The organism is Hominimerdicola aceti (genome assembly GCF_025567495.1).
In the GTDB taxonomy this organism is placed as follows: domain Bacteria; phylum Bacillota; class Clostridia; order Oscillospirales; family Ruminococcaceae; genus Hominimerdicola; species Hominimerdicola aceti.
In genome coordinates, this window is record NZ_JAOQJZ010000008.1 from 1 (window position 1) to 56,722 (window position 56,722).

At 45.9% G+C, this 56,722-nt stretch carries 56 protein-coding genes, 4 tRNA genes and 1 pseudogene (1 of these 61 cut by a window edge); 31 read left to right on the forward strand and 30 right to left on the reverse strand.

Features of this window, described 5'->3' with window-relative positions; translation table 11 throughout:
- The first annotated feature begins 197 nt into the window (after nt 1-197).
- The 4 genes from OCV57_RS08520 (at nt 198) to OCV57_RS08535 (ending at nt 3,580) form a co-directional block, all read left to right on the forward strand.
- Entirely contained in the window at nt 198-893 is a 696-nt protein-coding gene (locus OCV57_RS08520) for a LytR/AlgR family response regulator transcription factor (protein ID WP_015558963.1), read from the forward strand.
- 5 nt (nt 894-898) lie between these two features.
- The gene (locus OCV57_RS08525) at nt 899-2,188 is read left to right on the forward strand and encodes a sensor histidine kinase (RefSeq protein ID WP_157864625.1); all 1,290 of its coding nucleotides are present in this window, start codon (nt 899-901) and stop codon (nt 2,186-2,188) included.
- 118 nt (nt 2,189-2,306) lie between these two features.
- Nucleotides 2,307-2,726: an accessory gene regulator ArgB-like protein gene (locus OCV57_RS08530; RefSeq protein WP_181984080.1), complete on the forward strand. Its 420-nt coding sequence runs from the start codon at nt 2,307-2,309 to the stop codon at nt 2,724-2,726.
- Nucleotides 2,723-3,580 carry a hypothetical protein gene (locus tag OCV57_RS08535; protein ID WP_267301168.1) on the forward strand — a complete coding sequence of 286 codons (858 nt, stop codon included), beginning with the start codon at nt 2,723-2,725 and terminating at the stop codon, nt 3,578-3,580. The genes OCV57_RS08530 and OCV57_RS08535 overlap by 4 nt, the downstream gene beginning before the upstream one ends.
- 38 nt (nt 3,581-3,618) lie before the next feature.
- Here the strand turns inward: OCV57_RS08535 and OCV57_RS08540 are convergent, their stop codons facing one another.
- The 4 genes and pseudogenes from OCV57_RS08540 to OCV57_RS14275 form a co-directional block, all read right to left on the reverse strand.
- Nucleotides 3,619-3,858 carry a hypothetical protein gene (locus tag OCV57_RS08540; protein ID WP_147337900.1) on the reverse strand — a complete coding sequence of 80 codons (240 nt, stop codon included), beginning with the start codon at nt 3,856-3,858 and terminating at the stop codon, nt 3,619-3,621.
- Nucleotides 3,818-4,411 (reverse strand): recombinase family protein, encoded by a 594-nt coding sequence (locus tag OCV57_RS08545; protein ID WP_015558960.1) that lies wholly within the window; start codon nt 4,409-4,411, stop codon nt 3,818-3,820. The genes OCV57_RS08540 and OCV57_RS08545 overlap by 41 nt, the downstream gene beginning before the upstream one ends.
- An 18-nt stretch (nt 4,412-4,429) precedes the next feature.
- Nucleotides 4,430-6,001, reverse strand: a pseudogene (locus OCV57_RS08550) (relaxase/mobilization nuclease domain-containing protein); the annotation flags it as partial.
- A complete protein-coding gene (locus tag OCV57_RS14275) occupies nt 5,917-6,588 on the reverse strand; it encodes a plasmid mobilization protein (protein ID WP_015558958.1) in 672 nt (223 codons plus the stop codon). The pseudogene OCV57_RS08550 and the gene OCV57_RS14275, both read right to left, overlap by 85 nt.
- Nucleotides 6,589-7,535: 947 nt before the next feature.
- Between OCV57_RS14275 and OCV57_RS08555 the strand changes: the two genes are divergently transcribed.
- From OCV57_RS08555 to OCV57_RS08565, 3 genes are all read left to right on the forward strand, one after another.
- On the forward strand, nt 7,536-7,934 hold the full coding sequence (locus OCV57_RS08555; protein WP_015558956.1) for a hypothetical protein: 399 nt from the start codon (nt 7,536-7,538) through the stop codon (nt 7,932-7,934).
- A 138-nt stretch (nt 7,935-8,072) separates the two neighbouring features.
- Nucleotides 8,073-8,270, forward strand: a complete 198-nt coding sequence (locus tag OCV57_RS08560) for a hypothetical protein (RefSeq protein WP_038670326.1) — start codon at nt 8,073-8,075, stop codon at nt 8,268-8,270.
- Between the two features lie 93 nt (nt 8,271-8,363).
- Nucleotides 8,364-10,028, forward strand: coding sequence for a recombinase family protein (locus tag OCV57_RS08565; RefSeq protein ID WP_015558955.1), 1,665 nt, complete (start codon nt 8,364-8,366; stop codon nt 10,026-10,028).
- Here OCV57_RS08565 and OCV57_RS08570 read toward each other — a convergent pair.
- From OCV57_RS08570 to OCV57_RS08595, 6 genes are all read right to left on the reverse strand, one after another.
- Nucleotides 9,962-11,653 (reverse strand): hypothetical protein, encoded by a 1,692-nt coding sequence (locus OCV57_RS08570; RefSeq protein ID WP_267301173.1) that lies wholly within the window; start codon nt 11,651-11,653, stop codon nt 9,962-9,964. The genes OCV57_RS08565 and OCV57_RS08570 overlap by 67 nt on opposite strands.
- A 59-nt stretch (nt 11,654-11,712) precedes the next feature.
- A complete protein-coding gene (locus OCV57_RS08575; protein WP_267301174.1) occupies nt 11,713-12,099 on the reverse strand; it encodes a hypothetical protein in 387 nt (128 codons plus the stop codon).
- Between the two features lie 179 nt (nt 12,100-12,278).
- Nucleotides 12,279-12,908, reverse strand: a complete 630-nt coding sequence (locus tag OCV57_RS08580) for a response regulator transcription factor (RefSeq protein ID WP_267301175.1) — start codon at nt 12,906-12,908, stop codon at nt 12,279-12,281.
- Nucleotides 12,905-14,155, reverse strand: coding sequence for a sensor histidine kinase (locus OCV57_RS08585; protein ID WP_267301176.1), 1,251 nt, complete (start codon nt 14,153-14,155; stop codon nt 12,905-12,907). The genes OCV57_RS08580 and OCV57_RS08585 overlap by 4 nt, the downstream gene beginning before the upstream one ends.
- Entirely contained in the window at nt 14,152-15,813 is a 1,662-nt protein-coding gene (locus OCV57_RS08590) for a hypothetical protein (protein WP_267301177.1), read from the reverse strand. Before OCV57_RS08590 ends, OCV57_RS08585 begins: the two co-directional genes overlap by 4 nt.
- Before the next feature lie 108 nt (nt 15,814-15,921).
- A tRNA-Arg gene (locus OCV57_RS08595) sits at nt 15,922-15,998 on the reverse strand.
- 64 nt (nt 15,999-16,062) lie between these two features.
- Between OCV57_RS08595 and OCV57_RS08600 the strand changes: the two genes are divergently transcribed.
- Entirely contained in the window at nt 16,063-16,185 is a 123-nt protein-coding gene (locus tag OCV57_RS08600) for a manganese efflux pump MntP family protein (protein ID WP_267301179.1), read from the forward strand.
- A gap of 52 nt (nt 16,186-16,237) precedes the next feature.
- Here the strand turns inward: OCV57_RS08600 and OCV57_RS08605 are convergent, their stop codons facing one another.
- From OCV57_RS08605 to OCV57_RS08625, 5 genes are all read right to left on the reverse strand, one after another.
- Nucleotides 16,238-18,124 (reverse strand): diguanylate cyclase domain-containing protein, encoded by a 1,887-nt coding sequence (locus OCV57_RS08605; protein WP_195221215.1) that lies wholly within the window; start codon nt 18,122-18,124, stop codon nt 16,238-16,240.
- A gap of 316 nt (nt 18,125-18,440) precedes the next feature.
- Nucleotides 18,441-19,370 (reverse strand): acyl-CoA thioester hydrolase/BAAT C-terminal domain-containing protein, encoded by a 930-nt coding sequence (locus OCV57_RS08610; protein WP_117863056.1) that lies wholly within the window; start codon nt 19,368-19,370, stop codon nt 18,441-18,443.
- A 241-nt stretch (nt 19,371-19,611) separates the two neighbouring features.
- Entirely contained in the window at nt 19,612-19,752 is a 141-nt protein-coding gene (locus tag OCV57_RS08615; protein WP_022287115.1) for a FeoB-associated Cys-rich membrane protein, read from the reverse strand.
- Nucleotides 19,749-21,755 carry a ferrous iron transport protein B gene (gene feoB, locus OCV57_RS08620; protein WP_117859321.1) on the reverse strand — a complete coding sequence of 669 codons (2,007 nt, stop codon included), beginning with the start codon at nt 21,753-21,755 and terminating at the stop codon, nt 19,749-19,751. Before feoB ends, OCV57_RS08615 begins: the two co-directional genes overlap by 4 nt.
- Entirely contained in the window at nt 21,752-21,994 is a 243-nt protein-coding gene (locus tag OCV57_RS08625) for a FeoA family protein (RefSeq protein ID WP_022287113.1), read from the reverse strand. Before OCV57_RS08625 ends, feoB begins: the two co-directional genes overlap by 4 nt.
- A gap of 226 nt (nt 21,995-22,220) precedes the next feature.
- Between OCV57_RS08625 and OCV57_RS08630 the strand changes: the two genes are divergently transcribed.
- From OCV57_RS08630 to hypE, 14 genes are all read left to right on the forward strand, one after another.
- Nucleotides 22,221-22,466: a TM1266 family iron-only hydrogenase system putative regulator gene (locus tag OCV57_RS08630; protein WP_267301182.1), complete on the forward strand. Its 246-nt coding sequence runs from the start codon at nt 22,221-22,223 to the stop codon at nt 22,464-22,466.
- 235 nt (nt 22,467-22,701) lie between these two features.
- Complete coding sequence (gene hydF, locus OCV57_RS08635) at nt 22,702-23,925, forward strand: [FeFe] hydrogenase H-cluster maturation GTPase HydF (RefSeq protein WP_138339504.1); 1,224 nt, start codon at nt 22,702-22,704, stop codon at nt 23,923-23,925.
- On the forward strand, nt 23,903-24,943 hold the full coding sequence (hydE, locus tag OCV57_RS08640) for a [FeFe] hydrogenase H-cluster radical SAM maturase HydE (protein ID WP_267301183.1): 1,041 nt from the start codon (nt 23,903-23,905) through the stop codon (nt 24,941-24,943). The genes hydF and hydE overlap by 23 nt, the downstream gene beginning before the upstream one ends.
- The gene (locus OCV57_RS08645; protein WP_267301184.1) at nt 24,943-25,707 is read left to right on the forward strand and encodes a nitrogenase iron protein NifH; all 765 of its coding nucleotides are present in this window, start codon (nt 24,943-24,945) and stop codon (nt 25,705-25,707) included. Before hydE ends, OCV57_RS08645 begins: the two co-directional genes overlap by 1 nt.
- Nucleotides 25,704-26,996 (forward strand): nitrogenase component 1, encoded by a 1,293-nt coding sequence (locus OCV57_RS08650; protein ID WP_267301186.1) that lies wholly within the window; start codon nt 25,704-25,706, stop codon nt 26,994-26,996. The genes OCV57_RS08645 and OCV57_RS08650 overlap by 4 nt, the downstream gene beginning before the upstream one ends.
- On the forward strand, nt 26,993-28,111 hold the full coding sequence (locus OCV57_RS08655) for a nitrogenase component 1 (RefSeq protein ID WP_267301191.1): 1,119 nt from the start codon (nt 26,993-26,995) through the stop codon (nt 28,109-28,111). The genes OCV57_RS08650 and OCV57_RS08655 overlap by 4 nt, the downstream gene beginning before the upstream one ends.
- Nucleotides 28,112-28,144: 33 nt before the next feature.
- On the forward strand, nt 28,145-28,906 hold the full coding sequence (locus tag OCV57_RS08660; RefSeq protein WP_117863063.1) for a nucleotide-binding protein: 762 nt from the start codon (nt 28,145-28,147) through the stop codon (nt 28,904-28,906).
- The gene (locus tag OCV57_RS08665) at nt 28,899-30,200 is read left to right on the forward strand and encodes a nitrogenase component 1 (RefSeq protein ID WP_267301193.1); all 1,302 of its coding nucleotides are present in this window, start codon (nt 28,899-28,901) and stop codon (nt 30,198-30,200) included. Before OCV57_RS08660 ends, OCV57_RS08665 begins: the two co-directional genes overlap by 8 nt.
- A complete protein-coding gene (locus OCV57_RS08670; protein ID WP_267301194.1) occupies nt 30,197-31,264 on the forward strand; it encodes a nitrogenase component 1 in 1,068 nt (355 codons plus the stop codon). Before OCV57_RS08665 ends, OCV57_RS08670 begins: the two co-directional genes overlap by 4 nt.
- Nucleotides 31,261-31,662: a hypothetical protein gene (locus tag OCV57_RS08675; RefSeq protein WP_022287103.1), complete on the forward strand. Its 402-nt coding sequence runs from the start codon at nt 31,261-31,263 to the stop codon at nt 31,660-31,662. Before OCV57_RS08670 ends, OCV57_RS08675 begins: the two co-directional genes overlap by 4 nt.
- Entirely contained in the window at nt 31,662-33,941 is a 2,280-nt protein-coding gene (gene hypF, locus OCV57_RS08680) for a carbamoyltransferase HypF (RefSeq protein ID WP_267301195.1), read from the forward strand. Before OCV57_RS08675 ends, hypF begins: the two co-directional genes overlap by 1 nt.
- 288 nt (nt 33,942-34,229) lie before the next feature.
- Nucleotides 34,230-34,439: a HypC/HybG/HupF family hydrogenase formation chaperone gene (locus OCV57_RS08685; protein ID WP_022287101.1), complete on the forward strand. Its 210-nt coding sequence runs from the start codon at nt 34,230-34,232 to the stop codon at nt 34,437-34,439.
- On the forward strand, nt 34,436-35,488 hold the full coding sequence (hypD, locus tag OCV57_RS08690; RefSeq protein WP_267301196.1) for a hydrogenase formation protein HypD: 1,053 nt from the start codon (nt 34,436-34,438) through the stop codon (nt 35,486-35,488). Before OCV57_RS08685 ends, hypD begins: the two co-directional genes overlap by 4 nt.
- Before the next feature lie 28 nt (nt 35,489-35,516).
- Complete coding sequence (gene hypE / locus OCV57_RS08695) at nt 35,517-36,524, forward strand: hydrogenase expression/formation protein HypE (RefSeq protein WP_117863068.1); 1,008 nt, start codon at nt 35,517-35,519, stop codon at nt 36,522-36,524.
- Nucleotides 36,525-36,758: 234 nt separating this feature from the next.
- Here hypE and hemL read toward each other — a convergent pair whose 3' ends face one another.
- The 15 genes from hemL to OCV57_RS08770 all read right to left on the reverse strand — a co-directional run bounded on the left by hemL (nt 36,759) and on the right by OCV57_RS08770 (nt 47,950).
- Nucleotides 36,759-38,018: a glutamate-1-semialdehyde 2,1-aminomutase gene (hemL, locus tag OCV57_RS08700; RefSeq protein ID WP_267301198.1), complete on the reverse strand. Its 1,260-nt coding sequence runs from the start codon at nt 38,016-38,018 to the stop codon at nt 36,759-36,761.
- A gap of 1 nt (nt 38,019) precedes the next feature.
- Complete coding sequence (gene hemB / locus OCV57_RS08705) at nt 38,020-38,988, reverse strand: porphobilinogen synthase (protein ID WP_267301200.1); 969 nt, start codon at nt 38,986-38,988, stop codon at nt 38,020-38,022.
- A 13-nt stretch (nt 38,989-39,001) separates the two neighbouring features.
- Nucleotides 39,002-40,462 (reverse strand): uroporphyrinogen-III C-methyltransferase, encoded by a 1,461-nt coding sequence (cobA, locus tag OCV57_RS08710; protein WP_267301202.1) that lies wholly within the window; start codon nt 40,460-40,462, stop codon nt 39,002-39,004.
- Nucleotides 40,459-41,319: a hydroxymethylbilane synthase gene (gene hemC, locus OCV57_RS08715; RefSeq protein WP_038670368.1), complete on the reverse strand. Its 861-nt coding sequence runs from the start codon at nt 41,317-41,319 to the stop codon at nt 40,459-40,461. The genes cobA and hemC overlap by 4 nt, the downstream gene beginning before the upstream one ends.
- Nucleotides 41,316-41,936: a precorrin-2 dehydrogenase/sirohydrochlorin ferrochelatase family protein gene (locus OCV57_RS08720; RefSeq protein ID WP_267301204.1), complete on the reverse strand. Its 621-nt coding sequence runs from the start codon at nt 41,934-41,936 to the stop codon at nt 41,316-41,318. Before OCV57_RS08720 ends, hemC begins: the two co-directional genes overlap by 4 nt.
- Nucleotides 41,937-41,938: 2 nt before the next feature.
- On the reverse strand, nt 41,939-43,051 hold the full coding sequence (hemA, locus tag OCV57_RS08725) for a glutamyl-tRNA reductase (protein WP_267301206.1): 1,113 nt from the start codon (nt 43,049-43,051) through the stop codon (nt 41,939-41,941).
- On the reverse strand, nt 43,048-43,599 hold the full coding sequence (locus tag OCV57_RS08730) for a DUF3877 family protein (protein WP_267301207.1): 552 nt from the start codon (nt 43,597-43,599) through the stop codon (nt 43,048-43,050). The genes hemA and OCV57_RS08730 overlap by 4 nt, the downstream gene beginning before the upstream one ends.
- Before the next feature lie 63 nt (nt 43,600-43,662).
- The gene (locus tag OCV57_RS08735) at nt 43,663-44,583 is read right to left on the reverse strand and encodes a LysR family transcriptional regulator (RefSeq protein WP_022287091.1); all 921 of its coding nucleotides are present in this window, start codon (nt 44,581-44,583) and stop codon (nt 43,663-43,665) included.
- Nucleotides 44,584-44,700: 117 nt separating this feature from the next.
- Complete coding sequence (locus OCV57_RS08740; protein ID WP_138339489.1) at nt 44,701-45,258, reverse strand: flavin reductase family protein; 558 nt, start codon at nt 45,256-45,258, stop codon at nt 44,701-44,703.
- Nucleotides 45,259-45,277: 19 nt separating this feature from the next.
- Complete coding sequence (locus OCV57_RS08745; protein WP_138339488.1) at nt 45,278-46,282, reverse strand: aldo/keto reductase; 1,005 nt, start codon at nt 46,280-46,282, stop codon at nt 45,278-45,280.
- A 16-nt stretch (nt 46,283-46,298) separates the two neighbouring features.
- Nucleotides 46,299-46,922, reverse strand: coding sequence for a TetR/AcrR family transcriptional regulator (locus tag OCV57_RS08750; RefSeq protein ID WP_117956886.1), 624 nt, complete (start codon nt 46,920-46,922; stop codon nt 46,299-46,301).
- Nucleotides 46,923-47,177: 255 nt separating this feature from the next.
- On the reverse strand, nt 47,178-47,489 hold the full coding sequence (locus tag OCV57_RS08755) for a hypothetical protein (protein WP_117956888.1): 312 nt from the start codon (nt 47,487-47,489) through the stop codon (nt 47,178-47,180).
- A gap of 104 nt (nt 47,490-47,593) precedes the next feature.
- A tRNA-Tyr gene (locus tag OCV57_RS08760) sits at nt 47,594-47,678 on the reverse strand.
- 21 nt (nt 47,679-47,699) lie between these two features.
- Nucleotides 47,700-47,775: transfer RNA gene (locus tag OCV57_RS08765), tRNA-Thr, on the reverse strand.
- A gap of 98 nt (nt 47,776-47,873) precedes the next feature.
- Nucleotides 47,874-47,950: transfer RNA gene (locus OCV57_RS08770), tRNA-Pro, on the reverse strand.
- A gap of 390 nt (nt 47,951-48,340) precedes the next feature.
- Between OCV57_RS08770 and OCV57_RS08775 the strand changes: the two genes are divergently transcribed.
- From OCV57_RS08775 to OCV57_RS08815, 9 genes are all read left to right on the forward strand, one after another.
- The gene (locus OCV57_RS08775; protein ID WP_117892226.1) at nt 48,341-49,309 is read left to right on the forward strand and encodes a hypothetical protein; all 969 of its coding nucleotides are present in this window, start codon (nt 48,341-48,343) and stop codon (nt 49,307-49,309) included.
- A gap of 300 nt (nt 49,310-49,609) precedes the next feature.
- A complete protein-coding gene (locus OCV57_RS08780; RefSeq protein WP_117924214.1) occupies nt 49,610-50,479 on the forward strand; it encodes a substrate-binding domain-containing protein in 870 nt (289 codons plus the stop codon).
- A 206-nt stretch (nt 50,480-50,685) separates the two neighbouring features.
- Nucleotides 50,686-51,522 carry a phosphate ABC transporter permease subunit PstC gene (gene pstC, locus OCV57_RS08785; RefSeq protein WP_267301291.1) on the forward strand — a complete coding sequence of 279 codons (837 nt, stop codon included), beginning with the start codon at nt 50,686-50,688 and terminating at the stop codon, nt 51,520-51,522.
- Between the two features lie 5 nt (nt 51,523-51,527).
- Entirely contained in the window at nt 51,528-52,373 is an 846-nt protein-coding gene (pstA, locus tag OCV57_RS08790) for a phosphate ABC transporter permease PstA (RefSeq protein WP_267301209.1), read from the forward strand.
- 3 nt (nt 52,374-52,376) lie between these two features.
- Nucleotides 52,377-53,132: a phosphate ABC transporter ATP-binding protein PstB gene (gene pstB / locus OCV57_RS08795; protein WP_022287586.1), complete on the forward strand. Its 756-nt coding sequence runs from the start codon at nt 52,377-52,379 to the stop codon at nt 53,130-53,132.
- 36 nt (nt 53,133-53,168) lie between these two features.
- The gene (gene phoU, locus OCV57_RS08800; RefSeq protein ID WP_117863092.1) at nt 53,169-53,828 is read left to right on the forward strand and encodes a phosphate signaling complex protein PhoU; all 660 of its coding nucleotides are present in this window, start codon (nt 53,169-53,171) and stop codon (nt 53,826-53,828) included.
- 159 nt (nt 53,829-53,987) lie between these two features.
- Nucleotides 53,988-55,769, forward strand: coding sequence for a Na/Pi cotransporter family protein (locus tag OCV57_RS08805; protein WP_267301212.1), 1,782 nt, complete (start codon nt 53,988-53,990; stop codon nt 55,767-55,769).
- An 18-nt stretch (nt 55,770-55,787) separates the two neighbouring features.
- A complete protein-coding gene (locus tag OCV57_RS08810; protein WP_022287583.1) occupies nt 55,788-56,465 on the forward strand; it encodes a response regulator transcription factor in 678 nt (225 codons plus the stop codon).
- A gap of 27 nt (nt 56,466-56,492) precedes the next feature.
- Nucleotides 56,493-56,722 carry the 5' end (the start) of an ATP-binding protein gene (locus OCV57_RS08815; RefSeq protein ID WP_022287582.1) on the forward strand. It continues 1,501 nt past the right edge of the window, so only the first 230 of its 1,731 coding nucleotides appear in the window; the start codon lies at nt 56,493-56,495; its stop codon lies beyond the right edge, outside the window.

A 56,722-nucleotide genomic window follows, 5' to 3' on the forward strand; every position in this document is an offset into this window, starting at 1 on the left:
ATTTGTATTTGTGTGGTAACTTTATTTTATCAGATTTTTGCCTATCTCTCTTTTCTTTTTTCTTAATTTTGTCCAATATCTATTGTAGCACTACACTATTAATGGAGGCATAGCTATTTTTTCTCTTGAAATAATCTCTCCGATGTGGTATAATGATAACTGATACATAAAGCATGACCAATTGTGAGGTGATTGCTATGAATATTGCTATCGTTGATGATGAACCTGTATTCTTAAAACAACTTCATAACAGATTAAGAGAAATGAAACTCCCCGACTGCGAAATACACGAATTTACAAGCGGGAGAGACTTATTGAGTTTCTATGTCAAGGGAATGTATGAAGTCATCATACTCGATGTTGAAATGCCCGATCTGACCGGATTGCAGACCGCTGAAAGAATCAGACAGATAGATGGTTCAGTTATTATTTCTTTCCTGACGAATTATGCCGAATTTGCCGTTAAGGGCTACGATGTGGGAGCGTTTCGCTATATATTGAAAAATCAGCCAGACTATGTATATACCAAACAGCTAAATTCTATCATTGCTGAGTGCCAGCAGCGATTTAGAACTTTCACTTTCAATAATAAAAATCTGTCATTCAAGTTCAGGCTGACAGATATTCTTTACTTTGAGGGACATAGAAGAAAGGTATCACTATTCACAGTTAATGGTGAATTGGAGTACGGCGGCGATTTTTCAACTGTGTGTGGCGAGTTGTTAAAGTACAATTTCGCTATTATAAACCGTGGAATACTTGTAAATCTTGACCATATACAGAATATTACCAAGTACGATATTATTCTAAGCAACGGCAGAAAAATCCCCATAGGCAAAACATATAAAGATGAGATAGTTGCTCGCTATCTTAACTATGCAACAGGGAGATGATCGAGTTGCCCGTATTGATTGAAAATATCATTGAGATTGTCAATGTAGCAATTGAAATGATGTTGGTATTCTTATACTTTTCCTTGTTGAGTAAGGCAAAAGTTAATAAAGCAGTTCTTTATCTGTCGTATCTTCTTTCTACTGTAATACTGTCAGCGACAGTTTTGTTGACAGATAATATTTTAGTGTATCTGATTACAACCATTATTCTTATTAGCTCCATGTCCTTTATTTGTTATGATGATTCAATCCGTCATAAAATATTTTGGAACATATTGTTTTTACTGATTATATCTATATCTGAACCTATTGTGATTGGATTACTTTGCATTGCTAATATGGGAACACCAGATGAATTCTTAGAGTCTGGTTTAGGACGTTATCTCGGAATGGTAGGCACAAATATAATTTATTTATGGCTTATAGGATTGATGCACCGCATAATAAACAAAAAAATTCGTGAACTGCCGATAAAATATTGGATATTGATAATAGTTATTCCAATCATAAGTATTTTTCTTTTACAAACAATGCTTGATGGATTTGTTGGCAGCAACACTTATAGTTATGTTTCTTTGGGCGTTTCTCTTGCAGGAATTATCTTTATAAACCTTGCTATGTTTAATTTCTTTGAAAGTTTTGAAGATAAGATAAAGTTAAAATACCTTGAAACAATAAAGCAACAGGAACAGGAAAACTATAAGCTGCTTACCCTGTCATACAAGCAAGTACGAGAGTTTAAACACGATATTGAAAATCAATTTTTAGTTCTGAATGATATGTTGGAAAACAATGATACTGATTCTGCTAAGGAATATCTTGTCAAGCTAAGCTCATTTGTAAGGCTTGCTAACAGACTCTGCTATACTGGTAATAATGCCGTCGATTCTATTGTGAACATCAAGGGTTCTCTTGCTCAGACATACGGTATAGAGTTTATTTGCAAGGTCAATATCATAACAAATATCAAGGCAGACGAATTGGAGTTGTGCCGTATCATCGGAAACGCTCTTGACAATGCAATAGAAGGTTGCCAGAGAGCTGGTGTATCACATAAGCATATTTGGATAAGCCTAATGGAAGAACGAGAGAAGCTATTTATTGTCATTACAAATACATCAGATAAGGTAGATACATCTGTTTTAACATCAACAAAGAAAGAACAAGGGCTTCACGGCATAGGGATAAACAGTATCAAATCCTCCGTTGATAGATTGGGTGGGTTAGTAAGTTTCGATTATGATGACGGAATTTTTAAGCTGAACATTATGGTTCGTAATTGTTTACAAATTTAACTATTTGCATTTCGGGACAAGAAGACGACATTTGGGGACACTTTGAGACCTTTTTTCTCAAAACCTATTGAAAAAATTTGCAACTTGTGTTATGATTTTTGCAGGAAGTGATTCAGAAATGATTTCAAAACTTGCAAAAAGCATAGCACACTTTTTTGTGGTTCAGAACATAACGGAAGAATCCAAAGAGGTGATCTACGCATATGGAATGGAGCTGCTGATCTCTGATGTGCTGAATACCATTATCGTCCTGCTGATTGCTCTGTTTTCCCATACGCTGCCTGCGGTTGTTGTATTCATAGCCGTATTTATGGGGTTGAGACAGTTTGTAGGTGGGTTTCACGCTAACAGTCATCTTAGTTGTATGTTCACGCTTGTCATGGTGATGATGGTTTTCTCTTACGGCATTTGCAATGTAAGCGGACATATTACGCCAATATTCAGCATCAGTTTCATAATGATAGCATTACCAATCATTCTATGTATTGCTCCCGTTCCGCATCCGAATAAACCGATGTCAGAGGAGTTGAAGCAATGAAAAAAACAATTATAATTATATCATTATTAGTTACGGCAGGCACTTTTGTTTTATCTAAGTATCACAACAGAGATAAAATGATGACTCAAATGAATAAAGATATACAAGATTATTATTATATAAGCTGTCCAAATGGAAATGAGCTTGACATCAAGCAAAAGAGCAGTAATGAATATCAATACTCTATTCTTAGTTATCCTTTTAGCACAACAGAATACACTAACAAATTTACATTCAGATTAAAAGTGAGTCTTGATCAGAAATTCATATTTGAAAAAATCGGCTTATTGACAGGCACAAGCGGAGTAAACGCAAATACAGACTTTCCTAATTGTCTTATTAAAGAAAATGATTCTTCTCAATATCAACGTTTTTTTCTCCCCACGCCAGAAGAAGATAATGATGTTTCAACAATCCTTGGCGAAGGCAAAATATATGTATCATTCAAGAATGCAATCAATTCATCAGATATATCATCTGTAATAGATGAATATAGTGAATACGGAACAGTGACATGGCTTTGGGTCGATACTTACAATGATTCTGATTCAACACTACCAACGATTCAAAATCCTCAAAATGACGAAAGAGGAGTGTATGGTATCCCGTTGTTCTATGCTGGCGAAAAGCTCATTTCACCATTAGATAAGTTTGTTAATATAATAAATGATAAACACGCTTATTTGGAAGACGAATTTGAAAACATAAGAAACGGTATTAATACAGGTAAAGATACTATTAAGCAATCTGATATTAATATTATAGGTATTGTTTTATTGTCCCAAAAAGATTTGAACCGTAGTGCCATAATAAACGAAATCGCCATAAAGGGAAATGTCTATGTAGTTAACTAAACTATAAATTTATTGTTATCTTGTTTTATTGCCAAATACTATATTTTTCGTTCCACACAAGTCTGAATAGGCATTGTGGGGCACACCACAACAGGCACAAACTCTATTGGAACTGAATAACCGCAAGCCCTCGGAAATGCTCTTGTAAGCGTTTCTGAGGGCTTTTTCTTTTCAGCGGTTAGAATTCCGCTCCGCAGGCTCGGATAGTGATGTGTGGCATTTCCGTTCGCCTGACGGTCAAGCTGAGGTCGGCTCGGTGATGCCGTGACGGAGTTCATACTCACGCACACGGCGGTAGAAAGTATTTGCTGACATATTCATTCTCCGCATAAAGTCCCTGCCCGTGATGTGCTTGGCTCTCCATTCCCCATAGAGCTGACCGAACCTCGTCCAGTCGGTGGGGATAGGCTTTCGCCCGGTGTACTTGCCCTGAGCCTTAGCGATCTCGATGCCCTCACGCTGTCGCTGTTTGAGCTGCTCACGCTCCAACTGTGAGAGTGCAGCGAACACGGTGAGCATAAATTTGCCCGCAGGAGTGTCGGTGTCAATTTTCTCCTTGTGGCTGATGAGCGTTACTCCCTTGTCTGTGAGGGTGTCGATGATGTTCAGCAAGTCCTTTGTGGAGCGTCCCAGACGGCTGATACTCTCGATGTAGAGGGTGTCACCCTCACGCACATAGTCAAGCATTGCCCTGAGCTGAGGGCGGTCGGTGTTCGCTCCTGACAGCTTCTCGGAGAAGATGCGGTCAACCTGATAACTGCACATGATCTCCTGCTGTCTCGCTGTTTCCTGATGCTCCGTAGAAACACGGATATAACCTATTTTGCTCATAGTTGTTGTTTCCTTTCTTTATTCAAGTGTATTTTTATTTCTATGTTTAGCCTGTGTCCTCTGACGGCTTTTCTCACGCTCACGCTTCATCTGCTGTTCGTTGATGTACTGGCGCACCTGTCGGGTGTACTTCTTCGCCGTTTCACGCTTGGTGAGGAATGCGGTATGCTCGACATTAAGCCTGTTCCACTTCGATTTCAGCTTGTTGGACTTCTCCAAAAGGTCAAGCATCGTCGGCGGTTTGCCGTCAACAGCATACTTCTTGATATGCTCCTTGATGTACTTGACCGTCTGCTCGTAGTCCTCGATAGTGGCGGCATTTTTCTTCTTGAAACGGCTCTGCGACCAGCCCGATTTGCCCTGATACTCCTTGTAAACAGGCTCCAGCTCGTCACGGTGCTTCATCTTTGCAATGAGCGTGTCGATAGCTGTAAACTTCTTTTTCAGATCGGCACGCTCAGTTGTGTGGTCATCGGAGTGAGGTGTATTGAAGAAGAATCCAGACAGCTCGCTGAATGACATAACGCCACCAGCTTCAAGGTCTGCGATGATTTCGTTTGCTCTGCCCATACCTCTGATAGCTTTCCACGGATCTTCTTTCTTTTCAGGTGCTTTACTCTCCGTAGGTGTGGGCTGTGGTGTCCGGGCAGACGGTTCAGGCTTCGGATTGATAGCAGTTGCGTTAAGCATATCAAGCTGTGCCTGCCGTCTTGCTCGTCGGGCTGCAAAGAACTTCTCCACCTGTTCCGCAGCAGCTTTTCTCTTTGCGGTTTCACTTGTTTCGGTGATAGTTTCAGGCTCGGCAGATTGTTTCGGCTTTGTCGGTGCGGTGACTGTCTGTGTCGGCTTCGGCTCGGTCTTTGGAACAACAGGCTTCGGCGCTTCGATAAGCATATCGGGAGTGACATTCGCCGCTGACAGCTTTTCCTGTATCTCCGCTATCTGCTCGGCTATGCGTTCGGGGGTGAAGTCTGCGCCCAGGGTGTCGGCTCTTGTAAACTTCTGTTGACCGTCACCTGATAAACGGAATTTCAGCTTGACCTTATTGCTTGGCTTGTAAACATATTCGATACTGCACTCCGAACATTTTTCAAGAAAATCCTTGAAGTCACGGCTGTAAAGCATGACCTCCGCAATCCTGACACGGAGCTTATCTTTCCACGACTTGCCCTCTTTCTGCATATTCCTCTCAAAGTGAGATACCCCATGTCCCTTTTCAGGCTCGGAGATAACAGATATACCGTGTTCAGCACATATCTCGTCCGAAATCTCACGCAACTCTGCCCACGCTCTTTCAGACTTTCTGCCTTGATTATGCTCGGTGGTAAAGCTCAGACCGTTATACAGATTTGTGTTGTTGAAAATGATGTGGCAATGCAGGTGCGACTTGTCATGATGAACAGCAATGACATACTGATAATCGCCTTTCAGATAACGGTCGCACAGCTCCTCTCCGATCTGCATAGCTTGTTCGGGCGTGACTTCACCGGGGGCAAAGCTCTGTATCATGTGGTAGGCAAGGATTTGGGTGCGTCCTGTTCCTGTGTTTCGGACGGCTCGGAAGTCCTCGCTTGCTCCTGCGCTATCGGCTCGGCAAGCATAAGAGTTGACATATAAACCGTCGATGGTCTTATCATCTCTTGTGATGTAAGCGATCGCTGCGCTGACTGTTGCCCTGATCGTATGGATAGAAGTGTATGCCAAATTTCGTTTACCCCTTTCTTTATCTCGGTAATATCCTCGGCATAGATGTGACCTGTGCTGTAAAGTCGGACAAGTATCTGGTTGATGTTTGCTCCGATGCGTTTCATCAGACGGTTACACTCGGCAATTTCGGAACGGTCGGGCGTGAGATCAACCCTCGCCCGAACACAATCACGGATATACTCGGTCTTGTTCTTGTAACCGTACTGCTCACACTTGGAAAGAATGTCCTGCATTTCCGATTCGGTGAAACGAACATTGAGGGTGTAGGACTTCTTCTCCTTCTTGCGTTTCAGGTACTTGCGTTCATCGTCGGTAAGCTGGCTCTCGTCCTTGTCGGCAAGGCACTTGTCAAGGTCGGCTCTGACCTCTTTGTCAAGTGCGTGATTGATTGCTCCCTCGTAGGTCATACCCTCAAACTCCATAGCCTTGTGTTTGGGCGGTCTTCCACGCTTCTTTTTCTCGGTTTTCATAGTGGTGTCTCCTTTGTTTGTATTTCGGCGTTAGCCGATTTTCTTGACCGCTGTGCGGTCGTTTCGGGGCTTGGGGTGTCCCTAACAAGCATTTGGTATTTTCGCTCGCTGTGCGGCGCAAAATACAATGCTTGTTATTTTTGTTGCGCTGTAGCGCTATTTTCCAGCCTGTGGGATTTTCATATCACTCAGGCTTTCGATGCTCCGTCAGCGAATTTGGAGCTATGCGACTTAAACTCTCCGCCGCTTAGGTCGGCGGTCATACTCGCTCACGCTCCTGCGTGATGCACTCAATATCATCACTCTTGAAATTGTAAACTGGCTCAGCGCAGTTATTGCGCAGTCTGGGCGGCAGTCCTATGAAATATGCTCCCATAAGTTAATACCAAATTATTGACCGCTTCGTTAAGTATACCGCAGAAAAATTTTATGATGAAAATGATATGCAGGGGTGCGTGTGATCGTCACAACGTCAAAGCCCTTCACTTTTCTACCGGTGTTTTTGAGAAAATGGCGTTGTTTTTCAGAAAAGTTTACACTTTGTTCATGACGGTTCTCCCTTGTGCCTAAATTCAACAGCATATTTCTATACAGAATGTGAATAGGTCACGGCGGCACTCGGATAAAACCCCCTCTATATATACAAGCACGTTCAATCAGGAAACGGGCATGATTTTTATAAAAATAGTTGCTCCGTGATAATAATTCTCCGTATTGAATAAATCAGAAATGGTGACCTATGCAGTATGCAGTCAATGTGATATGGCTCGGATTTGCAATGCTCGGTCTGCTTTCTGCAAAATTCCCCATAACAATTTCACGAATGAAGAAGTTTTATGGCGCACTCAACTTCTTGCGCAATGCGAATAGACTTTTGCTGTCCGAGAATGCTATAATATTAGCATAGGGTATTATCCCTAAATCCAATACATTGGGAGGTGATGAGAATGAGTAAGAAAGCTAAGACCGAGGTTGATGAGAAGTCCGCTGTTATCATTACGGATGCTGTTCTTGCGGAGAATCAGGCAAAGCTCGACAGCTACGAAAAGTCTATCAAAGCTGTGCAGGAGCGCAGGCGCAAGGTCATCATTGATAGCAAGCTCTACACCTACGATAAGCTCTCACAGCTTTACGGCGGTGCGGAGGGACAGGCACTTCTCGATGCTGTGACTGCGGAGCATACGCTGATCGGCAAGCTGACAGCAAGCGGTATGACCTATGAGCAGATTGGTGAGCTGGCTGACGATAGTTCTGCCGATGCTGACAACAGCTCGGACGAAAGCTATTCCGAAAAGTACGCTAAGCAGATGAGCTTTTCAGAAACAGATCATTCCTATTCGGAGTAACATATATTCCGACAACAAAACGATTGCTGTGTAAGGGACGGCTCTGCCGTTCCGTACAGCACCTGTGCAGGCGTAACGCCCCTGCAACAAAAAGCCATTGCGTGTAGAGATAGATAATCGCAGGCGGAAAGGAGACACTTGCCAAGAAAAGATACAGGATTTACTTTGGCTGAGCTGAATGAGAGATATAAAGATAAGCCGACCAGCAAAGCCGTGTACGAAGTGGACGGTCAGCGTTATGCTGTGACAAGTCATTTCGTGGGTGAAAAAGACCTTGATAAGGTGCTTTATGAACTTGCTTTCAAAAGAGCGTTTCAGAAAACCGAAAAGAACTAAAAAGTTTTGAAAAAAGACTTGCCATATTCGGTTTTCTGCGCTATAATAGTTGTATCATCGAATATGGTTTGCTTTGATTGGAAAGGAGTTATTATGGCAAAGCAAACTACTTACAATGTCGGGATCTATGTGCGTTTGTCGCAGGAGGACGAACGTGCGGGCGAATCCCTTTCGATTGAAAATCAGAAGAAGATGCTGACGGAATATGTCAGCAAGCAGGAGGGGTGGAATCTTATCGAGATATGCGAGGACGATGGCTATTCGGGAACAAGTTTCGATAGACCAGGTATCAAGCAGATTCTTGATGATGCAAAGTCGGGAAAGATAAATCTTATCCTCTGTAAAGACCTTTCACGTTTCGGAAGAAATTATATCGAGGTCGGTCAGTATATAGATTACATTTTTCCTTCATTCAATATCCGCTTCATCGCCCTGAGCGACAATGTAGACACGCTTGACAGAAACAGTTCGGCAATGGATCTTATGCCTGTGATGAATTTATTCAACGAATGGCACGCCGCCAACACGTCAAAGAAGGTACGCAGTGTCATGGCAGCAAATTCTCGGCAGGGCAAGTATCTGGCGGCTTCAGCTTCTTATGGTTACATCAAGGCAGATGATGAAAAGCATACGCCCTTGATTGATGAAGATGCCGCCGTTATCGTAAGACGTATATTTGAGCAGAGGGCAAGAGGGTTAAGTCCGAAGCAGATCGCTATACAGCTTAACAAGGACGGCATCGCAACTCCCTCGGATCATCGTTATCAGCTTAAAGGCAAAGATAATCCCCTTGTGACTTCACATCTGTGGAATGATTGTATGGTGCGTGGCATTCTTAACAATGAGATTTATATCGGAAATCTCGCACAGCAGAGAGTGACAACGGTATCCTACAAAAATCACAAGCAGATACGCAAGGACAGGTCGGAATGGATAGTGATTGAAAATAATCATGAACCTATCATTTCAAGAGAGCTGTGGGACAAGGTTAGAGAGGTTGACGCATCGGTGAGTATCGGCAAGACAACAAAAGAAGGCGTGATTCTTCCGCTGTCAGGATTTATGTACTGCCCAGACTGCGGTTACAAGATGAAAATGAACAGAACCATGCACACCTCTAAGAAGCGTGGAACATATGAGACTGTCAGCTATCGCTGTGGTACTTATGTTAGAAGCGGAATGGACGGCTGCACTCCTCATTCCATTTTGGAAAGAGTAATTTCACAGATTGTTGTTGACGATATTAGAGCAAAGGCACGACTTGCCGTTGAGGACGAGGACGCACTCCGTGAAGCCGTTAGAAAACGCAGACAGGCTACTGCCGATGCGGAGAGCCAGCATAACAGCAAGGAACTCCATGAGGGTGAGAAAAGGCTTGCACAGCTCGAAACGCTTATCAGTAAGACCTATGAAGAAAAGCTCCTCGGTACTGTACCCGAAGAACTCTGCGTGAAAATGCTGAATCAGTATCTTGATGAGCAGAAGATGCTGAGAGAGAAAGTCGCTGTACTGAAAGAAAAGTGCGAAACCGCTGAACAGGCTGAAAAGGATATTGACAGATACATTGAAAATATCAAGAAGTATGTCGATATTCAGGAGCTTACCCGTGAGACTTGTTTGGAGCTTATCGAGTACATCGTGATTGGTGATCGTCCCGAAAGCAAGGACGAGGACAGGCAGATTCACATCTTTTACAAGTTCCTTGACAAAGGGCTTACGGAGAAAAGAAACATTCTGCTTCCGCAGAATGTGGAGTAAATAATATTTGGGTGTACTTTTATGGGGTTCTCCTCCGTGGGCACAGGCACACCCGCCTGCTTATGGCTGTAGGCATGGGTGGCAGTCAGCTTTGCCTCCGCCGTTTTCATGGTGTCCGAAGGGTCGCCCTTTCTGCCGATGACGCAGTAGTAGGAGTAGTCATCCATGCAGGCCTCGGCGGAAACCGACAGCCTCAGCGTTGGGGTGTTCACGTCCACATAGTAATCTTTCTCCGGCAGCTTGTAGGGCGCCGCCGTGGGATTCGCATTATTCTTCTGATACCACTGATAGGTCAGCTCGTCGCCTTTCAGGCTCTTTGCCGAGACAGAGAAGGTGACCCAGTTATGTTCGCTGTACAGCAGGTCGTTTTCCGGCTCTTCGTCATAATCGCCGCTGCTGTAGATAGAGGTCTTACACTTGACGCCCCTCGGCTGGCGGTTGATGACGATGGAACTGCCGCTGATGTAGTCGCAGACCTTGCACACGCCATTGGCGTCAAATTCATGGTTGGCGGCATTCAGCTTTTTATCGTCACAATAGCGGCAGGGGTGCCAGTGCTGCGTTCCGTCAGCCGCCCAGCTGGCGGAGGCTATGTGGGTATGTCCGGCGCCGGAATGCTCCGTCTTCAAATGATCCTCAAAATCAGAGTCGCTGAAGCACCAGTCGTCATGATCGCAGCCCATAGCGCTTACGGCATCTCGGCAGCAGTCCTTGCAGCGCTGATCGCAGCCGTCCTCGCAGGGATCGCTGTCGTGGAAGCACAGGCCGCAGTCCTCACAGAAGTGATCCGCATAGTCCGTGTCCATTGCGCACATTCCCTCGGAGCAGTCGGAGTTGCCCTCGCAGCACTCCTTGCACATTTCGCAGGTTTCGCAGAACTCGTCCTCGTCCTCCTTATCTGTGACCCAGCCGTCACAGCCCTGGCAGATGTGCTCGTCCCACTCGGCGCTTTCCACGCAGGTCTCGCCGTCCGGACAGCCGCCGCCCTCGGAGTTATCTCGGCAGCACTCAAGGCACAGGCCGCATTCCTCGCAGGATTCCCGGTTCAGCAGGCATTCCTCGCACTGCTCGCAGGACGTGTGGCAATCGATGCAGTGGATGACGCCGGTATCATCGTCGTCCACGCACTCGTCCACCGCACCGAAGCAGCTGTTGCAAAGCGAGCAGTGCATCGGGTCGCTGTCATCGTTTGCGCAGTCATCGCAGAAGCCGCAGGAGTCGCAGATGGTTATGGAGCAGCAGGGACCCTTATAGCATTCGCCGCACAGCTGGTCATCCTCGCCGATGTAGCATTTGCCGCAGGTCGAGCAGTGCGTTTCCTCCATGCAGTCGGCGCACTTGTAGCATTGATCGCACCAATAGGGCGTATTGAACAGACACTCACCACAATCGTTGCAGTGGAATTCAGCGAAGCAGTCGGAGTTGCAGTCAACAGTGCAGAACCCGCAACCGTCGCACATATTCTCACCCCAGTGGTAGTGGTCGCAGTAGATACAATCTGTGCCTTGGTCGTAGTCGTCCCAAAAGGCATGGGTATGAAGTTCCTGACTCGGCATCAATGAGAGCATCATCACAAGCGCCAACAGGACGCTGGCGACGCGCCTTCGTTTGTTCGTTTTTGTCATACTATTATTCCTCCCTCATAATTATTTTGAAGATTTTTATGCTTTTTGTGTTGCCTGATTTAAACACTGTCGATGACCGAAGCAAAGTAGTTTTCGGATACCGAACCGAAGAGAAAAGCGTCTATCAGACCCTCGCGCTTTGCCTGCCGTACCTTTTCGGTCAAATCTTCATCTGTATCATCATCCACAAAGAGAATGACACGACAGCTTTCCGTGTTCCGTTTTACCTTGTCACGGATCGCCATTCGTTCTTTGAACATCCAGGGTGAATACGCCTTGATCTCCATTAAAAGCACATCCGGTCGATGCGTTTTGCACCACTCGGCGGTTGCGTCCGGCGACTCGGAGATCACAACTTGGCAATCGTCCAATTTTTGCATCAGCATTCGCTCCATGGTGTGCGCATGGATATCGCTTTGAATGTCCAGAACGATTTTTTTCATCATTCATCACCACCTTCTAAAAGCACAATCCTAATCTTACATTATCTATTATACTGATTTTTTGGCGTTTGTCACTGGCACTTGTGCCAGTAACAGAAGAAAAATCTCGATTTTTTCAAAAAATTTCTGCCTTTTGGGCGCGAAAAACCCCTTGACCGTACAGCCAAGGGGTTCAGTTTTGCTTATTCGTCTTTTAAGGTGATCACCATGAGCTTGTTTTCAATGGCGGTTGCAACCAGCGCTTCTCTGCTTTCAAAGCCGCCCTTTTCCACCATATCGTCCAGGTTCCAGCGAACGCCGTTTTTGGAGATACCCAGCTTATCGGCAATTTCCTGATAGGTAAAGCCCTTTATATAAAGGCGCAGGATGTCTAACTGCCGGGGCGAGAAGGCATCAGACATCGTACCCTCCATTTCAATGGCCGGAGCGGTATCGGGGAATACCTTTTCGCCTGCAAGGGTGCGCTTTACCACGCTCATCAACTCCTCTGTTCCGTGATCCTTATACCACAGGCTGTCGGCAGCACCCATTTTGGCTCTTTGCAAAACTTCGGGATCGACAAGCGAGGTGGCCACAACGATCTTGATTTGCGGAAAAACCTTTTTGATGCGCTCTGCGGCTGCAAGACCGGAATGCTTATGATGCGTCTGCACATCCATAAGGACGAGCTTTACGGTGGCGTCGCAGTGCTTTTCCGCTTCAAAGGCGTCACGGAAAACGCCGACAAGATGAAACTCGCCGTCTGCCGCAAGACGATCGACAAAGTGCTTTTGGATGTATAGATCATCCTCTACAAGTATGGTGTTTATCATAGGCTCATCTCCTTTGCGGGAATCGTAATCAGAAGAGCAAAGCGTGGATTGTGCGAAATATGCATTTCACCGCCGGAGCTTTCAATACTGCGGCGAAGCGTTGACAGGCCACTGCCCTCCTTTATCGGCTCTGTGGGTATTTTGCCGTTGTTGGTTATGGTAACATCATAGCGTTCGCCTCGCTGGGCAATGCGGATATATACCTCATTCCCGTCTGCGTGCTTGATGCAGTTGGTCACGCACTCCTTGGCGGCAGAAACGGTCAGCTCCTCGGCTGCGGTATCACGGGGCAGGTAGCCGTCGATTTTTACAGCCACGCCAAGCTGCTGTGCAGTTCTTTTTACTTCGTCCATTGTGCTGACAGAGGTGACACGGTTGCTTGCCAGCATACCGATGGCATTTTGCAGCGCCCCAAGCTTTCGCTCGGTATCCTCTCCGCTGTCTATGATGTCACGGATGGTCAGGAGGCTTCGCCCGATGGTGTCGTGAATATAGACCTTCAGGTCAAGGCTTTCCTTCTCTTTGACATCGTTCTCCATGCGAGCGTACATCTTCTTGAGCTTTCGATTGACTTCTGCCAGTTCTTCATTTATTTCCTCTTGCTTTTGGCAGCCGTTATACAGCTCGGTTACATTGTGCGCCGTTATCTGCTGCCAGCGGTCATCGCTGTCCACGGTGATATTTTGTGTGCGAAACTGCCAGACGGTCTTGTCGGGCAGGATGTAGCAATCATCCTTGACGGTTACGGATCTGTCCGGCGCGCTCAGGGCATTTTCCATATCGCTTTTGATTTGCAGCTCGTGGCCGCAAAGGGCAAAGGAGAGCCTGCGCATACGGTTGTTGCACAGGATGATCCTGCCGTTCGGGTCGGCAAAGCAGATGCCCATAGGCAGCTTATCGGTTGCTTCCTTAATGGAGAACGGTGAGAGCTCGTTCTTTTTTCGGCGGTATTCCTGCGGCAGAGCAATGGCAAAGTGAACTGCCGCAAGGAAAATGGCAGCGGCAAATATCAGCCACGGTGCGTCCAGCAGAAATGCGTCCTCGATATTATCGGTATCTGCCTGAGAAACGGAGAATAGCAGCGGGATCATCACCGCCATGACCGCCAGACTCAGCAGGCTGCGCACCGGCTTATTGCTGCGAAGAAGCTGATACATAAACAGCCCGATCTCAAGGACGATCTCCACAAGCATGATAAACGGCAGCATGGTCTGCCAAAATTCGGAAAGGGAAGAAAATGCACTCATTTTCTGTCACCTTCTTTCGCTTCAAATACAAGGTGCTGGTATTCCTCGTCATCCTCTTTTTCACAGCGGATACTGTCTCCGTTTACCAAAGCGGAAAGGTCGGCTTTGCAGCACACATTCAGTGACAAGCGCAAGCCGTTTGCCTTTATGAGGCTTACCTGTATGCCTGTTAAATTCAAAATGTCGGCTTCAATAACCGATTCATAAAAATCGAATACAGTAGTCGCCGTTTTGCCGGAGAGCATGGAAAGAGATTCGTCCACATAGAGCGAACTGCGGACGCCCAACAGCTTCAGCGTTTGGAGGGACTCATTGAAGGCACGGTGGAGTTCCGTTTCTGCTATTTTAATATCTCGGTCGGTAAGGAGCGTCAGATGCTTGCGGCGTTTAATATAGCTGCACAGCACGGCGATCTCGGCAAGGAGCGTTTTGGCACTGTCGGGATCGGTGCTTGAGATTTGGCGGTATTCCTTAGTGAGCTCTGCAATGCGGTCGATCTGCGTCTGCGTAGCGGAACGCAGGAGATCATACAGGCGGTTTTGCTCCTCCACCTTGCGGCGCTTGGCTTCACGCTTGTATTCATAACGGAGTATTTCGTTCCTGTCGGCAAGCTCGTCTGCAAGAAGCTCGGAGTCCTCCTTGATGTCACGCAAAGCCGACACATCCTCTGTCCATACGGCATAGCCGCCATCAATGGGCATGGTGTGAACGGTCAAGCCGCCCATCGTGACCGGGCTTTGCTCGGCTTTTTTCATCGTTTCCTTTGAAATAGGCGCAGTGTTTACAGCTGCATATCGAACGGTAAAGTCCTTGTCGGTGATCTCTGCCGATGTGCCCACAGAGGAGGCAAACAAGTCCACATAACGGCTGTTTGAATGTATATATCCACAGGCGATGCAAAACTCAAAGGTCAGAATATACATCACACTTTGGAATGTGGCAATATCGCCGAACAAGTGGAGCAGCCAATCCGTACCCGCATAGTAAAGCACGCTGTAAACGATCGTCAGCAGCATAGGAACAATGGGCAGAAAGTGGAGCCTTCCTTTTTGCACACGGCATTTGAAAAACATAATTACGAGTGCGGCAAAGGCACACAGCACCTGCCAGCCTACAATAATGAAGTAGCCTATCGAGTAGCCGTTGTTTTTGTCTGTCCACACGGCGGCGTCCTTCGGAAAGGTAAATACGAATTGGTGCAGGTCATTTGTGAGCACGAGCAGAAGCAATGTGCCGGAGATGATCCACAGAATCGACATTCCCTTGGGAAATTTGTATTCGTCCGGCTTTCCCAATGACATGGCGATCAGCAGCGCCAGCATAGGCACAAACAGCATGGGCAGATAGAACAGATACCACAGGTAACGGACGGCATCCGGCTGCCAGAATATAAAATACTTTGCCGAACGGACTACCATCCATATGATGAGCAGTACTGCGGTGACCGTCATAAACCTGCACACCTGCTTTTGCACGATCCGCTGACGGACGGAGAGCCCCCAGGCGGCGAACAGACCGATATAGATAAAGCTGCGCAGATAGGAAAACAGCATCGGGTAGAAGCTGCCCCTGCCCACAATTCGGAAGCAATATGCCAGTATCACGGCAAGTACAGCGATGCCGCTTGTTATGATAGTATTCTTTTTCTGTTCGGTCATAAACAGACCCCATTTCGCCTTCATTCGTTTTTGTTTACCTTTGGGTAGCAAAAAAGCCCGATATATTCGGGCTTTTCGCAGGAGACATCTTTTTTTGTCTTCACATTATGGCGTTCCCGAGGTGATTCGAACACCCGACCTACCGCTTAGGAGGCGGTCGCTCTATCCAGCTGAGCTACGGAAACATATTACAATCGTTATTATATCACAGTTTTGCAATTTTGTCAAATGTTTATTTGACAAAAAAAGTTGACTCGCCATAGCAATAAGTTCGGCTCAAGATATAAGAGCAGGGCAGAAATAGCAGGCGGCATTATACTCGTTTTGATCGGGCTGAAGATCTTTCTTGAGGGAGTTGACATACCCAAATAGCATAAAAACAAGGGCGGAAGTTTTCAAACTATCCGCCCTCTTGTTATGTCTGTTAGTCCCGCCGACTATGATGTTTACGCTTTTGCGTGTACATCTCACGATCTGACTCTTTCATAAGATCGTCGATCTCTTTCAATGTTTTCGGCTTTCCAGCCTTGTAGCCACAGCTTATCGACACATCATATGGCGACTTGCTTCTGCGATTGTATTCTGCAATGCTGCGGGATACCTTTTCGTAAAAGCTGTCTGCACCGTCTGTTTCAGCGATAACAGCTACAAATTCATCACCGCCGAAGCGTGAGCATATCCCACCTTCTGCAGTGCATTTTGTCATCAGCGACGCCACTGCCTTTATCGCCTTGTCACCCTCGTTGTGACCATAGAGGTCATTTATCTTTTTAAGGTTGTCCATGTCAATAGAGAATACCCATACGCCTACGCCCTGTTTCTCAGCCTTTGAAATAAGCTTTTTTACGTTCTTGTAAAAGCCCCTGCGGTTATATATCCCCGTCATGGGGTCAAGCATATGTATCCTTGCAAGCTCCGCATTTGCCCTTTCAAGCCGCTGGCGGTTTTTAAAGCTCTCCATTATCTGATTGGTGTTGTTTATAAAACGTCTTGTGTTCTGGAAAAGAAAATATATAGGACTAAATGAATTTGCCGCATAGCCTATGACCTCGTCCTGAAAATGAAGCGGCGAGAACATTAAGCAGTTATGGCGTCCAAGGACTTGCTCCATATCAGGCAAAAGATCCTTGGTGTCAAAAACTTCACCGGTCTTGTATTTGTTGTCAAAAGTCTGCATGAAAACTCTCATCTGCTTTGTAAAGCTGTTATTAAAGCGTTCTCTCTGCCTCGTGTTTGACAGAAAATCAGAGTTTGTGCATACCCAGCTATAATAATCTCCCGAACGTGCCATTACCTTTGCCATTTCTTCTACGGTGTGACATTCCACTGATTTTGCAAGATAAGAGAACATATGCTGTTCGTGACCATCAGAATTGTTCATTCTGTGGTAAAGCTCAAGGATCTTGTCGCCTACTTCTCTCGGGTCTATTTTCTTACAACCGCATGACTGGGATATCCTCATGGTGTAGCTGACCTCTATTTTTTCAGGAAGAGGCACTCCGTTCATCATATGGTCTATGGCGTTTATTATCTTTTCGCCAAGCACATCATTGTCTACAGCCGCCGTTGTAAGACGAGGGCTGTTATACTGTTCAAGTTCGATGCCGTCAAAGCCCGTTACAATAACGTCTTCAGGCACTTTTATGCCGCGTTCTCTCAGTATGCTGCAAGCTGCTATCGCCATAGCGTCGTTTGCACATATTATCGCCTGCGGAAATTCCAAACTGCTTTCTAAAAATTTCTCCAATACTCCTTTTGTTGGCATATCCCAGAAGTCACCATAGCCAAGACGCTCAGGCTCAAATTCTATGCCGTTTTCCGCAAGCACCTTTTTGTATGCTTCTATACGCTCTTCTGAGAAAGCATTGCCCTTTACGCCAGCAATGAAATTAACTCTTCTGCAGCCGTGAAATTCGATCACATGGCGAACTATCTTTTCAAAAACGTCAGAGTAATTGAATGTCACACTGCAGCAATTATCCATTGTACTGTCAACGCATATGACAGGAACACCGTGTTCATGGGCACGCTTGCTTATCTCGTTGGAAATGCTGTCTCTTTTTATTGCCTCGGGCATTATTATAAGTACGTCAAGAATGTCATAATTTATAAGATCAAAAATGCTTGCTTCACCATGGTTGTAGGAAATGTTGTGATAAAGGTCGCAAAAGGTGTTAAAAAGAAGCACCTTGTAGCCCTCTTTTACACCCTTTCGGCTTATGGAAGATACTATATCTCTCACATAGTCAGATTGTACGCATGAAGTGCAGATACCTATTATTTTATATTTCGCTGTATCGCTTGTAAACATGGCTTGCTCCTTCGTCAGGGTCCCGATGACCCACCACTATCTATATAAAATAATTGTTTTTTGCTTTGATATGTGACTGCTATTAGAAAATATTCACATACCGTTAATTTTACCATATCCACACTCTGATGTCAATAGAAAACTCACAAAATTCACAAAAATCTTCTTTTTGAAAGCATTTATGCTGCTGCAAAAAATAACAGACCGACTTTCAGCTTTTTTCGCTGGAAATCGGTCTTGGTTTATCGTAAAACATATCGAGCAAGGGGCGAACAGAGGTCGCTCCTACACAAAATAGCGTATTTTATGGGCTTTTTTATTCAGCTACCCACTGTTTTAAAGCCGCAGAAAGTCGTCTGTCGATATCCTTTCTTGTCTGCTCGCACTCCTTAGGGTAGTCCTTTGCAGCCTTGAAAATAAATTTCATTACGAATTTAAGTCCCACAGGAAGTGCTTTTCTGAGCATTGTCTCAGGAAGCACAAAGTGCGTTCCATGCTCGTAAGTCAGGGCTTCGTAATCGCACTCGTGAGGGCGTTCTTTCAAGCGCTTATCCATGCGGCGGACGTATTTTCCGGCCTCCCAGAAGCTGTCGTCATCAGCACCCACCATTATAAGATTGCCCTTGATGTTCTCAACCTTTATCATTTCTTCCTCTGTATGTTCTCTTGCCTTTTCAGAGTCGATAAAAAGGTGCGTGCTTCGTGTTATATCTCCCGAGCCTTTGGTTTCTTCTTCTATTTTGTGATAGTATTCAGGGTGGGCATAAACGAACGGCATATAGGCAAGCGGCTTGCCCTGCCATGAAAGTGTGGAAGCGTCAGGAATAGGCCATTCCTTGCAGCCGTCTTTTTCGCCCTGCTCAAAGCCCTGCCATACAAAGTCGCTTGGCGTAAGACCGAAAGTGAGTGTTATGTCAGGGAAATATGAAGCTGCCACAAGGGAATCCATTCCTGCCGTACTCATACCCATTATGCCTATCTTCTTGTTTCCATGGCTTTTGAGCCACTTTATAGCGGTCTCTATCCTTTCAAGCGGGAAGTTCACATGGCCGTAGTTCTTCACGTCAGGTGACATACACATAACGTTCACGCCATTTTTGTGAAGCCATTTTGCTCCGCACTTTGCCATAAAGTCATTAGGATCGTCGCCGAACAGACCTATCATTGCGCAGTTTGCACCCTTTGGGTTTTCATAATATGTACCATAAAAACCGTCTTTCTCATTGCTAAAAAATTGTTTCTTCATAATACCGACCTTTCTAAGCTGGTTTTCTTTACAAAGTTAGGCTAAGCTAACTATATCTCAAAAAAACAGGGTAGATAACTTCGCCCTAAGCTATATTATATCACATTTTTGCTTATTTGTCAGGTGTATTAACGAAAAAAGTCAGATGTATTGTAAATTTTTGATTTTCTTAGTGTTGCTTGTATATTAATAAAATGGCGGAGAACGCATTCTTTTTGCAGTTCTCCGCTATTTTTATGCCTTATTTTTTGCCGCATCTGCTGTGACAGTGTGAGCAACAGCCACAGCATTTACCTTTTTTCTTTTGCTTTGATATACTTATTGCCGCCGTCACTACCCATAAAAGCAGAAGTATCACCACTATCCAGTCGGCTGTATTCATAATAACGCTCCTATCTGATATACCGCACAGCCGCAAAGCCATGCCACCATGCACTGCATTATCACAACGCCTACTGTCTGTATCCTTGAATCAAGCTCTCTCTTTATGGTCGCCACCGCCGCAACACATGGGGTGTAAAGCAGGGTGAATACGAGAAAGCTCAGTGCGGAAAGGGTGGAGAATGCTCCCGAAAGAGCAGTGCCAAGATTTGCAGTGCTTGTGTTCATCAGTACCGCCATTGTGCTTACTACCGCCTCTTTTGCAGTGAAGCCTGATATAAGCGAGGTGGTCACTCTCCAATCTGCAAAGCCCAAAGGCTTGAATATTGGCGATATAGCCTGACCGATAAGGGCGAGCAGGCTGTCGGAGGAGTCTTTTACAACGTTGAGCTTTGCGTCAAAGGTTTCAAGAAACCATATTATGATAGTCGCAAAGAATATAACTGTGAAAGCTCTTTGTATAAAGTCCTTTGCCTTGTCCCAAAGAAGAAGTCCTACGCTTTTTGCCGAAGGAAGACGATAGTTTGGAAGCTCCATTACAAACGGCACAGGCTTGCCACGGAAAGCTGTATTTTTCAGTATCAGTGCAACTATTATCCCAAGCACTATGCCTGTTATGTATAAGCCTATCATCACAAGCGCCTGATATTTCTTGAAAAATGCTGCACAGAAAACTGCGTAAATAGGTATCTTTGCCGAACAGCTCATGTAAGGGGTAAGAAGTATGGTCATTTTTCTGTCACGGTCTGATACAAGCGTTCTCGTCGCCATTATGGCAGGCACTGAACAGCCGAAGCCTATGAGCATAGGCACAAAGCTTCGTCCCGAAAGACCGATCTTTCTAAGAAGCTTGTCCATTACGAACGCCACTCGTGCCATGTAGCCCGTGTCCTCCAGTATGGAAAGGAAAAAGAACAGCGTCACTATTATAGGCAGAAAGCTTAGAACGCTTCCAACGCCTGCAAAAACTCCGTCTATTATAAGGCTGTGTACAACAGGGTTTATGCCGTAGGCCGTAAGCCCTTTGTCTGCTAGGTCGGTAAGCTTGTCTATACCAAGGGAAAGCCAATCGGAAAGGGTCGAGCCGATAACATTGAATGTGAGGAAAAATACAAGAAACATTATACCGAAAAATACAGGCAGGGCAGTGTATTTTCCCGTTAAAATGCGGTCTATTTTTACGCTCCGCTTGTGTTCTCGGCTCTCGTGGCATTTCACAACGCTTATGGCAACGACTTTCTCGATAAAGTCGTATCGCATATCTGCAAGCGCCGCATTTCTGTCAAGCTTTGATTCGTCCTCCATTTCCACTATGCAGTGTTCGAGAAGCTCCAGCTCGTTTTGATTAAGCTCAAGCTGATCCTCGATATTCTTATCACCCTCAATAAGCTTTGAAGCACAAAATCTCGGCGGTATGCCTGCACGGTTTGCGTGATCCATGATAAGATGAACAACTGCGTGTATACATCTGTGCACAGCGGAATCGTCTGAGCAAAAGTCTGTGACAACAGGCTTTGTCTTGTTTCGGGCAGTTTCTACAGCCTTGTCGATAAGGTCTGAGATACCCTCGCCCTTTGCCGCACTTACTGGTATAACAGGTATGCCAAGTGCGTCGCTCATCATTTTTACGTCTATCGTTCCTCCGTTGGCTCTTACCTCGTCCATCATGTTTAAGGCAAGCACCATTGGCACACGCAGTTCAAGAAGCTGTAAAGTGAGATACAGATTTCGCTCTATATTGGTGGCGTCAACAATGTTTATAATGCCGTCAGGCTTTTCATTTATTATGTAGTCACGGGTGACGATCTCTTCCTGCGTGTAAGGACGCAGTGAGTATATTCCCGGCAGATCCACCACAGTGCAGTTTTTCTGCCCCTTTATGTCACCGACCTTCTGCTCGACTGTTACACCGGGGAAGTTTCCAACGTGCTGATTAGACCCTGTAAGGGCGTTAAAAAGCGTGGTCTTTCCGCAGTTCTGATTTCCTGCAAGGGCAAATCTCATATATGGTCATTCTCCTCTGTTTTTTCTATCTCTATGTTTTTTGCGTCCTCTATCCTGAGCGTCAGCTCGTAGCCTCTCAGCACTATATCAAGAGGGTCGCCCATTGGCGCACGCTTTAGCATTTTCACCTTTGTTTTGGGTATAAGTCCCATGTCGAGAAAACGCAGCCTAAGCGCACCCTCGCCGCCTACCGCTTTTATTACGGCAGACTCACCCGTTTTAAGCTTATCAAGAGTCATTGTCTTTTCCTCCATAGCTATATTTTATTCTTATGTTTTATCTAAAAGAACTCCACAAAATAAGTTTACCATGGCTAACTTTACTTGTCAATAGTATATGTCGTATATTTTAGTCAAATGTTATCTAAAAATTTTATTCAAATAGATAACTTCCAATTGACAACGTCAACAAATCGTGCTATCATAAAGTAAGATAAAGTACACTTTTACATTACGGGGGTGTTTTATGGATACCCGTGTGGCAATACTTGCAATAATCGCACACGATAACGGCTCTGCGCAGGAGATAAACGCAATTCTTCATGAGCATGCCGAGTATATAATAGGACGAATGGGTCTGCCATACCGAGAGCGTGGCATGAACATAATAAGTGTGGCAGTTGACGCTCCGCAGAACGTTATAAATTCTCTTGCAGGCAAGATAGGCAGGCTTGAGGGAGTGACCGCCAAGACCCTTTATTCGCCACAATAAAAATCTAATAAATATTTGTGACCCTGACGCCGAAAACGAGTTTTCTCCTTTAAGGCGAAAGAATACACATCAAGCAGAAAAAGTAAAAAGCAGATAGAAAGCCCTACCTCTACTCATGTAGGGGCGAACAGCGTTCGCCCGTGGATTAGGTTTTTTATGAGCAAGCATAGCCTTTTTTGTTATCAAAGCTGTATCCTCAGGGGTATGGCTTATTTTTTTGAGAGGAGCTTTTGCAATGGGACTTAATGACGCACCAAGCGGAGAACGTATACATATAGGATTTTTCGGCAGACGAAACGCAGGAAAATCAAGCGTTGTGAATGCAGTAACAAATCAGGATCTTGCAGTGGTATCCGATACGAAAGGGACTACCACCGACCCTGTTACAAAGGCAATGGAGCTTTTGCCCCTTGGCCCTGTTGTGATAATAGATACCCCAGGCTTTGACGACGAGGGCGAGCTTGGAGAGCTTCGTGTGAAGAAAACTAAGCAGATTTTAAACAGAACGGACTGCGCAGTTCTTGTTACCGATTGCACCTTGCCCCTTGGCGACTGCGAAAAACAGCTTATCTCAATATTCAAAGAGAAAAACATACCTTTTATTATAGCCAAAAACAAAGCCGACCTGCTCACTGATATCCCAAAAGAGGAGGGCGCAGTGTACGTCAGCGCAAAAGAGAAAACAGGCATAGAGGAGCTTAAAAACGCCGTTGCAAAGCTCACTGAAACAGACACCATGACAATGAAGCTTGTGGGCGACCTTATAAAGCCTGACGATATGGTGGTGCTTGTCACCCCTATCGACAGCGCCGCACCAAAGGGCAGGCTTATCCTGCCACAACAGCAGGCCATAAGAGATGTTCTTGAAGCAAACGCCTGTGCAGTGGTGGTAAGAGAAACTGAGCTTTCAGGAGTGCTTGGCAGGATAGAGAAGCCTGCACTTGTTATAACGGATAGTCAGGCTTTCGCAAGAGTTTCAAAGGATACTCCCGAGGATATCCCTCTCACCTCGTTTTCTATCCTTATGGCTAGATATAAGGGCTTTCTTGACGCCGCAGTAAAGGGCGTGAAAGCTATCGACGATCTTAAAGACGGTGACAAGGTGCTTATTTCAGAGGGCTGTACACATCACAGACAGTGCGGTGATATAGGCTCTGTGAAGCTTCCGAACTGGCTGAAAGAATACACAGGCAAGAATCTTGAGATAGTGCTGTCATCAGGTCATGGCTTTCCAGAGGAGCTTTCAGACTTTGCGCTTTGCATACACTGTGGCGGCTGTATGCTAGGCTCAAAAGAGCTTACCTACAGAATGAAATGTGCTTGTGACGCAGGCGTGCCGTTCACAAATTACGGCATTGCAATTGCGTATATGAAAGGTATTCTCAAACGTAGCATAGAAGTGTTTCCACATCTTGTAAAGGAGCTTGAAGATCACAATGGCGGTCAGAGAACTTATTGATAAACTAAACTGCGAGAAAAAGCTTTCCCACGATGAATGGGTGAAGCTTATAAAAGAATATGACGAGAGCGACAGAACCTATGCCGCAGAGCTTGCAAGGTGCATTTCGCAGGAAATGTTCGGGAAGGATATCTACATAAGGGGCATAGTGGAGTTTTCAAACATCTGCAAAAACGATTGCCTTTACTGTGGAATAAGGCGTTCAAACGGCAACGTGAGCAGATACAGGCTTACCGCTGAGGAGATCTTGCAGTGCTGTGACGAGGGCTACGGCTATGGTTTTCGTACCTTTGTGCTTCAAAGCGGTGAGGACGCTTTCTATGACAGAGAAATGCTCTGCGGTATCGTCAGCGAGATAAAAAAGCGCCACTCTGATTGTGCGGTAACATTATCCCTAGGCGAGAAAAGCCGTGAGGACTATGAAGCCCTTTTCAATGCAGGTGCAGACCGGTATCTTCTCAGGCACGAAACTGCCGACGAGGAGCATTACAAAAAGCTCCACCCGGCTGAAATGTCTTGGAAAAACCGAATGGAGTGTCTTTCAGATCTAAAAGAGATAGGCTATCAGACAGGCTGTGGAATGATGATAGGCTCGCCGTATCAGACGGCGGAGTGCCTTGCTGAGGATATGGAGTTTATGTGCGATTTCAAGCCCGAAATGATAGGCATTGGACCTTTTCTCCCACATAAGGACACGCCTTTCAGAAGCTGTCCACAAGGCTCATATGAGCTTACCCTCTTTCTGCTGAGCATTTGCAGGATAATGCTCCCCGACGTTCTTTTGCCAGCCACCACAGCCCTTGGTACTATAAACCCCAAAGGGAGAGAACAAGGGGTGCTGTCAGGTGCGAACGTTATAATGCCGAATCTGTCCCCTGTGGCAGTGAGAAAAAAATATATGCTCTATGACAACAAGATATGCACAGGTGACGAGTCAGCACAGTGCAGAGCTTGCCTTGAAAGACGAATGGAGTCCATAGGCTATAAAATAAAGATATCAAGAGGAGATCACATATAATGATAAAGCTTGCTTTTTACGGAAAAGGCGGAATAGGAAAGTCAACGGCGGCATCAAACGTCAGTGTTGCACTTGCACAAAAAGGGCTGAAAGTCATGCAGATAGGCTGTGACCCAAAGGCTGACTCCACCACATTTCTCCATGGGGGAGAGAGGATACCCACCGTTCTTGACCTTGTGCGAAAAGGCGAAAGCTTTGACCTTGAAGATATGGTAAGGGTAGGCTATAACGGCGTTGTGTGTGTTGAAGCAGGCGGTCCGGTCCCGGGGCTTGGCTGTGCAGGCAGAGGTATAATCGCAGCTTTGGAGGAGCTTGAAAAAAAGGGCGCATATGAAAAATATCAGCCTGACGTTGTTATCTATGACGTTCTCGGAGACGTGGTGTGCGGAGGTTTTTCAATGCCAATGCGAAAGGGCTATGCCGATAAGGTGTTTATCATCACGTCAGGTGAGAGTATGTCTGTATATGCCGCCGCAAACATCGCAATGGCGGTGGAAAATTTCAAAAGCCGTGGATATGCTTCTCTTGGCGGTTTTATCCTCAATAAACGCAACGTAAAAAACGAGGAGGAAAAAGCGGCGGAGCTTGCGGCTGATTTTCACAGCTCTGTGATAGCCGAGATAGACCGAAGCGACCTTGTGAGCGAAGCTGAGGATATGCGCAAAACTGTCATGGAAGCTTTTCCTGACAGCACTGCGGCAGAGCAGTATAGAGCATTGGCGGATAAGATAGCCGAGCTTTGCGGTATGGGAGAAGAAAAATGATAAAAGAGAGCGGCATAAATATAACGAAGGCGGCTTTTCCTGCGCCTTTTGAAAGCGGTCTTGAATATAATCCCCCAACAAGGGGCGTGTGGAATATCGTCCATACCGGTATGCTTATCCCTGAGTCACGGCAGATATTTGTCTGCGCACAGGGCTGTTTAAGGGGCGTTATCCTCACTGCGGCAGAGATGAATGCCATGGACAGAATGTCATGGGTGACTGTTTCTGAGCAGGATCTGTATGACGGCACAATGGAGCAGGACGTTATAGACGGAGTAAGGGATATAATAAACAGGCTTGAGGAAAAGCCAAAATGCGTTTTGATTTTTCTAAGCTGTGTTCACCTTTTTGCAGGCTGTGACTATAAAATGATAATAAACGAACTGTCGGCATTGTTTCCGCAGGTGCATTTTATAGATTGCTACATGACGCCCACCATGAGAAAGTCTATCTCTCCTGACAGCCTTATGAGAAAACAGCTTTACGAGCCACTTGAAAAGTGCGAAAAGAAGCCTAAAACGGCGGCTATAATAGGCTGTGACAGAGCCACGGACGAAGCCTCCGAACTTGTAAAAATAATAAACTCAGCAGGCTTTGAGCTTCTTGACATAACAAAGTGCAAGACCTATGAGGAGTATCTCTCTATGTCGGAAAGCTCTTTGAATATCACCTATATCCCCACGGCAAAGCCCTCAGGAGAGGAACTTGAAAAGCGACTTGGCACAAAGCATTTGTATCTGCCCTTGTGCTATGGCTATGATGAGATAGAGAAAAATTACAGCAGGCTTTGCACCCAGCTTGGTGTGAAAACACCTGACTTTTCTGCTGACAGAGAAGCCGCCGACAAGGCTCTTGCAAATGCCCTTGAGATAGTGGGGGATATGCCTATAGCCGTGGATTATACTGCTTTGCCAAGACCCCTTGGCTTTTGCAGACTTCTTGCAGAGAAAGGCTTCAATGTGAAGCGTTGCTACGCCGACAGCTTTTCAGAGGAGGAAAGGGCAGATTTTGAGTGGCTGAAAGCCCATTGCCACGACCTTGAAATTCTCCCTACTGTGAATGTGAAAATGGAGTTTTCACAGTGCAGTGAAAAGTATCTTGCTATAGGTCAGAAAGCAGCTTTTTTCTGCCAGACCGATAACTTTGTTGATATAGTCGCAGGGGGCGGGGGATACGGCTTCGAGGGCATAAAAAGGCTTGCAGAGCTTATGGCTGAGGGAGCAGTAAACAAAAAGGACAGACGTAAGGTGATACAACACAAGGGCTGGGGGTGTGAAAGCTGTCTATGAATGCAAAAGTGATATCCATATATGCGGCGGATACTTCGGGAGTATGCTCGGCGCTTTATGAGCTTGGTGGAATGACCGTCGTCCATGACGCTTCGGGCTGTAACTCCACCTACGCCACCCATGACGAGCCACGCTGGTATGACCGCAAAAGCATGATATATATTTCCGCACTAACAGAAGCGGACGCCGTTATGGGCAATGACGGCAAGTTCATTCGTGATGTGGCAAAAGCGGCAGGTGAGCTTTCACCCAAATTCATAGCCATTTGCGGTTCGCCAATGCCTGCAATGACAGGCTTTGACTATAGTGCGGCGGCTGAGGAGATAGAGCGTGAAACAGGTCTGACCACATTTTTCGTTGATACCAACGGCACTCATTCCTATCTTCAAGGAGCAGAGGGAGCTTTCCTTAATATTGCAAAGCTTTTCTGCCGTGAGGGAAAAGAAAAGCAGGCAAATTCAGTGAATATTATTGGTGCAACGCCTCTTGACTTTTCAGTGAATACAAGCGTAAGCTCTATAAAAAAGTGGCTTTTGGATAACGGCTTTTCAGTTCAAAGCTGTTTTGCTATGGACAGCAGCCTTGATGAAATTTCAACAGCACCACAGGCGGCTGTAAGCCTTGTTATATCCTCAGACGGGATAGCTGCGGCAAAGTATCTTTTCGATACCTATGGCGTGCCATATGTTGTGGGCGTGCCTGTGGGGAAAAGCTTTTCCAAAAAGCTTTCCGCTGACCTGAAAAGAGCAGTGTCAGAGGGCGTTTGTATAAATTCCTGCGGTGAAAAAGCTGTAGAGAATGCTCATATGATAGTTGCAGGGGAAAGCGTTTTTGCTTCTTCCCTTGGGGCTGAACTTGGCGCAAAAACTGTGGCGACAGTTGGCATAAGAAACAGCGAGGTGCTGTCAGAGACGGACATTTTCTGCGAGGAAGAAGCAGAGCTTGAAAAGCTTTTTTCACAGCATAAGACCGTCATAGCTGACCCACTTTTCAGACCTATATGCAAAGGGGCAAGCTTTGTTTCACTGCCACACGTTGCTTTTTCGGGAAGATGTTTTCTTAAAGATATTCCCGATCTGATAGATAAAGATGTAAGCAAAATACTTAACCTATAAAAAGGAGGAACGTGCTTTCGCACGGATACTTTTATGATAAAAATAGCCGTTTACGGAAAGGGCGGAATAGGAAAATCCACAGTTACCGGAAACCTTGCCGCCGCATTTGCAAGTCTTGGGAAAAGAGTTATACAAATAGGCTGTGACCCAAAGGCTGACTCCACCATAAATCTTCTTGGGGGCGAGCCTGTTATGCCTGTGATGAATTATCTCAGAGAGCATGACGATGAGCCTGAGAGCATAGAGGAGATATCAAAAGAGGGCTACGGCGGAGTGCTTTGTATAGAAACAGGCGGTCCTACCCCCGGACTTGGCTGTGCAGGCAGAGGTATAATCACCACGTTCAGCCTGCTTGAAGACTTAAAGCTTTTTGAAAAATATAAGCCTGACGTTGTGCTTTATGACGTTCTCGGAGACGTTGTGTGCGGAGGTTTCGCCGCACCTATCAGAGAGGGCTACGCCTCAAAGGTGCTTATCGTCACCTCAGGCGAGAAAATGGCATTGTATGCCGCAAATAATATAAACAGTGCGGTGAAAAACTTTGCCGACAGAAGCTATGCAAAAGTCCGTGGTATCGTCATGAACAGGCGAAACGTTGAGGGCGAGGAAGAAAAGGTCAGAGCTTTTGCAGAAAGCGCAGGGCTTGATATCGTTGCGGATATACCAAGAAGCGACGATATCATCAGATGTGAGGATAAGGGCATGACCGTCATAGAGGGCGAGCCTGACTGTCAGGCGGCAAAATGCTTTTTGAAGCTTGCCCAGACCCTTATGCAGGAGGACAACGATGACTAAAGCGTTTTACATAACAGCGGCGGAGCTTGCCCAAAAGGGAAAAGATAATATCCCTGACGAGCTTCTTTCGGCAAAGCACCTTATCTACAGCTCCCCTGCAACATTGGCGTTCAATTCACCGGGAGCGCAGGGCTTTGGTGTAAAAAGAGCAGGACTTGCAGTGCCAAATTCGGTTATGCTTCTTGTGGCTCCTGCCTGCTGTGGACGAAACACCACTATGCTCAGTGCGGAAAGCGGCTACGGCGACAGATTTTTCTACCTGCTTCTTGACGATACCGATATCGTCACAGGCAGGCACCTTACAAAGATACCAAAAGCTGTGGAGGATGTATGTCAAAGCCTTGATTACACTCCTTCAGCGGTGATGATATGTATAACCTGCGTTGACGCTCTCCTCGGCACTGATATGGACAGAGTGTGCAGAAAATCCAGCGACCGAGCAGGCGTGCCTGTTGTGCCATGCTATATGTATGCCCTCACAAGGGAAAAGCGTCTGCCCCCTATGGCTTCAGTGCGAAAATCGGTGTATTCCCTTTTGAAACCACGCAAGAGAAAGTCTGACGAGGTGAATATCCTCGGTTATTTCTCACCCTTGCAGGAGGACTGCGAGCTTTACAGCCTGCTGAAAAGTGCAGGCGTAAAGGCCATAAGGGAGCTTTCAAGGTGCGATACCTTCGAGGAATATGAAAAAATGTCGCAGGCAAATTTTTCTCTTGTGCTCAATGCGGAAGCAAGATATGCCGCCCAGCAAATGGAGCAGGAGCTTAACATACCTTTTATAGAGCTTGCGAGAGTTTTTCAGGCTGACAAGATATCTACGCAGTATCGTCTGCTGGGTCAGGCGATAGGAGCGGAGCTTTGCGATAAAGAGTATTATGAGCAGACCATGGCTCTTATAGATGATTTCAGAGAAAAGCATAAAGGGCTGTGCTTTGCAGTGGGCGAGTTTTCAAACTGCGACCCTATAGAAATGGCATTGGCTCTTATAAGATACGGCTTCAAGGTGGCGGAGATATTCGGCACTGTGGGGGAGCGAAATTTCGGCTTTGTGAAAAAGATAGCACAGCTTTCCCCTGAAACAAAAATATATTCAAATCTCTCACCAACAATGCTCTTTTACGAGCCTGACGAGAGTGTGAACGTTTATATCGGCAAGGACTGTGCCTATTATCACCCTGACATAGCAGGAGCGGACTTTAATGACGAGATACAGCCTTTTGGCTATGCAGGAGTGAAAAAGCTGTTTTGCGACCTTGAAAAGGCACTTGACAGGAAAGGAGCGGAGGATAAATGAAAAATCTTTTGAAGCTTTTGTCACCCTTTGCCCCTGACCAATCAGGTGCGGCGGCAGTGCTCTATGAGCTTGGAGGACTAATGGTAATATGCGACGCAGGCGGCTGTGCAGGCAACGTCTGTGGCTTTGACGAGCCAAGGTGGTTTACCAAAAAGAGCGCAGTTTTCAGCGCGGGGCTTCGTGATATGGACGCAATTTTAGGACGTGACGACAGGCTCATCGAAAAGCTCTCCAAAGCATGCGGGCAGATATCACCTGCTTTCACCACCATAATAGGCACACCTGTGCCTGCTGTCATAGCAACAGATATGAGAGCGTTGAAACGAATGGCAGAGAAGAAAACAGGACTTCCTTGCATAACAGCCGAGTGTACAGGCACGAACTATTACGACAGCGGATCAGAGCCGGTGTGGATAGAGCTTTTCAAGACCTTTGCCACTGAGAGCAAGCCTGTTCAGAAAGGCAGGCTTGGCATTATAGGTGCAACACCTTTGGAGCTTAATATCATAAGTCCCGAGAGGATAGTGGCGGAATATAAGGCAAAGGGTTGGGAGAATGTTATATGCTACGGCATGGTAAGCACCCTTGATGATGTGAAAAATGCGGCTGCGGCAGAGATGAACATAGTCTGTTCAGCAGCGGCAATAAAGGCGGCGGAGTATCTCAAAGAAAAGTTCGGCACGCCTTATGAGATAGAATATCCACGAAGCTGTCTGCCCGAGGAGATAGTGCAAAAAGCTTATAACTTTACGGATAAAAACGTCCTTGTGATACATAACCAAACAGCGGCTGACGCTGTGAGAAAGCTTATCACAGAAAAAAGCGGCAAGTGTCATTGCACATCGGCAACGTTTTTTATGCAGAAAAAGGAGCTTTCACAGCAGAGTGATTTTTTCCTTGCAGACGAAAGCGACCTTTGCGACAATGTTGGTGATAACTATGACGTTGTTATCGCAGACAAGACCCTCAGACGTGTTATGAAAAATTTCAGCGGCGAGTTTATAGACTTTCCGCATTTCGGACTTTCAGGCAGACTTTTGCAGGGAGAGAGTGAAAAGATATGACAGAAGAAATTATAGAGCGTCTTGAAGAATATCTCGGCTCAGAGGAGTTTGAATATGAAGCCGAAAACTGCATGGAGGAGCTTGACGAAAGCGGCGAGGGCATAAACGCAGTTTTGCCTCTGCTTAGGTTTCTGGAAAGACACCCCATGGCTGATATCAGCATGACAAGTGCCGTGGTGAGATATATGGAGCAGTTTTACGGCAGAGGTTATGAGAACATTCTCATGGACTCCGTTCGTCGCAGACCTACAGTGCATACTGTGAGAATGTTAGGCAGGCTCAGAAATGCCGCCATAGATGAGGGTCAGGACGGCGAAGAGTTTGAGGACGTGCTTATAGACGTTCTCAGCAGTGAAGCAGAGGACGAGATAAAGGATACCGTCAGGGAGCTTATCTGATGAAAACTGAGATAATTCGTGTTTATGGTATTGTTCAGGGCGTGGGTTTCCGACCTTTTGTCAGCCGTGAAGCGTCAGACCTTGGACTTTGCGGCACTGTGGCAAACAAAGGCTCTTATGTTGAGATACACGCACAGGGCAGTGAAAAGGCTGTGGAGGACTTGAAAAAAGCCCTTGAAAACCGTCCCCCTGAGCGTTCGGTGATAATGGAGATAATTTCAGCCCATGCCGACGAACCGCCTTTTGACAGCTTTGAGATAATCGACAGCGAAAAGGAAAAAGGGGATATTTTCGTATCCCCTGACATCGCTGTGTGCGAAAAATGTAAGGGAGAGCTTTTCGACAAAACAAACAGAAGATATCTCCACCCTTTTATAAACTGTACCCAGTGCGGCCCACGGCTCACTATTATGGACTCTATGCCCTATGACAGAGTTCGCACCACAATGGCTGACTTTCCAATGTGCAAAGACTGCGAGGAGGAGTACACCGACCCTGCCACAAGGCGTTATGACGCCCAGCCTGTGTGCTGTAACAAATGCGGTCCGGAGGTCTATATCATAGGCAGTGAAAAGAAAGGCGCTGAGGCTATCACAGCAACAAGAGAAGCCGTCATGGCAGGGAAGATAATCGCTGTCAAAGGCATAGGCGGTTTTCACCTTTGCTGTGACGCAAAAAACGAGAGCGCAGTGAAAAGGCTCAGAGAGCTTAAAAACCGCCCTGCAAAACCACTTGCCGTTATGCTGAAGGATATTTCTGCCGTAAGGCGTGAGTGCGATTTTGGCGAAGTGCAGGAAAAGCTTCTCACAGGCTGGCAAAAGCCTATCGTGCTTCTTGATAAAAAAACTAGCGGAAGCCTTTGCGAAAGCGTTGCACCCGATAATCCTACAGTGGGAGTAATGCTCCCCTATGCCCCTTTGCACCTGCTTCTTTTTGATTACGATGACGGCGTGGAAATGACCGACAGCCTTGTTATGACCAGCGGAAACGTCCGTGGAGCACCTATTTGTCGAAACGACGAGGACGCACTCAGCGAAATAGCAGGCTTCTGCGACCTGATATTATCCCACAACAGGCGTATCTTGATACGCTCAGACGATACTGTCATGGATACATTTGAGGGCAAGCCTTACATAATAAGGCGTTCAAGAGGATATGCACCATTGCCTGTTATGACATCATGCAGTGATAAAGGTCAGACCCTTGCCATAGGCGGTGAGCTTAAAAACACGTTCTGTATCAGAAAGGGAAGCCTTTATTATCTCTCTTCCTATGTGGGGGATATGGCTGATATCCGCACTGTAAAGGCTCTTGAGGAGTCCGTGAAGCGTATGTGCGAACTTCTGGAAGCAACACCGCAAAACGTAGTCTGCGATATGCACCCCAAATACAATACAGTTGCATTTGCCGAGGGGCTTGACCTGCCTCTGAAAAAAGTCCAGCACCACTATGCTCATATCCTATCCTGCATGGCAGAAAACGACTATAGCGAAAAGGTCATAGGCGTATCATATGACGGCACAGGATTTGGCACAGACGGCACCATATGGGGCGGCGAGATACTTCTCTGCGACCGCACAGGCTTTGAGCGTATGGGAAGCATAAAGCCTTTCATGCAGGTGGGCGGCGATCTTTCCTCTAAAGATGGCTGGCGTATTGCCGCAATGATAGCAGGCTCAGCCTATGGGGAAAGGGGCGGAGAGATCTGTGAAAAGCTTGGTATTTGTACAGCGAAAGAGTACAAGCTTCTGTCCATAATGGCAGAGAAAAAAGTAAACGCAGTAAGCTCTACAAGCGCAGGACGGCTTTTTGACGCCGCTTCTGCGGTGCTTGGCATAAGGCGTTCTTCTACCTTTGAGGGCGAAGCTTCCATGGCGTTGCAGTTTGCGGCAGAAAAATTCAGCCGTGAGCCGTTTGGTATTTACGAGCCTATGGAAAAGCTCACTGCCGAAAAAGAGGACAGGATAATGCTCTGCACTCAGGCTCTTATCAAGCGTCTTTGCCAGGGTATGCAAAATGGTGAGGATAAAAACCGCCTTGCCTATGAGTTCCATTCACTTCTTGCGGATATGACCACACAGGCGTGCAGGACCATAAGCGAGAGAACAGGCATAAAGGTCTGTGCCTTGAGCGGGGGAGTTTTTCAGAACAAGCTTCTGCTTAAAATGGTGAAGTGCCGCCTTGAAAAAATGGGGCTTAGAGTGCTTATCCACAGCCTTGTGCCTGCCAATGACGGTGGTATAGCTTTGGGACAAGCGTTTTATCTGAATGAGGAATGAGGAATGAGGAGTGAGGAGTGAGGAATTAAGGTATCGCCTGCGGCGATGATTTTCTTATTCTGTAGGGGCGACCTTTGGTCACCTGAGGCTGTTTAAAAATACCAAAATAACAGGCGAACGCTGTTCGCCCCTACATATAAACAGCGTATTTACGCCAATTGTAGGGGACGGCGCCCTCGACGTCCCGCTTTTGTCGAACTTTTTCAATAAGCTGGGGCGACCTTTGGTCGCCTGTGTATCTCATTTCTGATTTTGTTATATAGATTAAATTTTTTTGGAGGTATTGATATGTGTGTAGGTTTATCTGCAAAGGTAGTAAGTGTAAACGAGGGCACTGCTGTTATTGACGCAAGCGGTGCAAAAAGAGAGGTATCTGCTGACCTTATCGACGATCTCGAGGTAGGGGATTATGTCATGGTACACGCAGGGGTGGCTATCGCAAAGATAACCTCTGATGATAGTGAAGAAACTGACGAGATAATGGAGAGTATCCAATGAACACTATAGAAAATGCAAAGGAGATAATAAGCTCCTACAAACGTGATGACGGCAAAAAGCTTCGCATAATGGAGGTCTGCGGCACTCACACCCACGAGATTTTCAGGCTTGGCATAAGAAAGCTCCTTCCTGAGAGCGTTGAGCTTATCTCAGGCCCCGGCTGTCCTGTGTGCGTTACCCCCATTGGCTTTATCGACGAGGCTTGTATGCTCGCTCTTCAAAAAGGTGCGGTGATATGCACTTTCGGCGACCTTATAAGAGTACCCGGTACAGAAATGAGTCTTGCAGGAGCAAGGTCAAAGGGTGCTGTGATAAAGACAGTCTATTCGCCCCTTGACGCAGTTTCATATGCCGAAAGCCATAGAGATGAGCAGGTGGTGTTCCTGGCCGTTGGCTTTGAAACTACCACCCCATCAGCCTGCCTTGCAGTAGAAAAAGCGAAAAAGCTGGGGCTTGAAAACTTCTCTATTCTTGGTGCAAACAAGACTATGCCAAACGCCTATAAGGCTTTGGAGGGAAGCGCAGACGCATTTTTGTACCCCGGCCATGTCAACGCTATCACAGGCACAGCCGTGTGCGAGGAACTTGTGAAAAAGGGCGTTTCAGGCGTTGTTACGGGCTTCACGGCCGCTGAACTTCTTACGGCTCTTGCTGTTACCATAGAGCTTTCTCAGCGTGGCGAGCCGTTTTTCAGAAACTGCTATCCTAGAGTAGTAAAGCCCGAGGGCAACCCAGCCGCCATAAAGCTTATGGAAAAGGTCATGACCCCCTGCGACAGCGAGTGGCGTGGACTTGGTATCATACCAATGTCAGGCATGATACTCCGTGACGAATATGCTGACTTTGACGCACGAAAGAAATTCTCCCTGCCGAAAATAACAGGCAAGCCAAACCCAGTCTGCCGCTGCGGAGATGTTTTGCAGGGCAAGTGCAAGCCCTCAGACTGTAAAGTTTTCGGCAAGGTCTGCACACCGCTACACCCTATAGGTGCGTGCATGGTGTCAAACGAGGGCGCTTGCTCGGCATATTATCAGTATGGCAATTTGTAAAATAAACTATCCGAAAAGAGGAATAATTATGACAGATAAATTTGTGACCCTTGCCCACGGCGCAGGAGGAAAGCAGACTTCCGAGCTTATCGACCGTGTTTTTAAGGAGCATTTCGCTAACCCTGACCTGACCGCCGACGATGCCGCCGTGCTTTCCATGGAAAAGGGCAAGATAGCATTCACCACCGACGGCTTTATAGTTTCCCCATACGAATTCGCAGGAGGAAATATCGGCAAGCTAAGTATTTGCGGCACTGTGAACGACCTTTCCTGCATGGGTGCAAAGCCTTTGTATCTCTCATGTGCTTTCGTTATCGAAGAGGGCTTTCCAATGGATAAGCTTGAGGAGATAGCCGCCGCCATGGCAAAGACCGCTAAGGAAGCAGGTGTCGAGATATGTGCAGGTGACACAAAGGTGGCAGGAAAAGGTCAGGTAGACGGCGTTTTCATTACCACTACGGGCATAGGCAGGATAATGGACAACGCCAACACCTCAGGCAAGCTTGCCAAAGCAGGCGACGCCGTTATAGTGTCAGGTGATATCGGCAGACACGGCTGTACCATACTTTTAGCTCGTGACGAGTTCGGCATAGAGGCAGACGTAACAAGCGATTGTGCACCCCTCTGGGCAAACGTAAAAGCAATGTTCGACGTTACAAACGATATCCACGTTATCCGTGACGCAACAAGAGGCGGTGTAGGCACTGTCCTTTACGAGATAGCAGGTCAAAGCGGTGTAGGAATAACCCTAGATGCAGCGAAAATACCGGTGGCAGACGAGGTGAAAGGCGTGTGCGGTATGCTGGGCTTAGAACCATTGTATCTTGCCTGCGAGGGCAGACTTGTTATATTCGCACCAAAGGACAAAGCAGAGGATATCGTTTCTGCCCTTAGAAAGTGCAAAAACTCAGAGAACGCCGCTGTCATAGGCGAGGTCACAGAGGATAACGCAGGCAGAGTTGTAATGAAAACAGAGATAGGCTCACAGACCCTTCTCCCACAGCCTGGCGGAGAGCTTCTCCCTAGAATTTGCTGATATAAAAAATATTCTGCATAACACGTTGGCACATTGTAGGGGCGAACAGCGTTCGCCCGCCTGATTTTCTCGCAAACTTATGTTGAAAGCCGCATTTGGGAATATTGAGCCAAAAATTGCGTGGATATCATGAGTTTGTCAGGCAAACAAAACGGGCGAACACTGTTCGCCCCTACATATATGGAATATAAAAAACGGAACTGTTCAGCTTGATTTGAACAGCTCCGTTTTTTGTTATCTGTAAGACTCTATCGCCTCAATAGTCTTTGCTATATCCTCGTCACTGTGAGCATAGGAAACGAACATTGCCTCGAATTGCGACGGTGCAGTGTAAATGCCGCTTTGAAGCATATGACGGTAGTATCTGCCGTAGCTTTCCGTGTTGCAAGCCCTTGCCTCATCATAGCTTTTCACGCTCTCGTCATTGAAAAATACCGTCATAAGCGAACCACAGCGATTCACGTTCAGACCCTTTTCCCTTATGGCATTCTCTATCATAGCCGACTTTCTGTTAAGCTCCTCATAGAAGTTTGGTATGCTCTCTATCTGCCTGATAGTTTCTATTCCTGCCGCCACTGCGCATGGGTTTCCCGACAGTGTGCCTGCCTGATACACAGAGCCTAGTGGTGCAACGCACTGCATTATCTCAAGCTTTCCCCCATAGCAGGCAAGGGGCATTCCTCCCCCCACTATCTTGCCAAGGGTAGTCATGTCAGGGATAACTCCGAAATATTTTGAAGCTCCCCCCTCTGATAGCCTGAAGCCCGTTATAACTTCGTCAAATATAAGCACAGTGCCGTGATTTTTCGTTATCTCTCTGAGAAATTCAAGAAAGCCCTTTTCAGGCGGAACAACGCCCATGTTTGCGGCGCATGGTTCAACGATAAGTGCGGCTATCTCGTTGCCGTATTCCTCAAAAAGCTTTTCCACAGAAGCAGTGTCATTGTATTTCGCAAGAAGCGTGTCCTTTGTGCAGCCCTCTGTCACTCCTGCACCCGATGGGATAGCCTGCGTCATAAGTCCAGAGCCTGCCTTTACAAGCAGTCCGTCCGAGTGACCATGATAACAGCCCTCGAATTTTATTATCTTGTCCCTGCCAGTATATCCTCTTGCGGCTCTTATTGCACTCATGACAGCTTCCGTACCTGAGTTTACGAGCCTGAGCATTTCCATAGACGGAAAGTGCTTTTTTATAAGCTCAGCCAAGGTTATCTCGCCCTTGTGGCAAGCACCGAACGTAAGCCCCTTGTCGCAGGCGGCTTTCACAGCATTTATCACAGGCTCACAGCAGTGACCGAGAATGTTCGGCCCCCATGAGCATACATAGTCGATAAACTCGTTTCCGTCCTCGTCCCATATCCTTGACCCTTTCGCATGGTCGATAAAAAGCGGAACAGTGCCAACCGCCTTGCAGGCTCTCACAGGGCTGTTCACTCCACCGGGCATAAAACCGCAGGCAGTTTTGTAAAGCTGTTTAGACTTAGCAGTGTTCATGTCAGTTGTCCTCCTTTATCCATTTTGCGGCGTCAAGAGCATGGTATGTTATGATAATGTCCGCACCTGCACGCTTTATAGCAGTGAGATTTTCAAGAACGATACGCTTTTCGTCTATCCAGCCAAGCTGTGCCGCCGCTTTTACCATAGAGAACTCACCGCTTACGTTGTATGCCGCAATCGGCAGATCATATCTGTCCCTGGCGGCTCTGAGGATATCAAGATAACAAAGCGCAGGCTTCACCATTACCATGTCAGCCCCCTCCTCGATATCGTCTTCTATCTCACGGAGAGCCTCACGTCCGTTGCAAGGATCCATCTGATATGACTTTCTGTCGCCAAAGCATGGTGCAGATTCTGCGGCGTCACGGAACGGAGAATAATATCCCGAAGCAAATTTTGCACTGTATGACATTATAGGAATATCAGTAAGAGCATTCTCGTCAAGCGCCGCCCTTATTGCCGCAACTCTGCCGTCCATCATGTCGGAGGGTGCGATAATATCAGCGCCAGCCTTTGCAAGGCTCACCGCCATTTTGCACAGAAGCGGCAAAGTGCTGTCATTGAGTATCTTGTCGCCCTTGACAACTCCGCAGTGTCCATGGCTGGTATATTCGCAAAGACAAACGTCCGCAATAATAAGTAGGTCAGGATAATGCTCTTTGATGTATCTTATTGCCTGCTGTGTAACGCCCTTGTCATTGTAAGCCTCCGTTGCAAGCTCGTCCTTTTTCTCTGGTATGCCGAAAATAAGCAAGCCCGATATTCCGCTGTCTGCTATCTGCGGCAATATCTGCTCCAGATCGTCGATAGAATACTGATAAACTGTTGGCATAGAGTCAACAGGCTTCATGATGTTATTGCCCTCTGCCACAAAAATCGGGTAGATAAAGTCTGCCGCATTTAATCTTGTTTCGCAAACCATTCTTCTCATTGCTGGGTTTGCCCTTAATCTTCTGAATCTTCGCATTTTTATCTTCCTCTCACTTATCTGAAAGTATCTTTTGTATTATTCCCTCTGCTGTGCTTTCCGCTGGAAGCAGAGGGCCATTTATACCGTATTTTTTAAGCTCTGCCGTCGTCACTTCGCCTATGGAGATACACTTTGTATTCTCTGATAAGCTTCCTCCGCCACGGAAAAAGCTCCTCACTCCGCCTGCACTGGCAAACACAGCGTAGTCATCATCTATCTTCTCGCCTGTGCTGTAAACAGGCTCGTAAATGTGAACATCATCAAAGTTCAGCCCTTTTTCAGCCAATGGCTTAACAAGCTCTGCTGACCCCTCCGAGGAGCGTACTATAAGAAGCCTGTCCTCACGGGTAAGAGTGTCCGAGAGCATATTTCCAAGAGCCACGCTGTTGAACTTTTCAGGCATTATGTCTGCATAAAGCCCAGCCTTTTCAAGCTTCGCCCCAGTGCCTTTGCCTATGACAGCTATCTTCACTCCGCTTAGCTTTCTTATGTCAATACGGCTTTCTCTAAGCCTTTTCAAAAATATCTCCGCACCATTTGGACTTGTAAGAGCAACATGGCTGTAAAAGCCCTCTGAAAGCCGTGAAAAAGCTTTTTCCGTGACCTCATCGTTCAGCTCCTTAAGCTCAAATCCGCCACAGCGGTGAGCATACGCCCCAAGGGCATTGAGCGACTTTATAAGCCGCCTTGAAAGCCCCTTTGTGGCAGTGACAGCCACAGAAACTCCATACAGTGGAGGCAGGTAGGTAGGCGAAAGATCAAGCCCAGCGGTTTCTCCAACTATTATCACAGCAGGCGCAGACAGATCCTCTCTCTTCACCTTTTCAGCAATGTCGCCAAGACAGCCCTTTACAGCCCTCTGCTCAGGGGTAGCCCCCTTTGATATCACCGCCGCAGGAGTATTTTCGCCCATGCCGTTTTCAATGAGCCTGCCTGCTATCTCAGGGAGATTTCTAAGCCCCATAAGAAAAATAAGCGTTCCACCGCATTTTGCATAGCTTTCAAAATGCTCAGGGAGCAGGTCGTTCGCAGTGTGACCTGTTATAACATGAAAGCTCCTTGAAAGTCCCCTGTGGCTTACCGGTATACCTGCAAGCTCAGGCACTGCCACCGAGGAAGTCACCCCCGGTATAAGACTGTATGGTATGCCTGCGGCTTTGAGTGCAGTTATCTCCTCGCCCCCTCTGCCGAACACAAAAGGGTCGCCGCCTTTTAGCCTGAGAACAACACCGCCCTCTGCGGCTTTTTCCACAAGAAGCGTGTTTATCTCCTCCTGCGTGGAACTGTGCCTGCCTGCACGCTTTCCAACGCATATTTTCTCCGCACCGTCCTTGCAAAAGTCAAGCGAACGGCTGTCTATAAGGCTGTCATATATCACCACGTCACAGCTTTTCAGAGCCTCATAACCTCTCATTGTGATAAGGTCATAATCTCCACAGCCTGCTCCTGCTATTATAACTCTGCCGCTCATAGCTTATCAGTCAGCTCCTTAACAAGTTCAAATCTTTTTTCTATCTCTTTTTCGCCCTGAGCAAAATGCCCCTTGCCGTCTGAAACAGTTAGAGATATCTTTTCCCCATTTATCTCGCTGTATGCCCCCACAGGCACAGTGCAGTCCGCACCCAGAAGTCTTATCACCTCACGCTCGGTTTCAAACCTGAGCATAGTTTCCTTGTGTGATACCTGCGAAATTATCTCAGCCGCCTTGCTCTCCTTTGCACATTCCACTGCAATTATAGCCTGACAAGGTGCAGGCAAAAGCTCCCAAGGCTCAAACTCTTTTACCTCGTATTCCGAAAGGGAAAGTCCCAAACGCTCCGTTCCTGCCGCACAAAGTATTATGCCGTCATAAAGCCCATCAGAAAGTTTTTTAAGGCGTGTACCAACATTGCCTCTTATATCAGAAAACTTTGCGTTAGGATAAAGCCTTGCAAAGCCCCCACGTCTACGCTGACTTCCTGTGCCAACAGTGAAAACATCACAATCGTTAAATACAACGCCTTTTTTGGTCACAAGCATATCACGATAGTTCCCACGAGGGCAAACTCCCGATATCTCCAGCCCCTCGCCCAGCGTAACAGGCAAGTCCTTTGCACTGTGTACAGCAAAGTCTATTTCTCCGCTTTGCAAAGCCTGTTCTATCTCCGTGACGAACACACCCTTGCCGCCTATCTTGTCAAGAGGTCTGTCAAGCTGTCTGTCGCCCTTTGTGGTGAAGGTGACTATCTCGGTATCACACTCAGGAAATGCCGCCTTTATCATGTCAAGTACCATATAAGTCTGCGCCATTGCAAGTGGACTTTTTCTTGTGCCTGCTCTCAGTTTCATTTTCGCTCCTTTATCATCTCTATAAGCTGTTCCTCTGTTGGAAGCACGTCACTTTCAAGGCATATTTTCAATGCCTCTGCCATAGCCTTTTTCCTAGCCTGCTCCGTGGATATATTTTCAAGGGCATAGTCACGGACTTTTCCCATGACATTGCATATATCCCCAAGCCTGCCCTCTGTCTGCGATTGGATCGTCTTTCTCAGGTGAGAAGCAAGGGTAGGGCTTTTTCCGCCTGTTGAAATGCCAATGCACACGTCCCCCTCTGTAACAATGGCAGGGAAGAAGAACGTACAGCTCTCAGGGTCATCAACTGCGTTGCATGGAATGTGCCTTTGCCTGCAAAGCTGAGAAATGTGCCTGTTTACGCCTCTGTCCCCTGTGGCAGTTATCACAAATGTACTGCCGTCTATGTCGCTGTCCTTAAAAGCACGCTCAAACAGTGTTATCATGCCCCTGTCTGCAAGTTCTCTTATCTCACCGCAAGCTTTTGATGCCACCACCTTTATTATAGGCGAAAAGTCAAGAAGCTTTTCGATCTTTCTCAAAGCTACCTGTCCGCCACCCACCACAAGGCATGGCATATTCTCAATATTCGCAAAAAAAGGAAAGTATGGCATCGTCATTCTCCGTATTCTTTTATTACTTCTATAACCTTGCCGAAAGTCTGTGAATCAAGCTCCGACTTTAGTCTGAAAAAAAGCTCTTTCGCCGAAACCTCGCAAAGTCTTCTGTCAAGGCACTCAAACTGCGGAAGAAAATCATGGAACATAAGTTGCTTTTCAAGTTCGTCAGTTTCCTCGTCAATGATAAGCTTCGACCTCTCCACGCTGTCAAGCTTTTTGAGATTGTTTTCTTTGGCAAGCTCCGTGAAAAAGTCCATGTCTATAAGCCTAGCCCCTGCAAGCTTTTCCACGGCAGGGTCAATATCTCTCGGCACTGCAAGGTCTATAAAAAGCTTGTTTTCATTATCACTGAGCATATCCGCCGTAACAGTGTAGTGGGGGCTTGAAGTCGCAGAAATTATGCAGTCACATTCACCAATGCGCTCATATCTCTTTTCGTATGGTATAAGCTCAAGCTTTGGATCGTCTGAAATATATTCCAGCGCATTTCTGTGGGAACGTGCCGTTGCAAGCACAGTTACGTTCTTGTATGAAAGAAGATTTTTCAAGACCAGCGATCCTATCTCACCGCTTGCTCCAAGAAGCATCACCATGACATTATCCTTATAATGTGCCGCTTCCTTAGCCGCAAGAGTAGCCGTGGAAACGGAAGTCTTTGAAAGCTCCGTCTCCGTCTTTATTTTCTTCGCACAAGCGATAGCCCCCTGAAATATCATGTTCACCTCAGAGGAAAGCCCAATGCGCTCCCTTGAAAGATCATATGCACGGCGAACCTGTCCAAGTATCTCGTCCTCACCTATGACCGCCGACTCTATACCGCATGATACGCTGTAAAGCCTTTTTACCGCCGTCTTGTCTGTGAATATCATGACCTTGCGTTTGAGCTTTGCGATCTCCACTCCGCTTTGTTCGCAAAGAAGCCTTATGCCCTCCTCAGGTGTTCCGCAAAAGTAAAGCTCCGTCCTGTTGCAGGTGCAAATAAGCACAGGTGAAAAGTCCTTTACGTCAAAAAGCAGCTTTTCACACTGAGCGCTGTCAAATGTGAAAAGGCTGCGAAAGGTTTGTCCGCAAAGCTTGTGATTTACGCTTATGCAGGTGAAATTTTTCATTTTTCTGTGTTATCTCCTGACTTTTCGGGATAAAGTGCGTCATAGTCAAGCTTGGTGAATCTGTGATATGTTATGCCGCCCAGATCGTCCTGCAAACAGTATCTACAGCCGTCAGGCTCTCCGTCTGGAAAGTATGCAAGCAGGTCAAATTCATCGTCAGGTGCAGCAGTTATAACAGTGTTCTTATTATACTTTCTGAATATCTCCGCCGCACGTTCAAGAGAACACCCTTCTTTTACCGCGCCGATAAACTCCACAAGAAACGGGCTTGCCTCCACCTTTTCGTGGATAGCCCTCACGCTCTCCTCTGATACCGTAACAGCTATCCTGCCGTCCTGAGCAAGCGAAGCCTTGCATGAAAGTATCTCACTTTTGTATTCGTCTATGGCTTTTATCATTTCCTCAGCCGTAAGCTCGCCCCCTGTTATGGCGTTGAGGGAGTCAAGAGGATAAAAAAGCGTCACCGCATTAGGGGTAAACCCAAGTTTTATCTGCGACTCTTTTATAGTATCGGTTATATTCTGTTCAAGCTTTATAAGCTCTGTCATGAAAATTCTCCTTTATACATAATTCCTATAGGCTTTGTATGTTTTTATAATATCACATATTTCTCATGTTGTCAACCTTGTTTCCTCGCCTATATATTTTTTCAGTGCATTGATATAAAATTCCGTCAGTGGATTAGAAAGTACCTTTTTGTGAGTAACTATGCCAATGCGCATCGACCCCTCCGCTTCAAGGGGAACAGCCACGATATCACTGCCGTTGAGCTTTTCGTCAATAACACCGCTGCAAATGGTGTAGCCGTTAAGACCGATAAGAAGATTAAAAAGGGTCGCACGGTCACGGACACGGATATTCTTTGGTCGTTTTATGGTGCTGAGTATCTCCTCCGAGTAGTAGAAAGAGTTGTATTCCCCCTGCTCAAAGGATAAATAAGGGTAGGGGAGCAGGTCGTCAAGGGTCACAGACTTTTTCTGCGCGAGGGGATTTGCAGAGCCGACAAAAACGTGTGGCTTTGCAGAAAAAAGCTCCGTGAATTTAAGCTCTTTGGACTTTATCTCCTTTGAAAGCACAGGCTCGTTGAAATCGTTGAGATAGAGTATGCCAAGCTCGCTTTTCATTCTCGCCACGTCCTCGATTATCTCGTGGGTCTGCGTCTCACGAATGCTGAAATCATATTCATCTCCGCCAAACTCTTTTATAAGGTCAACAAAAGCGTTCACCGCAAAGGAGTAATGCTGAGTGGATATGCAAAACTGCCTTTTGCCGTGTTGCTTTCCGCAGTATTTTTCTTCAAGCAAACTCGCTTGTTCAAGCACCTGCCTTGCATAGCCCAAAAAGACTTCACCCTCTTTTGATACCGTTATGCCCTTGTTTGTGCGTATGAATATAGTGATATTCATTTCCTTTTCAAGCTCACGGATAGCGTTGGTAAGACTAGGCTGAGAAATAAAAAGCGACTGTGCCGCCTCGCTGACAGTACCTTTCTCCGCCGTAGCCACCACATATTTAAGCTGCTGTAAGGTCATATCTCCACCTCTTTTCAGATATATCCTTATTATATAGCGTATTTATGAAATTTTCAAGTGAAACAGGTCATACAAAAAACACGCCCCCGAAGGAGCGTGCCTTTTTTTACCGTCATATTATTTCAGTGCGTTTCCATCGCTGAATGCCTGACCTACCTTTTCGCCAACAACATAATAGCCGTGATTTACAGGTTCATATGCTATAGGTCTGAACTTTGTGAGATCAATGCTGCCCTTGTCGTCAAGAACGCTTTCGTCAGCAGCAATGTTTACTATCCTGCCAAGAACGTTGCCCTCTTCTGTGAATCTAACAAGCTCACATTCCAGAACAACAGGAAGTTCGTTGATAACAGGTGCGTCAACAAAGCGGCTCTTTTCTGTTGTAAGACCCGACTTTGCCATTTTGTCAGCAGTGCTGTTTGCAGATACTATACCAACATAATCGCAAGCCTTCAAGTTAGCAGCGTCAGCAAAGCTTACCGTGAAAGCCTTTTTCTCCTTGATGTTCTTTGTGGTCTTGTGGCTCTCGCTAAGGCAAAGCTCCACCATGTCAGCACCGTAAAGACCGCCCCATGCAGCGTTCATAGCGTCTGCATTTCCGTTATTGTCATATGTGCCTACAATAAGAACAGGCAGTGGATAAAACCAAGGGTTCTTACCAAAATCTTTTTTCATTGTGGATTCCTCCTAAAATTTATTTCTTCTCGTCAAGCAGAACAACGTTCTGCGGCGGGTTTTTGTCTATCGCTCCCACTGTGTAGTGCGGAACATAAAGCTCCTCCAAATAAGCTATATCTTCATTTGTGAGCTTTACATCAAATGCACCTGCGGCGTCGTCAAGATATCTCGTCTTTGTCGCTCCTATTATCGGTGCACAAACGCCCTTTGCCCATTGCCATGCAATAGCCACCTGCGACATTTTGCAGCCGTGCTTTTCAGCAACCTCTGCCACACGCTTTACTATCTGCTCGTCATACTTTTCCATGCGGTCATATTTGCCCATGGCAACACGGTCGGTCTTGCTCCTGAGTGAATCAGAACGCCATTGTGGCCTTGCAAGATGCCCTGCCGCAAGAGGACTGTATGGCATGAGCAAAACGTTCATCTGCCTGCATATCGGTATAAGTTCCTTTTCGTCCTCTCTGTAAAGCAGATTGTAGTGGTTTTCCATAGTCGAAAACTGCGTCCAGCCATTGTCCCTCGCCGCTATCTGCATATTGTGGAATTGATAACCATACATCGCAGACGCACCAAGTGCCCTTACCTTTCCTACCTTAACAAGCCCGTCAAGAGCCTCCATTGTTTCCTCTATAGGCGTGTCATAGTCAAAGCGGTGAATGATGTAAAGGTCAAGATAGTCAGTACCCAGCCTTTTGAGAGTGCCGTCAATCTCACTTTCTATAGCAGCTTTGGATAGCCTGCCCTCGTTGAAGTATACCTTTGAGGCAATTACCACCTTGTCCCTCTGTGTTAGCTTTTTCAGTGCCTTGCCTAAATATTCTTCGCTCGTGCCCTGCGAGTAGCAGTTTGCAGTGTCGAAAAAGTTTATCCCAAGATCAAGAGCGTGGGAAATGACCTTCTCGCTCTCACCCTCGTAAAGGGTCCAGTCATGCATAGTGCCTGCCTTGCCAAAACTCATGCAGCCTATGCACAGCTTTGATACCGCAATGTTCGTGTTTCCAAGCTTTGCGTATTCCATTATTCTGCCTCCTTTGTCAAATCCCCAAAAGTCTTTTCACTTCCGCAATGGTTATCTCGTAAGCCGTAGGAAAGGAGTATTTCACCCCAGCCAGTTCCATGGCCTCACGCTGTTTGTCAGTCACAGAGGTGTAAGGATAAATGCCGAACATAAAGGGGAAGAACGAGTATATAAAATCGTGTATATCCCCATCCGTCATGTCAGGGAAGAAGTGCATAAGACATAGCCGTACCTCCTCCAAAGCCTGCCCATACGCCACCTTGAATTCCACCAGCCTCTCCATTCGGCTGTGCTCCTCCATGTCATAGTGGTTCATGGAAAGCAGCTTTAAAAGCGTCCCACGCTGAGAAAGCGAAAAAGCAAGCTTGTGAGCAAACGTCCACTTGTTCATGACATCATTTTCCTCACGTAGTTTTTTCAGTTCCCCCGTCCAAAGTTCATATTCCCTCTGCATAAGAGCGAGAAAGATCTCCTCCTTGGTGTGAAAATAGTTGTATACCGACGTCCTCGTAAAAGACGTTGCGTTACCGATCTCTTTTATGGTAATGTCCCTGAAATTCATTGTCTGATAAAGCTTTTCGCAAGCGTTTATTATCTCGTCCTTTCTGGCATTAGTCAGCTCCTGTGACCCCTTCGGCATTTTTTTACCTCCCACGCTCTATTCTGACACCACGTCAGAATATCCTTTGCACACATTATACCACCATTCTGACATCGTGTCAATAGTCCGACTTGACTTTTCGCCTATCTTTCACCTTTCAAGACCCTGCCAAAGCACATAACAAAAAAGAGCAAGTTCCCCAAGCTTGCTCTTTCCATTTATAAAACCCATATACATAATATCAAATTCCTGATATCCTCAAGATATTTCTGCTCATCTTCCTCAAAAATACCCTTATCCCCCAGGCCGAACACCTTCTGCACAACTTGTCGCGCCGCTGTTTTCATCAAAGCATATGAAAAAGAAAACCTCGTCCGACGAGCCTAAAAACCCCGCTTTCTTTTCCTTTATGGTGTATCCGCACTTGCAGTTTGAGTATATTCCGTCATCAGCCTCGCCAATAACGCAGTCAAAATCCCCGTTCTCGTCAACTATCTCCGCCGAAGTCTTTCCGATAAAGTCCTCAGCGTCATATTTTGACGTGCAACTGGCAAGTGTAAGCGTGAAAATGACAGCCGCAAAAAGTATCAAAACGTGTCTTTTCATAAACTCTACCACCCCATGACATTCTGATTTTTTCGATTATATCATATCGCAGTCATACCTGTCAAGATAAAACAAAAAAAGCCCGCAGAAATCTGCGAGCTTTTTGGTGGGAGAAGGTGGATTCGAACCACCGAAGCTAGAAGCAACAGATTTACAGTCTGCCCCCTTTGGCCACTCGGGAATTCTCCCATATGAATGAAAACAAAATAATGGAGCTGGTGGACGGACTCGAACCCCCGACCTGCTGATTACAAATCAGCTGCTCTACCAACTGAGCTACACCAGCTTGTATTGCTTGATCTGTCGAACTGACGATATCTATTATATCATATCTCCAAACACTTGTCAAGCACTTTTTATTTTGTTTTCATTTTTTTAATAAAGTGGTCGAGGCGACAGGACTTGAACCTGCGGCATCTTGGTCCCAAACCAAGCACTCTACCAAACTGAGTTACGCCTCGTAGTTGACGTTGCACACGGTGGGGAAAAGTCTCCAGCCACGGAAAAGTTCCAAGCTTTGTGTGCCTTGAGCTTCATAGATGTTTCTGTGAAGCATTTGTCTGCGTCATCAGACAGCTTAATTATTATACTCCCCAATGCCCGTTTTGTCAATAGGTTTTTTATCACTTTGTATACTTGCACAATTATGCCCTGCTTAAAAGCGACACAAATGTCATACTTCAACAAATTATACCGTGATATCATACGAAAACATCAAAAATAATGTCCATAAAAGAGCCTTTTTTAAAAGAATGGTATAATTTGATGATATTTTGGTGAAACCTGTTGATTTTTAAAATGGTTTGTGTTATCATTATATTTAACAGATAATATTCGGGAGGAAAGTAAAAATGAAAACAAAGGAATGTCCTTTTTGCCATAAGGAAATATCCGAAGAAGCAATACTCTGTAAGTATTGCCATAACCTGCTTATAGACGAAAGCACGCCTGTTACGGAAGACAGCAAGCAGGAGGAGCAGAATTTCACCTCTGCTGACGATGCTGACAGAACAAGAGTGTTCACAAAGCAGGAGGCACAGGAGTATGAAGAGAAAACAAGAGCTTTTACCGTGCCTAAACAGCCGGAAGAGCCTACAGAGTTTTTCTCCACACCAATAGCTGATAGCCATGATAATAATGACGGCTGTGAGAATTATCAGGATAATTATGATAATGGCGGCTATTCTGACGATGAAAACGATTATTCCGATGATGATACAGAGGATAACGATGACGCTTCCAGAAAGAAGCTCTTTGCAATTACTGCCACTATCACAGTGGGTATACTTGTGGTGGTCATTCTTGCTATAGTTGCAGGATATAAGATCTTCGGCTTTGGCGGAACAAATAATAAGACCACTACTACAAAGCCAAAAACAACTGTTTCCGCTGATGACGACAGTAAGGGAGGAGTGTTCGTCGATACCGAGAGCAGTGCAGTTTCTACTGACACAAATACCACTACCTCACAGCCGGCTGACGAAAGCTCAACACCAGCCACCGAAACCTCTGCACCTGATACAGAAACAACGACAACTACCACAACAACTGCCTCAGATACAGAAACTACAACAACTACCACAACTAAAGCAGACTCAAAGCCTGACGAAACTACAACAACTACATCAGCCGAGAGCGGAGATTCTGCAAAGGCTGTCGCCGCTATCACAGCTCAGATAGACGGCAAGGTGTCTTCATATGAATACAGAACTGAGGACGCAGGCTTCATGTACTATTACGTCTTTACAGAAGATGGTCACGGCTACAGCGCCGCATATAATAAGGCAGACGGCTCAGTTGTACTTGTACAGAGCTACTGATTTTAAATAGAATATCACCGATTTTACAAAGTGCGTTTTCCTTGTGAGAACGCACTTTTTGTTTATACAAAAGTATTTTACATTGTGCATAGCAGTGTAAAGCCCGTTTTTGTGTGTAAATTCCTTTGCAAACATCTTACAATGACTTTACGTTACTTCGGTTACTGATTTTACAATGCTGATGTATCATAAGTATATCACCTGAATAGAAATAACATGAAGACCTGCACACAGGGTGCAGAGAGAAAAGGTGCAAATCAAAAAGCCCAAAGGGCAAGTATAAGAAAGAGGTTTTATATCATGAAAACAAGAACATCAAAACTGGCAGCGATCTTTACATCAGTTGCACTTGCAGCCACAATGCTCGCAAGCTGCGGAGGAAGCTCAGATAAGATCACAGTTATCTCCCGTGAGGACGGCTCAGGAACAAGAGGCGCATTCATCGAGCTGACAGGTATCGAGGAAAAAGACTCTAACGGCAACAAGACCGATAACACAAAGAAAGACGCCCTTATCTGTAAGTCAACAGACGTTGTGCTTACTCAGGTGTCAGGAGATAAGAACGCTATCGGCTATATCTCATTCGGCTCACTGAACGATACAGTAAAGGCTCTTAAAGTAGAGGGTGTTGAGCCTTCTACGGCAACTATCGAAAGCGGTGATTATAAAATAGTAAGACCTTTCAATATCGCTGTTAAAGACGGACTGTCAGACGCCGCTCAGGACTTTGAGAACTATATCCTCAGCTCAGAAGGTCAGGATATCATCGAAAAGGCAGGCTACATAAAGATCGACAAGAGCGCAGCAGCTTACGCTTCAAACAACGCTTCCGGTAAGGTAGTAGTCAGCGGTTCATCATCAGTAACACCGGTTATGGAAAAGCTTGCAGAAGCATATCAGAAGGCAAATACAAACGTAACAGTAGACGTTCAGCAGTCAGACTCCTCAACAGGTATCAAGGATGCTATCAACGGCACATCTGATATCGGTATGGCTTCAAGAGATATCTCAGACGACGAGCTTTCACAGGGTATCAAGTCTGTAACTATCGCTCAGGACGCTATCGCAGTTATCGTAAATAAGGATAACGCAGTTGAAGATATCACAATGGACGAGATAAAGGCTATCTATACAGGCTCAAAGACAACATGGTCTGACGAAAGCAAATAAGCTATCAAGTTAATTCTCCATAAAGATTTGCACAAGACAAAACTTTGGGCGGCACAGCAAATTGTCGCCCCATTTGTCTGAGCAAAAAAACAAGTGAAAAATTTTCAGAGGTGATAATTACGTTGACGGAAAACACAGCGGTGGCAGCGAATACAGCCGCTCAGAAGCCAACAGCAAAACAAAGTTCCCACCTGCTTGAGAAAGCGATGAAAGCATTGTTTTTCCTTTGCGCCTGCGTTTCAGTTGCGGCAGTAATAGTAATATGTATCTTCATGTTCGCTAAAGGCTGTCCTGCAATCGCAAAAATAGGCGTGGGAAACTTCCTCTTCGGAACAGACTGGAGTCCTAGAAACGTCCCTGCTTCATATGGTATCTTCCCTATGATAGTCGGCTCTCTCTACTGCACCGCAGGAGCAATAATGATTGGCGTGCCGATCGGACTTTTAACAGCGATATTTATGGCAAAGTTCTGTCCTAAAAAGCTTTTCAAGTGGCTCATGCCTCCAATAAATCTTCTTGCAGGCATACCGTCCATTGTATACGGCTTTTTCGGCATGGTAGTTGTAGTTCCTATCATAAGAAACCTTTTCGGCGGAACAGGAAACAGCGTGCTTACAGTTTCCATTATCCTCGGTATCATGATACTTCCTACTATCGTGGGCATGAGCGTGAGCGCACTTAAAGCCGTTCCTGACAGTTACTATGAGGGCGCAGTCGCCCTTGGCGCAACACACGAAAGAGCAGTTGCAACAGTCGTTTTTCCTGCCGCAAAGTCAGGCATACTCGCAAGCGTTATCCTCGCAGTGGGCAGAGCAATAGGCGAAACAATGGCAGTTATCATGATAGCAGGAAACTCCACTATCATTCCTCACTCCCTCATGGACAGCGTCCGTACCCTCACAGGCAATATCGTAATCGAGATGAGCTATGCCGAAGGACTTCACTATGACGCCCTTATCGGAACAGGCGTTGTGCTGTTCGTGTTCATTCTTCTTCTGAACCTTTGCTTTAACCTTGTCACAAACAGAAAGGATAAAGGGTGATAAAAATGTCAGACAGAATGAAAACCTATAAAACACACCCCATGTCATTGGTGTTTAATATCTTAACCAAAATAGCAGTTGTGCTTACCATAAGCGTGTTCGTTCTTATCGTGGGCTATGTGGTGATAAAGGGCGTTCCTTATCTGAAACCGTCCCTCTTCGCAAAGACCTATACCACCGAGAACGTGTCAATGCTCCCCGCTATCGTGAACACCTTTGAAATGCTTCTGGTGTCCTTGGCAATAGCCGCACCTCTGGGCATATTCTGCGCAATATATCTCGTTGAGTATGCAAAGAAAGGCAATAAATTCGTCAGAGTCATAAGACTTACTACAGAAACACTCTCAGGTATCCCGTCCATAGTGTACGGACTTTTCGGAAATATGTTCTTTGTGCTTGCCCTTAACTGGAAGCTCTCAACGCTCTCAGGCGCGTGTACATTGGCGATAATGGTGCTGCCGCTGATAATACGTTCTACCGAGGAAGCGCTGAAATCTGTAGACGACAGCTTCCGTGAGGGCAGCTACGGACTTGGCGCAGGAAAGCTCAGAACTATCTTCGTTATCGTTCTGCCTCCTGCAATAAGCGGTATCCTCTCAGGCGTTATCCTTGCAATGGGAAGAATTTTCGGCGAAACAGCCGCCCTTATCTATACCGCAGGAACTATCGCCAAGTATGCAGGCCTTACAGACTCAGGACGTACCCTTTCTATCCATATGTATTCACTTTCAAACGAGGGACTTTATATGAATGAAGCAAGCGCTACAGCAGTTGTCCTGCTGGCAGTTGTACTTCTTCTTAACGGACTTGCGTCCCTTGTTGCCAGAAAGCTTTCCAAAGGAGGAAACTAATAAATGACACAGCCAAAACTGCAGGTGAAAAACTGCGATCTCTTTTATGGAGATTTTCAGGCTCTCAAAAATATAAACTTGTCCATAGCCGAAAAGGAGATAACCGCATTCATAGGCCCTTCAGGCTGCGGAAAATCTACTCTTCTTAAATCCCTCAACCGTATGAACGACCTCGTAGAGGGCTGTAAGATAACAGGCGATTTTACCCTTGACGGGGAGAATATCTATAAAGATATGGAAATAACCGAGCTTAGAAAGCGTGTGGGAATGGTTTTCCAGAAACCAAACCTCTTCCCGATGTCCATATATGATAATATCGCATACGGCCCAAGAACTCACGGCATAAAGAAAAAAGCCGACCTTGACGAGATAGTCGAAACAACTCTTCGTCAGGCTTCCGTGTGGGACGAAACCAAGGACAGACTTAAAAAGTCCGCCCTTGGTATGTCAGGCGGACAGCAGCAGCGTATCTGTATCGCAAGAGCACTCGCCGTAAAGCCGGAGGTGCTTCTTATGGACGAGCCTACATCAGCCCTTGACCCTATCTCCACTATCAAAATAGAGGAGCTTGCCACAGAACTTAAAAAGAATTACACTATCGTTATCGTCACCCATAATATGCAGCAGGCGACCCGTATATCCGATAAAACAGCCTTTTTCCTACATGGCGAGATAGTCGAGTTCGACGAAACTCAGCGTATCTTCTCCAATCCTAAGGAACAGAAAACTCTCGAGTATATCACAGGACGTTTCGGATAAACGCTTTGGAAATATAGGTGAAAGGAAGAAATATCTATGCGTGCGAATTTTGACAATAAGCTCAGCGAGCTTAACAAAAAGCTGCTTTCTATGGCAGCAATGACAGAGCAGATAATCGCAATGTCAATAAAATCTCTTGAAGAGCAGAATACAAAGCTTGCCCGTGAAACGGTGGAGTTTGACGCCAAGATAAACGAGGCGGAGCGTGAGGTAGAGAGGATCTGTCTTAACCTGCTCTTGCAGCAGCAGCCTGTTTTTGCCGAGGATCTCAGACGTGTGTCCGCTGCACTTAAAATGATAACCGATATCGAGCGTGTTGGCGATCAGTCAGCAGATATTGCAGATCTGAATATCCAGCTTATAAAGAAAAAGCAGAAATGGGATCTTAGCGACATCAGTGAAATGGCAAGAGCCGCCACACAAATGGTGAACGACGCTATCGACGCCTATGTGAACGACGACGAGAACCTTGCCCGAAAGGTCATAAGCTCTGACGATAAAATAGACGAGCTTTTTGTAAAGACCAAGGATAAGATAATTGACGAGATAGCCGCCGATAAAGCAAACGGTGAAAAAGCTATAGATACCCTTATGGTGGCAAAATACTTCGAGCGTATCGGTGACCATGCGGTAAATATCGCAGAATGGGTGGTATTTTCCGTAACAGGCGTCCATAAAACAGAAAGGATCATGTAAAATATCATTACAAAAGGCGGAAATACCGCCTTTTTGCTCTTTTTGTACGATTTTACTCAGATTTTACTCAGCCTGATTTGTTATTTTACAATTATGTTGTATAATGTTCATTGTAAACATTGTAACAATAGTGTAAAATTATTATCAGGGAGTGTCAGTATGACGATTTTTAATGTTCTGACCCTTATAGGCGGTCTTGCAATGTTCCTTTACGGAATGAATGTAATGGGTAACGGGCTGGAAAAACTCGCAGGAGGAAAGCTTGAAAAAATATTTGAAAGGCTCACCTCAAACCCTATCAAGGCAATGTTGCTTGGACTTTCTGTAACAGCGGTCATTCAGTCCTCCTCAGCCACTACAGTAATGCTGGTGGGCTTTGTAAACGCAGGCATCATGAAGCTCCATTCCGCCATAGGCGTTATAATGGGCGCAAATATTGGGACTACCGTAACAGCGTGGATATTGTCTTTGTCAGGACTTAACGGCGACAGCTTTATTATCAATATGCTCAAGCCGTCCTCGTTCTCGCCTATCCTTGCGATAATAGGCGTTGCAATGCTGACATTCTCAAAAAACGATAAGAAAAAGGATATCGCATCTATACTCGTAGGCTTTGCAGTGCTCATGTTCGGAATGGACTCAATGAGCGGTGCAGTCGCACCTCTTAAAGACGTTCCTGAGTTCGCAGAAGTGCTTCTCTGGTTCAAAAACCCTATTCTGGGCGTTCTTGCAGGCGCACTTCTTACCGCTATCATTCAGTCGTCCTCAGCGTCAGTGGGAATCTTGCAGGCTCTCTCAGCCACAGGTGCAATAACCTTCGGCTCAGCGCTTCCTATAATTTTAGGACAGAATATAGGTACTTGCGTAACAGCACTGCTTTCATCAATAGGCACAAGCAAGAACGCAAAGCGTGTTGCAGTTGTCCACCTCTATTTTAATATAATAGGAACAGTGCTTTTCCTTACAGTGTTCTATCTGCTCAATGCCTTTATCGGCTTCTCGTTCGTTGACGGAGTTGTGGGCGCAAAGGAGATAGCTATTGTGCATACTATATTCAACCTGTCAACATCTATCATACTTCTGCCATTTATCAAAGTCCTTGAAAAGCTTGCCTACCTCACTGTCAAAGACAAAGAGGGGGAGGGAAACAAGGACAATATCGAAGAGCAGTTCAAGCTTCTTGACGAAAGATTTCTCCAGTCACCGTCTTTTGCAGTTGAAAAGTGCAGAGAGCTTACAAACCGCATGGGCGAGATAGCAAAAGAAAGCATAGACATGGCAATGAGCATCTGCGTTGATAAGTACGATAAGGAAAAGGCAGAGCAGATAGCCGTAAATGAAGCAGCCGTCGACCTCTATGAGGATAGACTCGGCACATATCTTGTAAAGCTTTCGAGCCGAGATCTTTCTGCAAAGGATTCTCAGTCAGTTTCAACTATACTTCATGTTATAGGCGACTTTGAGCGTATCTCCGACCACGCCATGAATATGGTGTCCGTTGCCGAGGAAAAACAGCAGAAGGATCTGAATTTCACATCACAGGCAACAGCCGAAGTAAAAGTCATGTGCAGTGCCGTAAGAGATGTTTTGGATATCGCCATGGAAGCCTTTGAAAAGCACGATCTGGAGCTTGCCACAAGAGTTGAGCCGCTTGAGGAAGTGGTGGATAAGATAAGAACAAAGCTTAAAAACCGCCATGTAAAAAGGCTTCAGACAGGCGAGTGTACCATAGAAATGGGCTTTGTGTTCTCCGATCTGCTCACAAATTTGGAAAGAGTTTCAGACCATTGCTCAAATATAGCGGTCTGTCTTATACAGGAAAACGACGAAAGCTTTGACGTCCACGAGTATGTTCAGATGCTTAAAAATTCAGGCGAGGGCTTTGACGGACAGGTCAAGCGCTACAGCGAGAAATACGCTCTGCCTGCTAAAGAGTTTTAACGAAAAGGGGTAAGATCTATGGCACTTATATATTGTGTAGAAGACGATGACGGAATAAGAGAGCTTATATCCTGCGCACTTAAATCAGGCGGATATGAGGTGAAAGCATTTCCAAAAGCAAAACCGTTTTATGAAGAGATAAGAAACAAAGAGCCTTCGCTGGTGCTTCTTGACATAATGCTTCCTGACGAGGACGGCTATTCCATACTTTCAAAGCTCAAAAAAGACAGCCACACTCAGGACGTTCCTGTTATAATGCTTACTGCAAAATCAAGCGAGCTTGATAAGGTGTCAGGTCTTGAAATGGGCGCAGACGACTATATAACAAAGCCGTTCGGCGTAATGGAACTGCTTTCAAGAATAAAAGCTGTTTTAAGACGTGCAGGCAAGCAGAACGCCGAGGCTGACGTAATAGAAGAACAGGGCGTATCCCTTGACGCTTCAAGACGTATCTGTACATATAACGGTCAGGAGGTCGTTTTGACCTATAAGGAATTTGAGCTTTTGATGTATCTTATGCGCCATAAGTCCATAGCCGTGAGCCGTGATAAGCTTATGGAAATGGTCTGGGGCTATGAGTTTGCAGGGGAAACAAGAACTGTTGATATGCACATAAAAACCCTCAGACAAAAGCTTGAAGCCGCAGGCTGTACGGATCTTATCAAAACAGTCCGTGGCATAGGCTACAAAATATAAAAATTTTCAGATAAGGAGGAACAGCATATGCAGAAAAAACTCTATAAAGTCATGACGATACTTGTTTCATGTACAGTGCTGTTTTTCCTTTTAGTAGCAGGCTCTCTTGGATATTCTACCTATCAGCGTTTCACTAAAAATGAGCTTAAATCCGCTGCAAAGCTCGTTGCCGCAGGAAACAATAAACCCTCAGAAATGGCTGATATTTTGGAAAGATCAGTAGAATATGATGTCCGTGTCACCTTTATCGACGCACA

What these genes read in the sequence shown, in the direction of transcription:
- hemC (WP_038670368.1), bottom strand. Translation starts at nt 41,319, where the DNA reads ATGAAACTGAGAGCAGGCACAAGAAAAAGTCCACTTGCAATGGCGCAG.
- OCV57_RS08575 (WP_267301174.1), bottom strand. Translation starts at nt 12,099, where the DNA reads ATGATGAAAAAAATCGTTCTGGACATTCAAAGCGATATCCATGCGCAC.
- OCV57_RS08730 (WP_267301207.1), bottom strand. Translation starts at nt 43,599, where the DNA reads ATGACAGAGCTTATAAAGCTTGAACAGAATATAACCGATACTATAAAA.
- pstA (WP_267301209.1), top strand. Translation starts at nt 51,528, where the DNA reads ATGTCAGACAGAATGAAAACCTATAAAACACACCCCATGTCATTGGTG.
- OCV57_RS08755 (WP_117956888.1), bottom strand. Translation starts at nt 47,489, where the DNA reads ATGAAAAGACACGTTTTGATACTTTTTGCGGCTGTCATTTTCACGCTT.
- OCV57_RS08685 (WP_022287101.1), top strand. Translation starts at nt 34,230, where the DNA reads ATGTGTGTAGGTTTATCTGCAAAGGTAGTAAGTGTAAACGAGGGCACT.
- hypF (WP_267301195.1), top strand. Translation starts at nt 31,662, where the DNA reads ATGAAAACTGAGATAATTCGTGTTTATGGTATTGTTCAGGGCGTGGGT.
- OCV57_RS08625 (WP_022287113.1), bottom strand. Translation starts at nt 21,994, where the DNA reads ATGACTCTTGATAAGCTTAAAACGGGTGAGTCTGCCGTAATAAAAGCG.
- OCV57_RS08735 (WP_022287091.1), bottom strand. Translation starts at nt 44,583, where the DNA reads ATGACCTTACAGCAGCTTAAATATGTGGTGGCTACGGCGGAGAAAGGT.
- OCV57_RS08645 (WP_267301184.1), top strand. Translation starts at nt 24,943, where the DNA reads ATGATAAAGCTTGCTTTTTACGGAAAAGGCGGAATAGGAAAGTCAACG.
- OCV57_RS08565 (WP_015558955.1), top strand. Translation starts at nt 8,364, where the DNA reads ATGGCAAAGCAAACTACTTACAATGTCGGGATCTATGTGCGTTTGTCG.
- cobA (WP_267301202.1), bottom strand. Translation starts at nt 40,462, where the DNA reads ATGAGCGGCAGAGTTATAATAGCAGGAGCAGGCTGTGGAGATTATGAC.
- pstC (WP_267301291.1), top strand. Translation starts at nt 50,686, where the DNA reads ATGAAAGCATTGTTTTTCCTTTGCGCCTGCGTTTCAGTTGCGGCAGTA.
- OCV57_RS08655 (WP_267301191.1), top strand. Translation starts at nt 26,993, where the DNA reads ATGAATGCAAAAGTGATATCCATATATGCGGCGGATACTTCGGGAGTA.
- OCV57_RS08740 (WP_138339489.1), bottom strand. Translation starts at nt 45,258, where the DNA reads ATGAAAAAAGATTTTGGTAAGAACCCTTGGTTTTATCCACTGCCTGTT.
- phoU (WP_117863092.1), top strand. Translation starts at nt 53,169, where the DNA reads ATGCGTGCGAATTTTGACAATAAGCTCAGCGAGCTTAACAAAAAGCTG.
- OCV57_RS08670 (WP_267301194.1), top strand. Translation starts at nt 30,197, where the DNA reads ATGAAAAATCTTTTGAAGCTTTTGTCACCCTTTGCCCCTGACCAATCA.
- OCV57_RS08650 (WP_267301186.1), top strand. Translation starts at nt 25,704, where the DNA reads ATGATAAAAGAGAGCGGCATAAATATAACGAAGGCGGCTTTTCCTGCG.
- OCV57_RS08530 (WP_181984080.1), top strand. Translation starts at nt 2,307, where the DNA reads ATGATTTCAAAACTTGCAAAAAGCATAGCACACTTTTTTGTGGTTCAG.
- OCV57_RS08590 (WP_267301177.1), bottom strand. Translation starts at nt 15,813, where the DNA reads ATGACCGAACAGAAAAAGAATACTATCATAACAAGCGGCATCGCTGTA.
- OCV57_RS08520 (WP_015558963.1), top strand. Translation starts at nt 198, where the DNA reads ATGAATATTGCTATCGTTGATGATGAACCTGTATTCTTAAAACAACTT.
- OCV57_RS08750 (WP_117956886.1), bottom strand. Translation starts at nt 46,922, where the DNA reads ATGCCGAAGGGGTCACAGGAGCTGACTAATGCCAGAAAGGACGAGATA.
- OCV57_RS08580 (WP_267301175.1), bottom strand. Translation starts at nt 12,908, where the DNA reads ATGATAAACACCATACTTGTAGAGGATGATCTATACATCCAAAAGCAC.
- OCV57_RS08745 (WP_138339488.1), bottom strand. Translation starts at nt 46,282, where the DNA reads ATGGAATACGCAAAGCTTGGAAACACGAACATTGCGGTATCAAAGCTG.
- hydF (WP_138339504.1), top strand. Translation starts at nt 22,702, where the DNA reads ATGGGACTTAATGACGCACCAAGCGGAGAACGTATACATATAGGATTT.
- hypD (WP_267301196.1), top strand. Translation starts at nt 34,436, where the DNA reads ATGAACACTATAGAAAATGCAAAGGAGATAATAAGCTCCTACAAACGT.
- OCV57_RS08610 (WP_117863056.1), bottom strand. Translation starts at nt 19,370, where the DNA reads ATGAAGAAACAATTTTTTAGCAATGAGAAAGACGGTTTTTATGGTACA.
- OCV57_RS08570 (WP_267301173.1), bottom strand. Translation starts at nt 11,653, where the DNA reads ATGACAAAAACGAACAAACGAAGGCGCGTCGCCAGCGTCCTGTTGGCG.
- feoB (WP_117859321.1), bottom strand. Translation starts at nt 21,755, where the DNA reads ATGAGATTTGCCCTTGCAGGAAATCAGAACTGCGGAAAGACCACGCTT.
- OCV57_RS08665 (WP_267301193.1), top strand. Translation starts at nt 28,899, where the DNA reads ATGACTAAAGCGTTTTACATAACAGCGGCGGAGCTTGCCCAAAAGGGA.
- OCV57_RS14275 (WP_015558958.1), bottom strand. Translation starts at nt 6,588, where the DNA reads ATGAAAACCGAGAAAAAGAAGCGTGGAAGACCGCCCAAACACAAGGCT.
- pstB (WP_022287586.1), top strand. Translation starts at nt 52,377, where the DNA reads ATGACACAGCCAAAACTGCAGGTGAAAAACTGCGATCTCTTTTATGGA.
- hemL (WP_267301198.1), bottom strand. Translation starts at nt 38,018, where the DNA reads ATGAACACTGCTAAGTCTAAACAGCTTTACAAAACTGCCTGCGGTTTT.
- OCV57_RS08660 (WP_117863063.1), top strand. Translation starts at nt 28,145, where the DNA reads ATGATAAAAATAGCCGTTTACGGAAAGGGCGGAATAGGAAAATCCACA.
- OCV57_RS08630 (WP_267301182.1), top strand. Translation starts at nt 22,221, where the DNA reads ATGGATACCCGTGTGGCAATACTTGCAATAATCGCACACGATAACGGC.
- OCV57_RS08585 (WP_267301176.1), bottom strand. Translation starts at nt 14,155, where the DNA reads ATGAGTGCATTTTCTTCCCTTTCCGAATTTTGGCAGACCATGCTGCCG.
- OCV57_RS08780 (WP_117924214.1), top strand. Translation starts at nt 49,610, where the DNA reads ATGAAAACAAGAACATCAAAACTGGCAGCGATCTTTACATCAGTTGCA.
- OCV57_RS08545 (WP_015558960.1), bottom strand. Translation starts at nt 4,411, where the DNA reads ATGAGCAAAATAGGTTATATCCGTGTTTCTACGGAGCATCAGGAAACA.
- OCV57_RS08555 (WP_015558956.1), top strand. Translation starts at nt 7,536, where the DNA reads ATGAGTAAGAAAGCTAAGACCGAGGTTGATGAGAAGTCCGCTGTTATC.
- hydE (WP_267301183.1), top strand. Translation starts at nt 23,903, where the DNA reads ATGGCGGTCAGAGAACTTATTGATAAACTAAACTGCGAGAAAAAGCTT.
- hemB (WP_267301200.1), bottom strand. Translation starts at nt 38,988, where the DNA reads ATGCGAAGATTCAGAAGATTAAGGGCAAACCCAGCAATGAGAAGAATG.
- OCV57_RS08810 (WP_022287583.1), top strand. Translation starts at nt 55,788, where the DNA reads ATGGCACTTATATATTGTGTAGAAGACGATGACGGAATAAGAGAGCTT.
- OCV57_RS08805 (WP_267301212.1), top strand. Translation starts at nt 53,988, where the DNA reads ATGACGATTTTTAATGTTCTGACCCTTATAGGCGGTCTTGCAATGTTC.
- OCV57_RS08775 (WP_117892226.1), top strand. Translation starts at nt 48,341, where the DNA reads ATGAAAACAAAGGAATGTCCTTTTTGCCATAAGGAAATATCCGAAGAA.
- OCV57_RS08675 (WP_022287103.1), top strand. Translation starts at nt 31,261, where the DNA reads ATGACAGAAGAAATTATAGAGCGTCTTGAAGAATATCTCGGCTCAGAG.
- OCV57_RS08605 (WP_195221215.1), bottom strand. Translation starts at nt 18,124, where the DNA reads ATGTTTACAAGCGATACAGCGAAATATAAAATAATAGGTATCTGCACT.
- hypE (WP_117863068.1), top strand. Translation starts at nt 35,517, where the DNA reads ATGACAGATAAATTTGTGACCCTTGCCCACGGCGCAGGAGGAAAGCAG.
- OCV57_RS08540 (WP_147337900.1), bottom strand. Translation starts at nt 3,858, where the DNA reads ATGAACTCCGTCACGGCATCACCGAGCCGACCTCAGCTTGACCGTCAG.
- OCV57_RS08615 (WP_022287115.1), bottom strand. Translation starts at nt 19,752, where the DNA reads ATGAATACAGCCGACTGGATAGTGGTGATACTTCTGCTTTTATGGGTA.
- hemA (WP_267301206.1), bottom strand. Translation starts at nt 43,051, where the DNA reads ATGAAAAATTTCACCTGCATAAGCGTAAATCACAAGCTTTGCGGACAA.
- OCV57_RS08535 (WP_267301168.1), top strand. Translation starts at nt 2,723, where the DNA reads ATGAAAAAAACAATTATAATTATATCATTATTAGTTACGGCAGGCACT.
- OCV57_RS08720 (WP_267301204.1), bottom strand. Translation starts at nt 41,936, where the DNA reads ATGCCATACTTTCCTTTTTTTGCGAATATTGAGAATATGCCATGCCTT.